45 protein-coding genes and 1 tRNA gene (2 of these 46 cut by a window edge) are annotated in these 57,671 nt (G+C 44.2%); 32 read left to right on the forward strand and 14 right to left on the reverse strand.

Translation table 11 applies throughout. The annotated features are described in order from the left end of the window. A protein-coding gene (gene typA / locus GTW09_RS13855) for a translational GTPase TypA (RefSeq protein WP_163112369.1) crosses the window boundary here: on the reverse strand, positions 1-787 show its start. It extends 1,043 nt beyond the left edge of the window; 787 of the gene's 1,830 nt are visible here — the first part of the coding sequence; the start codon lies at positions 785-787; its stop codon lies off the left edge, out of view. A 455-nt stretch (positions 788-1,242) separates the two neighbouring features. Between typA and glnA the strand changes: the two genes are divergently transcribed. The 4 genes from glnA (at position 1,243) to glnG (ending at position 6,136) form a co-directional block, all read left to right on the forward strand. Next, the gene (glnA, locus tag GTW09_RS13860) at positions 1,243-2,652 is read left to right on the forward strand and encodes a glutamate--ammonia ligase (RefSeq protein WP_163112370.1); all 1,410 of its coding nucleotides are present in this window, start codon (positions 1,243-1,245) and stop codon (positions 2,650-2,652) included. A 202-nt stretch (positions 2,653-2,854) separates the two neighbouring features. Beyond that, entirely contained in the window at positions 2,855-3,526 is a 672-nt protein-coding gene (locus tag GTW09_RS13865; protein ID WP_239059401.1) for a DUF4124 domain-containing protein, read from the forward strand. Between the two features lie 125 nt (positions 3,527-3,651). Further along, a complete protein-coding gene (glnL, locus tag GTW09_RS13870; RefSeq protein ID WP_163112371.1) occupies positions 3,652-4,737 on the forward strand; it encodes a nitrogen regulation protein NR(II) in 1,086 nt (361 codons plus the stop codon). Continuing rightward, a complete protein-coding gene (gene glnG, locus GTW09_RS13875) occupies positions 4,727-6,136 on the forward strand; it encodes a nitrogen regulation protein NR(I) (RefSeq protein WP_071980504.1) in 1,410 nt (469 codons plus the stop codon). The genes glnL and glnG overlap by 11 nt, the downstream gene beginning before the upstream one ends. 107 nt (positions 6,137-6,243) lie before the next feature. On the opposite strand, the gene GTW09_RS13880 is transcribed toward glnG, so the two are convergent. Beyond that, positions 6,244-7,383: an HD domain-containing phosphohydrolase gene (locus GTW09_RS13880; protein WP_163112372.1), complete on the reverse strand. Its 1,140-nt coding sequence runs from the start codon at positions 7,381-7,383 to the stop codon at positions 6,244-6,246. A 311-nt stretch (positions 7,384-7,694) separates the two neighbouring features. Here GTW09_RS13880 and GTW09_RS13885 point away from each other — a divergent pair, with 311 nt between their 5' ends. The 5 genes from GTW09_RS13885 to GTW09_RS13905 all read left to right on the forward strand — a co-directional run bounded on the left by GTW09_RS13885 (position 7,695) and on the right by GTW09_RS13905 (position 14,165). After that, positions 7,695-8,420: a 1-acylglycerol-3-phosphate O-acyltransferase gene (locus tag GTW09_RS13885; protein WP_163112373.1), complete on the forward strand. Its 726-nt coding sequence runs from the start codon at positions 7,695-7,697 to the stop codon at positions 8,418-8,420. A 47-nt stretch (positions 8,421-8,467) separates the two neighbouring features. Continuing rightward, complete coding sequence (rraB, locus tag GTW09_RS13890) at positions 8,468-8,878, forward strand: ribonuclease E inhibitor RraB (protein ID WP_163112374.1); 411 nt, start codon at positions 8,468-8,470, stop codon at positions 8,876-8,878. Positions 8,879-9,007: 129 nt separating this feature from the next. After that, positions 9,008-9,943 carry a choice-of-anchor H family protein gene (locus tag GTW09_RS13895; protein ID WP_163112375.1) on the forward strand — a complete coding sequence of 312 codons (936 nt, stop codon included), beginning with the start codon at positions 9,008-9,010 and terminating at the stop codon, positions 9,941-9,943. A gap of 202 nt (positions 9,944-10,145) precedes the next feature. Next, on the forward strand, positions 10,146-11,426 hold the full coding sequence (locus GTW09_RS13900; protein WP_163112376.1) for an ABC transporter substrate-binding protein: 1,281 nt from the start codon (positions 10,146-10,148) through the stop codon (positions 11,424-11,426). Positions 11,427-11,453: 27 nt separating this feature from the next. Then, on the forward strand, positions 11,454-14,165 hold the full coding sequence (locus GTW09_RS13905; RefSeq protein WP_163112377.1) for an ATP-binding protein: 2,712 nt from the start codon (positions 11,454-11,456) through the stop codon (positions 14,163-14,165). Between the two features lie 83 nt (positions 14,166-14,248). On the opposite strand, the gene GTW09_RS13910 is transcribed toward GTW09_RS13905, so the two are convergent. From GTW09_RS13910 to pepA, 3 genes are all read right to left on the reverse strand, one after another. Beyond that, positions 14,249-17,023, reverse strand: a complete 2,775-nt coding sequence (locus GTW09_RS13910; protein ID WP_163112378.1) for a valine--tRNA ligase — start codon at positions 17,021-17,023, stop codon at positions 14,249-14,251. Positions 17,024-17,088: 65 nt separating this feature from the next. Further along, positions 17,089-17,511, reverse strand: a complete 423-nt coding sequence (locus GTW09_RS13915; RefSeq protein WP_071980511.1) for a DNA polymerase III subunit chi — start codon at positions 17,509-17,511, stop codon at positions 17,089-17,091. A gap of 6 nt (positions 17,512-17,517) precedes the next feature. Further along, the gene (gene pepA / locus GTW09_RS13920) at positions 17,518-19,023 is read right to left on the reverse strand and encodes a leucyl aminopeptidase (RefSeq protein ID WP_163112434.1); all 1,506 of its coding nucleotides are present in this window, start codon (positions 19,021-19,023) and stop codon (positions 17,518-17,520) included. Positions 19,024-19,283: 260 nt separating this feature from the next. Here pepA and lptF point away from each other — a divergent pair, with 260 nt between their 5' ends. Both lptF and lptG read left to right on the forward strand, forming a co-directional pair. Further along, on the forward strand, positions 19,284-20,384 hold the full coding sequence (lptF, locus tag GTW09_RS13925) for an LPS export ABC transporter permease LptF (RefSeq protein ID WP_163112379.1): 1,101 nt from the start codon (positions 19,284-19,286) through the stop codon (positions 20,382-20,384). Next, entirely contained in the window at positions 20,385-21,446 is a 1,062-nt protein-coding gene (gene lptG, locus GTW09_RS13930; protein WP_163112380.1) for an LPS export ABC transporter permease LptG, read from the forward strand. 206 nt (positions 21,447-21,652) lie between these two features. Here the strand turns inward: lptG and GTW09_RS13935 are convergent, their stop codons facing one another. Further along, positions 21,653-22,165, reverse strand: a complete 513-nt coding sequence (locus GTW09_RS13935; RefSeq protein WP_163112435.1) for an RDD family protein — start codon at positions 22,163-22,165, stop codon at positions 21,653-21,655. Between the two features lie 601 nt (positions 22,166-22,766). Here GTW09_RS13935 and GTW09_RS13940 point away from each other — a divergent pair. The 7 genes from GTW09_RS13940 to GTW09_RS13970 all read left to right on the forward strand — a co-directional run bounded on the left by GTW09_RS13940 (position 22,767) and on the right by GTW09_RS13970 (position 31,099). Next, positions 22,767-23,300 (forward strand): sigma-70 family RNA polymerase sigma factor, encoded by a 534-nt coding sequence (locus tag GTW09_RS13940; RefSeq protein WP_163112381.1) that lies wholly within the window; start codon positions 22,767-22,769, stop codon positions 23,298-23,300. Beyond that, the gene (locus tag GTW09_RS13945) at positions 23,297-23,998 is read left to right on the forward strand and encodes an anti-sigma factor (RefSeq protein WP_163112382.1); all 702 of its coding nucleotides are present in this window, start codon (positions 23,297-23,299) and stop codon (positions 23,996-23,998) included. The genes GTW09_RS13940 and GTW09_RS13945 overlap by 4 nt, the downstream gene beginning before the upstream one ends. Positions 23,999-24,164: 166 nt before the next feature. Next, positions 24,165-25,757, forward strand: a complete 1,593-nt coding sequence (locus GTW09_RS13950) for a DUF4331 domain-containing protein (RefSeq protein ID WP_163112383.1) — start codon at positions 24,165-24,167, stop codon at positions 25,755-25,757. An 11-nt stretch (positions 25,758-25,768) separates the two neighbouring features. Further along, positions 25,769-26,296 carry an Ig-like domain-containing protein gene (locus GTW09_RS13955; protein ID WP_163112384.1) on the forward strand — a complete coding sequence of 176 codons (528 nt, stop codon included), beginning with the start codon at positions 25,769-25,771 and terminating at the stop codon, positions 26,294-26,296. A gap of 76 nt (positions 26,297-26,372) precedes the next feature. Then, positions 26,373-27,485 carry a hypothetical protein gene (locus GTW09_RS13960; RefSeq protein ID WP_163112385.1) on the forward strand — a complete coding sequence of 371 codons (1,113 nt, stop codon included), beginning with the start codon at positions 26,373-26,375 and terminating at the stop codon, positions 27,483-27,485. Positions 27,486-27,501: 16 nt separating this feature from the next. Next, the gene (locus GTW09_RS13965; RefSeq protein ID WP_163112386.1) at positions 27,502-28,602 is read left to right on the forward strand and encodes a HupE/UreJ family protein; all 1,101 of its coding nucleotides are present in this window, start codon (positions 27,502-27,504) and stop codon (positions 28,600-28,602) included. A 343-nt stretch (positions 28,603-28,945) separates the two neighbouring features. Continuing rightward, entirely contained in the window at positions 28,946-31,099 is a 2,154-nt protein-coding gene (locus GTW09_RS13970; RefSeq protein WP_163112387.1) for a GspE/PulE family protein, read from the forward strand. Between the two features lie 129 nt (positions 31,100-31,228). On the opposite strand, the gene GTW09_RS13975 is transcribed toward GTW09_RS13970, so the two are convergent. Both GTW09_RS13975 and GTW09_RS13980 read right to left on the reverse strand, forming a co-directional pair. Next, on the reverse strand, positions 31,229-31,723 hold the full coding sequence (locus GTW09_RS13975) for a pilin (protein WP_163112388.1): 495 nt from the start codon (positions 31,721-31,723) through the stop codon (positions 31,229-31,231). Between the two features lie 214 nt (positions 31,724-31,937). Further along, positions 31,938-35,078, reverse strand: a complete 3,141-nt coding sequence (locus GTW09_RS13980) for a WD40/YVTN/BNR-like repeat-containing protein (RefSeq protein WP_163112389.1) — start codon at positions 35,076-35,078, stop codon at positions 31,938-31,940. Between the two features lie 288 nt (positions 35,079-35,366). On the opposite strand from GTW09_RS13980, the gene GTW09_RS13985 reads away from it, so the two are divergent. The 4 genes from GTW09_RS13985 to GTW09_RS14000 all read left to right on the forward strand — a co-directional run bounded on the left by GTW09_RS13985 (position 35,367) and on the right by GTW09_RS14000 (position 40,116). Beyond that, positions 35,367-36,416 carry a DUF1852 domain-containing protein gene (locus tag GTW09_RS13985; RefSeq protein WP_163112390.1) on the forward strand — a complete coding sequence of 350 codons (1,050 nt, stop codon included), beginning with the start codon at positions 35,367-35,369 and terminating at the stop codon, positions 36,414-36,416. A 62-nt stretch (positions 36,417-36,478) separates the two neighbouring features. Further along, positions 36,479-37,504 (forward strand): methionine synthase, encoded by a 1,026-nt coding sequence (locus tag GTW09_RS13990; RefSeq protein WP_163112391.1) that lies wholly within the window; start codon positions 36,479-36,481, stop codon positions 37,502-37,504. A gap of 114 nt (positions 37,505-37,618) precedes the next feature. Continuing rightward, positions 37,619-37,705 (forward strand) — tRNA-Leu (locus tag GTW09_RS13995). A 521-nt stretch (positions 37,706-38,226) separates the two neighbouring features. Then, on the forward strand, positions 38,227-40,116 hold the full coding sequence (locus tag GTW09_RS14000) for a sensor domain-containing diguanylate cyclase (protein WP_163112392.1): 1,890 nt from the start codon (positions 38,227-38,229) through the stop codon (positions 40,114-40,116). A gap of 109 nt (positions 40,117-40,225) precedes the next feature. Here GTW09_RS14000 and GTW09_RS14005 read toward each other — a convergent pair whose 3' ends face one another. Further along, entirely contained in the window at positions 40,226-42,466 is a 2,241-nt protein-coding gene (locus GTW09_RS14005; protein ID WP_163112393.1) for a penicillin acylase family protein, read from the reverse strand. A gap of 297 nt (positions 42,467-42,763) precedes the next feature. Here GTW09_RS14005 and GTW09_RS14010 point away from each other — a divergent pair, with 297 nt between their 5' ends. The 10 genes from GTW09_RS14010 (at position 42,764) to GTW09_RS14055 (ending at position 53,769) form a co-directional block, all read left to right on the forward strand. Next, positions 42,764-43,162, forward strand: a complete 399-nt coding sequence (locus GTW09_RS14010) for a DUF3718 domain-containing protein (protein WP_071980539.1) — start codon at positions 42,764-42,766, stop codon at positions 43,160-43,162. Positions 43,163-43,503: 341 nt separating this feature from the next. Then, positions 43,504-44,043 (forward strand): YceB family lipoprotein, encoded by a 540-nt coding sequence (locus GTW09_RS14015; protein ID WP_163112436.1) that lies wholly within the window; start codon positions 43,504-43,506, stop codon positions 44,041-44,043. A gap of 249 nt (positions 44,044-44,292) precedes the next feature. Beyond that, positions 44,293-44,943 carry a peroxiredoxin gene (locus GTW09_RS14020; protein ID WP_163112394.1) on the forward strand — a complete coding sequence of 217 codons (651 nt, stop codon included), beginning with the start codon at positions 44,293-44,295 and terminating at the stop codon, positions 44,941-44,943. A 74-nt stretch (positions 44,944-45,017) separates the two neighbouring features. After that, positions 45,018-45,887: an MBL fold metallo-hydrolase gene (locus GTW09_RS14025; RefSeq protein WP_163112395.1), complete on the forward strand. Its 870-nt coding sequence runs from the start codon at positions 45,018-45,020 to the stop codon at positions 45,885-45,887. Between the two features lie 10 nt (positions 45,888-45,897). Next, on the forward strand, positions 45,898-46,299 hold the full coding sequence (locus GTW09_RS14030; protein ID WP_071980541.1) for a rhodanese-like domain-containing protein: 402 nt from the start codon (positions 45,898-45,900) through the stop codon (positions 46,297-46,299). Between the two features lie 8 nt (positions 46,300-46,307). Then, complete coding sequence (locus GTW09_RS14035; RefSeq protein ID WP_163112396.1) at positions 46,308-47,738, forward strand: alginate export family protein; 1,431 nt, start codon at positions 46,308-46,310, stop codon at positions 47,736-47,738. A gap of 268 nt (positions 47,739-48,006) precedes the next feature. Then, positions 48,007-49,404, forward strand: a complete 1,398-nt coding sequence (locus GTW09_RS14040) for a cytochrome ubiquinol oxidase subunit I (RefSeq protein WP_163112397.1) — start codon at positions 48,007-48,009, stop codon at positions 49,402-49,404. 2 nt (positions 49,405-49,406) lie between these two features. After that, the gene (cydB, locus tag GTW09_RS14045) at positions 49,407-50,408 is read left to right on the forward strand and encodes a cytochrome d ubiquinol oxidase subunit II (protein ID WP_163112398.1); all 1,002 of its coding nucleotides are present in this window, start codon (positions 49,407-49,409) and stop codon (positions 50,406-50,408) included. A 2-nt stretch (positions 50,409-50,410) separates the two neighbouring features. After that, on the forward strand, positions 50,411-52,114 hold the full coding sequence (gene cydD / locus GTW09_RS14050; RefSeq protein WP_163112399.1) for a thiol reductant ABC exporter subunit CydD: 1,704 nt from the start codon (positions 50,411-50,413) through the stop codon (positions 52,112-52,114). Beyond that, the gene (locus tag GTW09_RS14055; protein WP_163112400.1) at positions 52,111-53,769 is read left to right on the forward strand and encodes an amino acid ABC transporter ATP-binding/permease protein; all 1,659 of its coding nucleotides are present in this window, start codon (positions 52,111-52,113) and stop codon (positions 53,767-53,769) included. Before cydD ends, GTW09_RS14055 begins: the two co-directional genes overlap by 4 nt. A 6-nt stretch (positions 53,770-53,775) precedes the next feature. Here GTW09_RS14055 and GTW09_RS14060 read toward each other — a convergent pair whose 3' ends face one another. From GTW09_RS14060 to GTW09_RS14080, 5 genes are all read right to left on the reverse strand, one after another. Beyond that, positions 53,776-54,285, reverse strand: a complete 510-nt coding sequence (locus GTW09_RS14060; protein ID WP_239059402.1) for a hypothetical protein — start codon at positions 54,283-54,285, stop codon at positions 53,776-53,778. A gap of 75 nt (positions 54,286-54,360) precedes the next feature. Continuing rightward, positions 54,361-54,921 (reverse strand): DUF2938 family protein, encoded by a 561-nt coding sequence (locus GTW09_RS14065; RefSeq protein ID WP_163112401.1) that lies wholly within the window; start codon positions 54,919-54,921, stop codon positions 54,361-54,363. Between the two features lie 107 nt (positions 54,922-55,028). Further along, the gene (locus GTW09_RS14070) at positions 55,029-56,699 is read right to left on the reverse strand and encodes a bifunctional protein tyrosine phosphatase family protein/NAD(P)/FAD-dependent oxidoreductase (protein WP_163112402.1); all 1,671 of its coding nucleotides are present in this window, start codon (positions 56,697-56,699) and stop codon (positions 55,029-55,031) included. Between the two features lie 10 nt (positions 56,700-56,709). Continuing rightward, a complete protein-coding gene (locus tag GTW09_RS14075; protein ID WP_163112403.1) occupies positions 56,710-57,564 on the reverse strand; it encodes an MBL fold metallo-hydrolase in 855 nt (284 codons plus the stop codon). Between the two features lie 10 nt (positions 57,565-57,574). Then, positions 57,575-57,671, reverse strand: partial view of a sulfite exporter TauE/SafE family protein gene (locus tag GTW09_RS14080; RefSeq protein WP_163112404.1) — the 3' portion only. The gene runs 704 nt beyond the window's last position; only the last 97 of its 801 coding nucleotides appear in the window; the start codon falls outside the window, past its right edge; it ends in the stop codon at positions 57,575-57,577.

Here is a 57,671-nt window from a genome sequence, read left to right on the forward strand (position 1 = left end):
CAAGGTAGCCATATACTAAGCCAACTTTACCGTTGCGAGTTTTGCCATCAGCAGTAACGATAGTTACCTGTTGGTTGGTTTTAACTGAACCGCGGCTGATACGACCTACACCGATTACACCCACATACGAGTTGTAATCTAGCTGTGAAATCTGCATTTGGAAACCACCGTTGGCATCAGCATCTGGTGCAGCAACTTGGTCAACAATAGTTTGGAAAAGTGGAGTCATGTCTTCTGACGGTGTGTCAGCATCGTTAGACGCCCAACCGTTTAGTGCAGAAGCATAAACAACTTGGAAATCAAGCTGCTCATCAGTAGCGCCAAGGTTATCGAACAAATCAAATACTTGGTCCATTACCCAATCAGGGCGAGCACCTGGCTTGTCGATTTTGTTGATGACAACAATAGGCTTAAGGCCTTGAGCAAATGCTTTTTGAGTAACAAAGCGCGTTTGCGGCATTGGACCTTCTTGAGCGTCAACAAGTAGAAGTACAGAGTCAGCCATTGACATTACACGCTCTACTTCACCACCGAAATCGGCGTGTCCCGGAGTATCAACAATGTTGATACGGTAGTCTTGCCAGTTAATTGCAGTATTTTTCGCCAAGATGGTGATACCGCGCTCTTTCTCGATGTCATTCGAGTCCATAACGCGCTCTTCTTGTACGCCGCGAGATTCCAACGTTCCAGATTGCTGAAGAAGCTTATCTACCAAGGTAGTTTTACCGTGGTCAACGTGGGCGATGATTGCGATATTACGCAATTTACTTATATCAGTGGTATTCATGCTTATATAGAGCCTGTGTAAATCGATACATACCAACACGGTATGCATAAGATTTCTTGCAAAAAATGCAGATAGAAAATTTTCGCGGATTGTACAGAAAAAACGCGCCGTTTGCGCATCTTTTTTCACTTTGCAATGAATGTTTCCGCTTTTCTTATGATTTTAAAGGCCTATAGCGGAATTTGGTGGTAATAAGGGAGTAATTCACTGTGTAGAAAGAGTGGCAAGCGGCTAGAAAGTATTCTAGTCTAAACATCTTAGGCGACGCCACCTGCACCACTATCGCACAACATCGCACCAAGTTGGTGCGAAGCGGGCCATATTATAGGTCTTCATCTTAGTCTAAGCCGCAGAAAACGGCAGATAGATAGATGGCATGATTATCGCTTTCACAATTTTACTGTTGGAGTGAGCCTGATCACTCTGCATTTTTACATTAAAACCTGGAGGACACGATGTCAGTAGAAAAGGCATTAGAGCTGATTAAAGAAAGCGAAGCGAAATTTATCGATTTACGTTTTACCGATACCAAAGGTAAAGAGCAACACGTATCTATTCCTGCGAGCCAAGTTGATGAAGATTTCTTCGAAGAAGGAAAAATGTTCGACGGTTCTTCAATTGCAGGTTGGAAGGGCATCAACGAATCTGACATGGTTCTTCTTCCGGACGCAGACAGCTGCGTAGTTGACCCTTTTGCAGAAGAAACACAAGTAAACATCCGCTGTGACATCGTTGAGCCTACTACTATGGAAGGCTACGAGCGCGACCCGCGTTCTGTTGCTCGCCGCGCAGAAGAATATCTGAAGTCTACAGGTATCGGTGACACGGTATTCTTCGGTCCAGAACCAGAATTTTTCCTTTTCGACGACGTGCGTTTCCACACTGATATGGCGGGTTCTTTCTACAAGATCGACGCATCAGAAGCAAAGTGGAACTCTGGCGAAGAGTTTGAAGGCGGTAACATGGCTCACCGTCCAGGCGTAAAAGGCGGTTACTTCCCAGTACCTCCAGTAGATTCTGCGCACGACATTCGCGCGGCAATGTGTATGGTTATGGAAGAGATGGGCCTTGTTATCGAAGCGCATCACCATGAAGTTGCTACCGCTGGCCAAAACGAAATTGCATGTGAATTCAACACGTTAGTTAAGAAAGCTGATGAAATCCAAGTATACAAGTATGTTGTACACAACGTTGCTCATGCATACGGTCAAACTGCGACCTTTATGCCTAAGCCTCTAGTTGGCGACAACGGTTCTGGTATGCACTGTCACCAATCTATTGCAAAAGATGGCAAGAACATCTTCGCAGGTGACAAGTATGCAGGCCTTTCTGAAGAAGCGCTTTACTACATTGGTGGTATTATTAAGCATGCTCGCGCAATCAATGCGTTTGCTAACGCATCAACTAACTCGTACAAGCGTCTTGTACCAGGGTTTGAAGCACCTGTAATGCTTGCTTACTCTGCGCGTAACCGCTCTGCTTCAATCCGTATTCCTTATGTAACAAGCGATAAGGCTCGTCGTATCGAAGTGCGCTTCCCTGACCCAACAGCTAACCCATACCTTGCATTTACTGCAATGCTTATGGCTGGCCTTGACGGTATTAAGAACAAGATCCACCCTGGCGATGCTATGGATAAAGACTTGTATGACCTACCGGCAGAAGAAGCAGCAGAAATTCCAACCGTTGCTAGCTCGCTAGAAATGGCGCTAGAAGCATTGGATAACGACCGCGAATTCCTTACTGCTGGCGGTGTAATGACTGATGACATGATTGATGCATATATCGACCTTAAGTCTGAAGAAGTCACTACTTTGAACATGACAACTCACCCTGTTGAGTTCGACATGTACTACAGCGTTTAATAGAAACGTTTCAACATGCGCTTCGTGTGTTGATGATGTATGTAGATATTTGAAGCCCGCGATTGCGGGCTTTTTTATTGTCTGCGCATTGATTTGTATAAGGGCCTATTAGGTTGGGAACAGCCTGCGCGACTAACAATTATCTATTATGCTTAGAATCATCTATGATAGCGTTTGAGCAAAATTTAAAGGGACACCATTTATGACAGATTCAATTAAACGCACCTCGCTGCTTTTCACTTTGCCGTCATTTACTTTGTTCCTATGCGCCACCTGCTTTTCTCATCAGGCTTTTGCCCAGCAAACATACGATCAGCAAACATACGATCAGCAAACACCCGGCCAGCAAGCCTCTGCCCAGCAAAACACGACACAGAAAAATAAAACACAGCAACAAAAAACACAAAACAGTCCCGCGCAAATTTTCAAAGTCGTCAACGAAGACGGCTCTGTGACATATACAGATACACCACCGCCAAATGCCGAAACCGTAGAGCTAGATATAAAAACACGTAACGTGGTTTCTGCTATTAAAACGCCAAAGACTCAAAAAGTTCAGGTTAAAAAGAAAAAGCCAAATTATAGCGTAAGTATCGCTAGCCCCGCTCCCGAAGCGACCTTGAGAGACAACGCTGGCAACATTGTTATTAAAGCGGAACAAAACAGTGCAGAAAAAGCGCCCTTGTATCGCTTGATATTCGACGGTGCCCCAGTTAAGAGCAATTCCTCAGGCATATTTAAGCTAGAGGGTGTCCATCGTGGGGCACATAATTACAAAGTTGAGCTAACCAACAATACGGGCAAGACTCTTGCATCGTCTCCTACTCAAACCCTTTACCTGCATCAGGCATCGGTGTTTATTAATAACAACTAGCGTGCAGCCCTACTGAACTGGCGCACCAACGCGGTTCATAGAATTTTAATTTTCGAGTAAACCTGCGCGGGATTGTCAGTTACACGCTATAATGCACAATATTGGTGCAAAGGAGACATGCTCGGATGGTTTCTACCGAGTCAGAATCACGATTATTACTAAATAGTCTAAATACAGCCCTAGTGATGGTAGATAGCCGGCTGCGTATTATTTACGCGAACCACGCCGGTGAGGCATTATTTGAAACGGGGTTAAAACAACTTCAAGGCCATCTTCTACCTGACTTTTTCTTACCGGGTACTATTGAGACAACGCGGTTGCGAGCCGCAATGCGCAAAGGTGAAGACTTTACTGAAAACGAGATAAAACTGGCGTTTAAAGATAATCGCTACGTTTCAGTAGATTTAACCGTTACTAATATTGCAACTTCCAACGGCCCAGGCCTGCTTTTTGAAGTAAAGAAAATAGACCAGCAAAAGCGAATCACCCGAGAAAATCTACAAAATGCCCAGCATTATGCAGCTCGAGAACTCGTGCGTGGCCTAGCCCATGAAATAAAAAACCCCTTAGGAGGAATTCGTGGTGCAGCTCAGCTGTTAGAAAAAGAGTTACCTGAACAACATAAAGAGTTTACACGCATGATAATCGAGCAATCGGATAGACTGCGTACCTTGGTAGACCGCCTTCTAGGACCTAATTCTTTACCTCGCTTTGAAGTAAGCAATGTGCATCAAGCGTTAGAGAAAGTGCGAAGCCTTATGTTGGTTGACTCTGCCATACCAATTTCAATTGTACGAGATTATGACCCAAGTATTCCCGATCTGAGGATCGATCCAGACATGATTCAGCAAGCGGTGCTGAATATAGTGCGCAACAGTATTCAGGCGTTGAACGAGCACAAAACACCTAACCCTGAAATACGCTTGGTAACCCGTATCGAACGTCAAATGACTATTCAATCTGCGCGCCACGCTTTAGTGGCCAAAGTGAAAATTATCGACAACGGCCCAGGTATACCTGCAGAGATAAAAGACACCTTGTTCTATCCCATGGTCACCAGTAAACAAAATGGCTCGGGTCTTGGGTTGTCGATTTCACAAACACTTATTAATCACCACGGTGGAAAAATAGATGTTGATAGCCACCCTGGTTACACCAAGTTCGTGATTTATATTCCAATTAAAAGTAAGGAGACAGACGATGACGAATGAGTCGGTATGGATTGTCGACGATGACAGTTCGATTCGTTGGGTGCTGCAAAAAGCCTTACAGGCAGCCAATATCAGCTGCTTGAGTTTTGAAAACCCTGAAGATTTGCTGCGCCAAATCCAAAGTGGTCAAGCGCCAGAAGTTATTATATCTGACATACGAATGCCTCAAATGGACGGTATGACCCTGTTGAACGAGGTTCACAGCTCACACCCCCTTCTTCCAGTCATTATTATGACTGCGCATTCAGATCTGGACAGTGCGGTAAATGCATATCAAAAGGGGGCGTTTGAGTATTTGCCCAAACCCTTTGATATCGATGAAGCCGTTACGCTTGCTCGGCGTGCAATAGACCATGCAAGGGAGCAGTCATCTACCACCAAGGTACAGCAAGATGAGGTGGTTACTGAAATTATTGGTGAAGCGCCAGCGATGCAGGAAGTGTTTCGTGCCATTGGTCGTCTGTCTCGCTCGTCAATCAGTGTACTCATTAACGGTCAGTCTGGCACAGGTAAAGAGCTAGTCGCCCATGCTTTGCACAGACATAGCCCCCGCTCTAGCAAACCTTTTATTGCGCTAAACATGGCCGCTATTCCCGCCGATCTTGTAGAGTCTGAACTTTTCGGGCACGAAAAAGGGGCATTTACTGGTGCTCAGGCTGCGCGTCAGGGGCGTTTTGAACAAGCCGACGGCGGAACCTTATTTCTGGACGAAATTGGCGATATGCCTCTTGATGTTCAAACCCGCTTGCTAAGAGTACTTGCCGACGGTCAATTTTATCGCGTTGGCGGGCACCAGTCGGTTAGTGTCGATGTAAGAATTATTGCCGCAACCCACCAAAATCTAGAAACCCGAGTTGCTGAAGGTAAGTTTCGTGAAGATTTATTTCACCGCCTCAATGTTATTCGAGTGCACCTACCTTCCCTTGCCGAACGTCGTGAAGACATTCCATTGTTAACCAGACACTTTTTGCGTCGCGCCGCTAAAGAACTTGATGTTGATGCTAAAACTATTAGTAAAAGTGCTGAGCGAGTAATGTCACAGCTTCCGTGGCCTGGTAACGTGAGACAGCTAGAAAACGTGTGTCGTTGGCTAACGGTAATGGCAAGCGGCCAAGAAGTTATCCCTAGCGATTTACCGCCAGAAATTCACAGCGATGGGCACGTAGAAACATCTTCTGCCGCTACCGGAGAATGGCCTGAATTACTTGCCTCATGGACAGATAAACAGCTGCGGGACGGTCGTCACGACATTTTAAATGATGCCATGCTAACGTTTGAAAAAGTGATGCTTGAGCGTGCCTTACATCATACTCACGGCCACAAGCAAGATGCAGCAAAACGCTTAGGATGGGGGCGTAACACGCTTACACGTAAGCTAAAAGAGTTAGGCATTAGCTAGATTGGCACACTGGAGAGTGAGGCTCTTACTTCATAAATATGAAGGTGACAGTAAAAAAATTTACATTTGCAGCTTGTTATTAACCTAACAAGCTGCCTAAACCGGTTTTAATGACCTTTAGTCAGTAACCCTGTTATGCCCTGATTAAAGTGGCGAACCCATTTCATACTGAACTGTCCTTTAGCCTGCTTGTTGATATGAATAACCGCCTCTTTCTTAGACATGACTTTGTCTTCGTTGTGCGCTCTTGGATGGGTAAGAGCATCGTACGTATCAATAATCGCCAACAGCTTTGCACCTTCGCAAATGTCGTCTTCCTTCAAGCCTAGCGGATACCCTGAGCCGTCGGTGCGCTCATGGTGTTGCATCACTATTTTGCGCGCCATATCCCAGTCATCTAGGTGCTCTAGTAAACGGGCACTTTTATAAACATGAGAGCGCATTAGATTGAATTCATTTTCGGTTAACGTATCGCCTTTGTTTAACAACTTCATGGGCATAAAGGCCATACCGAAGTCATGCACATAACTGGCAACGGCTAGCTGATCTTTATCAATAATATTGTCGGCCACATCATTAATATACATAGCAAGTTTTGCGATGCGGTCACCTTTTCCAGCCCAAAATGTACAGCGTCGCTCGACGGTTTGCATTAGCTCTCTAAAAAACAGCACATCTTGTTTCTTTTCACTGCTTATATCTTTTGGAATACCCGTTGAAGCCAAAACGGGGGCCTTTACGGGTGCACTTTCCGAGTTACCCTCGCTACTCGCAACGTCAAGGGCAGGATTAAGCAGAAGCACGGCATCGTTTAAGAAGCGCTCGTGTTCAGCATTGTTTTCTGGCGTTATGCGACTAATCGCAAGCACTAACTGCTCGTGCAGATTATTGTCATACTCTGCTTTGCCAGTGCGCATGACTTCTTCTACAAACGCTTTTACCCTGTCCATAGTAAGCAGAACAAGGTCGCTCATAGTGCTTGTATAATCAACTTGGCCCTTGCGGAGGTAATCGAGTAAATCTTCTACGTGCTGAAGTAATGGAATTAATGGCGAGAAGTTTACTAAGCCAAGGTCACCTTTAATGGTATGTATAGAGCGAAACAAGGCTCTTTGAAGCTCGTTGTCCGCAGGACGTAACTCTAGCTCTATTAACGTTTGCTCGCTCGATTCATAAAGCTCGTTAATTTCCTCCATGAGGTCTGCAAGAATATCTTCTTCTAGTTCGTCAGGGGTAAATGTCAACATACTTATGGGTACCAAATATGGTTTGAATGCTTAGTCTTATCTATTGTAATGGGCTATTAATAAAAATGCTTCATACTAAAGGTGATAAAAACGTCGAATTGTCTAGATGCCGCTTAACGATTTCAATATATCCAGTAAAATACCGGTTCCTAGGTCTACTTTTTATCTTAGTAACGCGAAAATAATATAGAAATAACGGCTCAACACACAAGTGTAGCCCAGATTACAAACTTCACTGTAAAAACTCATCGGACAAGTGTACGCTGAAATTTCTTCTATACTGCGCGCTCTATTTATTGCTAGGAGTTATTTTGATCGCTTTGCTTCGCATTCCCATTCTTTTCATCGCGTTTTTGGTTATCAACGTAATCTTGCTTTTTGTCTGCATTTTGCGTCCTTTCCACAAAGATAACGTGCAGGCTGCAGGAGCACTATATTCCCAGATGGCTAAAATTGTGGGCCTTAAAGTTATTGTTCGAAGAGATCCGGCAGTAAAACTTAATGAGCCCTATGTATTCATTGCAAATCACCAAAATAGCTTTGATATTATGACAATATGTAAAGCTGCCCTGCCGGGTGTGGTGACTATTGGTAAGAAAAGTCTGAAGTGGATCCCTATTTTCGGTCAAATTTACTGGCTATCAGGCAACATCATGATTGACCGAAATAATTCAGGCAAAGCCAGAAACACGCTAGACATAGCTGCAAACCGAATTGCCAAAAAGAAAACCTCGGTATGGTTGTTCCCAGAAGGTACGCGTAGTAATGGCCGAGGTATTTTGCCGTTTAAACAAGGGGCTTTTCGGTTGGCAAAAACCACCAATGAACCTGTGGTAATGGTAACTGCGAGCAATCTACATAAAAAAGTACGTTGGAATAAATGGGATAATGGTGTTGTTCTTATCGACATTAGTGCGCCTCAACCGCTAACAGAAACACACTCTATTAAAGAGTGGATGGGTATTTTCAACGCGCAAATGAAAGAAAAATTTGAACAGTTGAATGCGCAGGTCGATGAATTAGAGAAAAGCAGGTAAACTTGCGCCCATTAACAAAAGCAAAAAGCTACGTATTAGGCAAAAAAATGAATCAATTTGACGAAAGAGAAGAGTGGTATGAATTCAATCAAGAAACGATTGATGCACTGTTAGAGGATGGCAGTCAAGCCGACGCCGATTATACCATTGAGCATCATTTTGCCAGTACCGATTTTGATGTTTTAGAAAAAGCAGCGGTTGATGTTTTTAAAGCAGGCTTCGAAGTTACCGACGCAGAAGAATTGATGTTAGATGACGGTGATACCGTATTTTGTTTCGATGCTGTGGTAGAGCGTAAGTTAGATATTAATTTACTTAACGCTGATGTTGATAAACTTCTCAAAATCGCCGACAAGCAAGACGTGACCTACGATGGTTGGGGAACTTACTTCGAACCACGGGAAGACAACGAGACAACAAATGACGTGGAAGACGACAGCTTCTACGACGAAGAGTAAAGGTTAACTCGAACCGACCCGATGCTGGGCAAGGTATAAATAACTACCCATTAAGTTTCACTTCAGCTTTCGTTCATCTTTTCCAGTCAACAATGACCATGTCATTATTGATTGGAAAAGGATGGATTTATGAAGATTCAATCTGCTAGAACGATACTTTCTACAATTGCCCTACTTGCATTGCTTAGTGCGCATGTTGATGCACAAACTAATACGAAAGATACCAGCAGCACCGCCTCTGAAAATAAAAAAGTAACATCTCAAGAATACCGCTATGACAAGGTTTATACGCCCCTTGAACAGCCAACACCAGTGAGTGGGGCAGATACTGAGTCTTTAACTGAGTCTTTAACTACCAAAGCAGCAGATTCAAACTCACCCTCTCCAAACGCAGATTTTAGCGAGAACAGCAAAAGCAGCAACGGCACTAGCCACGCTACGTCAAACTTAAAATCTACACTTGATACGCAAGACTTAAAAACAGCCCAGCGCGTTCAGAAGTACGCAAATACAACGAAGTTATCGAGTAGTATTACCGTTGTAAGTAGTAATGAATTCTGGATTTACGACAGCTGGGTAGGCCTTGTTCAGGATATTGATTACGACGGATATTACTCACAATTTTCGGTGGAATTCGACGCCGACACAATATTCGCTAATGTACCTGTTTACGCGGTGCTTTATTTGGGCCGCAATGGTACTTACGACGCCATACATGTGTCGTCAGAATTCTTTATTTACGGGGAAGATTCTACAGACAGTTTTGTGATTGAAAGCACATTAGTTTCAGGGTTCCCCTCTTATGACTACGATATTTTACTCGAGCTTTATGATGCGCAAACAGAGCAACTTGTGGCCTTTTCTGACAGCTACGACAACCCTGAGTTTGCTTTTGTACCTTTAGAAAGTGAAACCAATGAATACGTTGTAGAAGAATCTGTGGTTATTGTGCAGGAGCACGGGGGATCCTTATCGTGGATGACACTGTTTTTTGGTTTTTTAATGTTGCTTGGCCGTGCTCTGGTGAAACCCACTACAAACAAATCGAAAATAGTGCGATCGTGATGAGTGTGAATAAAGCCTTATATAAAAGCAGTTTGTTTGATGGCGTTTTGTAGGAGTAGTGCTTTGTATGAGTGATGTTTTGCAAATACCATTTGTAGCGCGCAAAAATTGAAGTAATTTGCTAATCTCTTTCATTAGCAACTGCTCTATTACTACAAGCTAATACACGCCTGTGACTGCGTTTTAAGGTACGAACACTACAATGACAAAGGACAGTAAAAACACATCCTCACCTTCCATTCGTAGGAACTTTATAAAAGGTACCCTTGCGCTGGGGATTACTGCAGGGGTTTCGCCCTTTGCTATAGGTAAACCTAAGCCTACGCTGAAGGTTATGGGTACCCATGTAACGCTGCAAGAAGCCATACGACAACAAGCAATGGAAGACTTGGGCATAAACATTCAATTCGAGCCCGGCGGCAGTGCAACGGTACTGCAAAAAGCGTCTATGAACCCCACATCTTTTGATTTGTATGAACAGTGGTCTAATAGTATTGGCGTTCTGTGGCGTGCAGGCGCTATTCAGCCAATAGAAAAGAAACGTATTCGCTATTGGGAAGAAATCAACAATTTATCAAAAACCGGCAAACTCACAGCGAATGCCAGAATGGGCGCCGGAGACGCTCCTCACAAAATATTAAACGTGCAGGGTAATGGTTCTCTAGGGGCTACACCCACCGACACAGTGAGCTTTTTGCCGTATGTGCACAATGTTGATTCTTTTGGATACGACAGACGTCATCTTCCAGAGGCTATGCAGGACGAAGCCGAAAGCTGGGGATGGTTACTCGACAGTCGCTATTCGGGCAAGGTGGCTATTGTTAACGACCCTACTATTGGTCTTTTCGACCTAGCCCTAGCAGCCCAGGCCAAGGGGTTCGTTGAATTTAATGATATTGGTGCAATGACAGAGTTAGAACTCGATGCGTTATTTAGCGTGCTAATAGAACTGGTTCAGTTAAATCACTTCAACGGCTTCTGGACATCGGTACCAGAGTCAGTGCAATTTATGAAAAGCGGCAGAGTTGCCATTGAAAGCATGTTCTCACCCGCAGTATCTACATTAAACGGAGAAAACATTCCTGTTACGTTCGCTGCGCCTAAAGAAGGCTACCGAGGATGGCATGGAGTTATGTGTTTATCTTCAGCCTCCCAAGGGCGAAGCAAAGACGTTGCCTATGAATATATGAACTGGTGGCTGTCGGGCTGGCCGGGTGCTTTTATCGCTAAACAAGGTTACTATATTTCTAACCCGGAGCGCTCAGCTAATTATCTATCCAAAGCTGAATGGGATTACTGGTATAAAGGCCAGCCAGCAGCTACCGATTTAACGGGTACAGATGGAAAGGTAAGCGTGTTAAAAGGAGCACAACGAACTGGCGGGAGCTATGAAAACCGCTTTAGTAATGTGGCTGTTTGGAATACAGTAATGCCGACTTATGAATACAGCTTACAAAAGTGGTACGAGTTCATCACCTCTTAAACTAATAAAAAAAGGCCTCTGCGCTGAATGCTATCCTCAATCAGAATACAGCTTGTTACAGTGCTATTAGCACTTATCGTGCTTATCCTTTTTCAAAGCTTTATAGCCCATGAGAACCAAGCGGTATTAAATCGTGGTGTAGAGACTGCTACCAAGGCAGTTAATGCCGTTGGCATTGTAAAAGAATTAGAACGAGACGTTGTCGACCTTCAGCGAAATGTACTTATCTTTAAAGAAAATGCCAGTCCGTCAGCCATTACTCGCTTCTCGAGGCTGATGGCATCGATTTCAGACAAACTCGATGTTCTTGCCCAGTCAAACTCTGCTTATTCAAATACGCAGGACAATGGCGTGCTTGCGCGGATGAATGAGCATTTAGATGCCTACCAACTCAATTTTAAGCAAGTAGTAGACGCAAGAGCACAAAGAGACAACCTTGTTTCTGAAGGAACCTTAACGAGTATTTTAGTGCTGCAAAGACTGGCATCAAGCCTACTTAACACCGGCGACATTAGCGTGAATACTTACGAGCAAATTACTAAGCAGCTTGTGCTTGCAGAGAACGCCACGCTGAAATATCTCATAAAACCAGACATTACTTTTGTAGATTTATTCAATCAATCGGTCTCGCCGTTAACAGATATTGTCTCCACAGTTGACGGTATTTCAAAGCGAAAGTTAGAGACCAGAGTGAATAAGCTCAAGTCAGATTTTTTAACGCTTTCACAAATTACTCAGGGCAATTTATTTCTAGTTAACGTGGTTATGGCCGGGTCAGCAAGAGAGTTTCTTTATTTAAGCGGTGAACTGGCCAATAATGTATCGGCAGCATCTGAAGCCGCCACACAACATACTTATCAACTCGCTGAAACTACCCAACAAAAGGGAGAACTCTTTTCCCTCTTTGCAATTTTATTAGCGCTAGCCGCTGCGATATTCACCATGGGCAGGATCCTTGGCCCCATTAAATCCATTACCGGCGTATTCAATAAACTTTCAGAGAACGTGCCCATAGAAAATATACCAGGTAGCAAACGCACCGATGAGATAGGCAAGCTTTCCAGAGCCGCCATGGTATTTAGTGATAAAAATCGTCAAACTCAAAAGTTGTTGGCCGAAGCACAAAGCTTAAATGTAGAACAAGAGCGGCTGAATAATGAGTTGAGAGAGTCTAAGCGCAAAGCAGAGCAAGCCACAGCCTCGAAAAGTATATTCTTAGCCAATATGAGCCACGAAATACGCACGCCGATGAATGGTATTATTGGTTTAATCGAGCTAGCCCAAAAGCAAACAATCAGCAACACGGTAAGAGACTATCTTGATAAAGCAGCGTATTCGGGTCAAATATTACTAAGTGTTATTAATGACATTTTAGACTTCTCAAAAATAGAGGCCGGTGAATTAAAAATTGAGGAAGTTAGCTTCTCCTTGCATTCTCTTTTCGACAACTTAATTGCTGTTATTGCCCTTCGTGCCAAGGAGAAGAATCTTTCAGTTCGTTTCTCGGTAAACCCATCACTTTACGCAACTGTTATTGGCGACCCCCTTCGCATAGCCCAAATTATTATGAATATTGGTAACAACGCCGTGAAGTTCACTGATCAAGGACGGGTTGAAATAGAATTTGATGGCGGGATGAACGCTGATGGCGATGTGTTTACTCTCTCTATGCGGGTGTCAGACACGGGCATTGGCATGAGTGAAAAGCAACTGAGTAAAATCTTTAAACCCTTCACCCAAGCTGATGGCTCGACTAACAGAATGTATGGCGGCACGGGACTTGGCTTGGCTATTGTGAGTCAACTCGTTGAGTTGATGAACGGAGACCTGCGAGCATCTTCATCCCTAGGAAAGGGAAGTGAGTTTTTTATATCACTACCGTTAAGAGCAGTTAACCGACAAAGCGGTATTTTGAGTCAAACCCCTGCTCTGCCTGAGGGAAGTATTTACGTGACAGCATCTCCTCTACTGCCCGCCTCTTACACACAGCACCTTAACCTTTCTTCAACAGCAGCATGCTCTATACAAGACGCTCAAGCGCAACCAAATTTGCCAGAACATATTCTTATTGACGTTCCGGATTTTAGTACCTTTAGACAGAACTTGCGTTGGTTTAATGAGTTAGTAGAAGAAGGCAAGTCTGTGGGTTTAATTATGGAAACAGCGGGCAGCGCGCTTCAGGCTAAGTATGCGTCGCTATGGACCAATCCACTCATCATGCACCCGTTTACGCCTATTCAGTTTGAACGCTTTATTAAACAAGTTCTAGAGAAAGACGGGCACGTTGCCCCAGAGTTGACTGCGGACAGCCCCCCTTCTATTACACTCGAAGGCCATGTGCTTTTAGTTGAAGATAACAATATAAATCAGTTGGTTACCGGTGAAATGCTAACCAATATGGGCTTAACCTTTGACGTGGCTGAAGATGGCAAACAAGCCGTGCAAAAAGTTGAGAATTCAACAGAATACGACCTTATTCTCATGGATGTTCAAATGCCCGTTATGGATGGTTATGAAGCCACTAAGGCGCTGAGGGAAAAAGGCTTTACAGACATCATAATTATCGGTTTGTCTGCTAACGCGATGAAAGAAGATAAGCAAAACGCCATTGATGCGGGGATGAATGACTACATTACCAAGCCTATCAAACAAAAAGCCCTTTCAGCTAAGCTAGAGTATTTCTTGGCAAGAGATCTTACGAAAAATGCTTCAGACGATGACAGCAACTATTCAATTTAGGCATGACAAAAAAACGGGGCCATTAATTTGGCCCCGTTTTTATTGTTGAATATACTGCTGAATACAATAAAGGTTAAGCGACTCTAGAGAGCAGCAATCGTCTCATATTGTTCTTTCAGTTTTGCCAACGCTTTTTCACCCTCGTCGAGCTTACCGCGTTCCTTTTCGATTACGGCTTCAGGTGCATTGCTAACAAACTTTTCATTGCTAAGTTTGCCACGGGTTCTTGATACGTCTTTCTCAACTTTTTCCATGGCCTTGGTGATACGTGCAAGCTCTGCATCTTTATCAATAAGCCCTGCCATAGGTATCAGAATTTCCATCTCTCCTACTAGCGCCGTCGCGCTCGCTGGTGCTTTTTCACCGGCAGTAAGAATAGTTACGCTCTCAAGTTTAGACAACTTATCTAAGAAACCTTTAGCAGCCTCTAAACGCCGTTTGTCTTCGTCACTCACATTTCTGAGTAAAGCATTAAGCGGTTTATTTGGGGAAATATCCATTTCGCCACGAATATTGCGAATGCCAACAATAAACTTCTTCACCCACTCAATATCGGCCAGCACGCTCTCGTCTTGCTTATCCGCTTCAACTTCTGGGAATGGCTGCACCATGATGCTAGCGTCGTCTTCAACGTTAAGTGCGCTTAGCGGCACAACACGCTGCCAAATAGTATCGGTGATAAACGGCATAAGAGGATGCATTAGTCGCATCAGGCTCTCTAGCACGTTGATGAGTGTATGGCGAGTTCCTCGCTTTTCAGCCTCGCTACTTGAATCATTGCTAAGCACTGGCTTTGTGAGCTCAAGGTACCAATCGCAGAATTGATTCCAAGTAAATTCATACACAGTTTGCGCAGCAATATCGAAACGGTAATCAGAAAGTGCTTTCTCAAATTCAACAAGGGTCTGTTGAAACTTCGCCCAAATCCAGCGATCTGCCAAACTGAGTACCATATCACCGCCATTCGCACCGGTATCATGCTCTTCCGTATTCATCAAAACAAAACGCGATGCGTTCCAAATTTTGTTACAGAAGTTTCGATAGCCCTCAACGCGAGACATATCAAAATTGATATCTCTGCTGGTAGATGCCATTGCCGCAAAAGTAAAGCGAAGAGCATCGGTACCGTAGGCATGAATACCTTCAGGGAACTGTTTGCGCGTGCGCTTAACGATTTTTTCAGCTAACTGGGGCTGCATCATTCCGGCAGTGCGCTTCTCAACAAGAGACTCGAGGTCGATGCCGTCAATCAGGTCAATAGGGTCAAGCACGTTGCCTTTTGATTTCGACATTTTGTCACCGCTCTCATCGCGTATGAGGCCTGTGATGTAAATGTCTTTAAATGGAATTTTTCCAGTAAACTTCTTGGTCATCATGATCATTCTGGCAACCCAGAAGAAAATAATGTCAAAGCCTGTTACCAAAACAGATGACGGAACAAACGTCTCTAAATCGGGAGTGTCTTTTGGCCATCCCATAGTGGCGAAAGGCCATAGCGCACTAGAAAACCACGTATCGAGAACGTCATTATCTTGGGTTAACGTAACCTCGCTACCTAAGTCATTTTTCGCGCGTACTTCTTCTTCGGTGCGACCTACGTAAACCTTGCCGTTCTCATCATACCAAGCTGGAATGCGATGTCCCCACCAAAGCTGACGAGAAATACACCAGTCTTGAATGTTATTCATCCACTGGAAGTAGGTTTTGTTCCAGTTTTCTGGAACAAAGCGAATTTCACCGCTTTCTACTGCTTCAATTGCGGGCTTGGCAAGAGACTCTACCGCCACGTACCATTGGTCTGTAAGGTAAGGCTCGATTACCGCCCCCGTGCGATCGCCACGCGGCACTTTAAGCTTATGCGGCTCTACTTTTACCAAAACACCACTGTTATCTAAATCGGCGACGATTTGCTTACGGGCGTCAAAGCGATCTAAACCGCGGTATGCCTCTGGCGCATCGTCATTTATTTTGGCATCGTCGGTAAGAATATTGATCATGGCAAGGTTGTGGCGCTTACCCATGTCATAGTCGTTAAAGTCATGGGCAGGGGTTATTTTCACGCATCCTGTACCAAATTCCATATCAACGTAGTCATCGGCAATTATGGGGATCAAACGCCCTGTTATTGGCAGTTTAATATCTTTGCCGATAAAGCCTTGATAACGTTCATCATCGGGATGAACAGCTACAGCGGTATCACCTAGCATCGTTTCTGGGCGTGTTGTAGCTACCACAAGCTCACCGCTACCATCGGCAAGAGGATAGCGCATGTGCCACATGTGGCCATCTTCTTCTTCGTTGAGAACTTCAAGATCGGATACTGCGGTGTGCAGTACAGGGTCCCAGTTAACGAGACGCTTACCGCGATAAATAAGCCCTTCTTCATGCAGCTTTACGAAGACTTCTGTCACTGCCGTCGATAAATCGTCGTCCATAGTAAAAACTTCGCGAGACCAATCTGGCGATGTTCCTAATCGACGCATTTGGCTGGTGATAGTACCGCCACTTTGCTCTTTCCACTCCCAGATCTTTTTAATAAAGTCTTCGCGGCCCAAATCGTGGCGTGTTTTACCTTGGGCATTTAACTGGCGTTCAACTACCATTTGCGTGGCGATACCCGCGTGGTCTGTACCCACCTGCCACAACGTGTTGTCGCCTTTCATTCTGTGGTAACGGGTTAACGCATCCATTATGGTCTGCTGAAATCCGTGGCCCATGTGTAGACTTCCCGTCACGTTTGGCGGGGGAAGAAGAATACAGTAGGGTTCACCACTACCAGATGCTTTAAATAAACCCGCGTCTTCCCATTTTTTATAGCACTGCTGCTCGATAGACTGCGGTTCGAAGGTTTTATCCATTACTGACTCTCGTTTTGAAGCTGATGTAACTTGGGTGAAAAAGTAAACGTGCTAGGTGCGCGCCGTCATGCAGACTTAAATTGCATACTACAACCAGCTTGCTGATAGTTTTTGTATCTCACCCGCGCTGCTTGCTTAGCATTTTCATCCACGGGTACAAAATCGATGATTTGGCGGTGTTGGTTAGGCGATGGCACCATGCCAGAACCCACGTTTACCACCATTTGACGCCGGGCAACCTGCTCTGGTTGCCAGCATATTTCTACCGGCGTACCTGCTTGTGGTCCTTCACCGTATAAATTGTGAGGTACAAAACGGTTCGCCGGCAGTTGCCACAGCAGTTCATCAACTTCTTCTGCTTGTGCCTGCGTATCGCACAGCACACTCATTTTTTGTTTATTAGCAAAAGCGTTAGCAACAATTTCACTGGCTTTGCCAGCAACGCCATTATCGCTAGCGCTTAGTTGATAAAAAATAACCTGTGGCATGCTAGGTTAGTCCTCTAACTTAATGTCTGCTCGGTTCATTAAGAACTGAGAAAGCATAGGAACAGGACGCCCCGTCGCACCTTTATTTTTACCACTGCGCCATGCGGTTCCAGCGATATCAAGGTGTGCCCAGTTGTACTTTTTAGTGAAGCGCGACAAGAAACAACCCGCTGTTATGCTTCCCGCCGGACGACCACCTAAGTTGGTCATATCGGCAAACGGGCTTTCTAACTGCTCTTGATAATCATCCCACAACGGCAAACGCCAAGCGCGGTCTGAACTTTGCTCTGAGGCGTTAAGTAACTCATGGGCAAGAGGATTATGAGTACTCATCACCGCAGTAGCGTGGTGACCAAGGGCAATAATGGCTGCGCCGGTAAGGGTTGCTACGTCAATTACCAACTCAGGCTCGTAGCGTTCTACATAAGTTAATGCATCACACAGCACTAAACGGCCTTCTGCGTCGGTATTTAGCACTTCAACGGTTTGACCCGACATGGTTGTTAAAATGTCACCTGGACGATACGCATTGCCGCTTGGCATGTTTTCACAGCCAGCGAGCACGCCAACAACATTAATGGGTAAATTAAGCGCGGCAATAGTGTGCATTGTGCCTAATACGCCCGCAGCGCCGCCCATGTCGTATTTCATTTCGTCCATGGCTTCGCCTGGTTTAAGCGATATACCGCCAGAGTCGAAGGTCAATCCTTTACCTACAAGCACGATAGGCGCCTGATCTGCAGGGCCGCCACGGTGATGCATAATACTCATCATGCTTTCATTTTCAGAGCCGCGCCCTACCGCTAGATAAGCTTGCATACCAAGTTCTGCCATTTGCGTTTCGTCAACCACTTCAGCGGTTATACTGTCATAACGACTCGCAAGCTCTTGTGCTTGTTTCCATAGATATTCTGGATTACAAATGTTGGGTGGCATGTTGGCCACGTCTTTTGTCACTTTGGCACCACGAGAAATCGCTAAACCATGTTCAACAGCGCGCTCGCCCACGGTTAACTCGCGACGGGTGGGAACATTGAAGACAATTTTGCGCAACGGGCGACGTGGCTCACCTTTCTTCGTTTTAAGCTGTAAGAATGTGTACAGCGAGTCTTCTGTGGCTTCTACCGCCTGGCGTACTTTCCAATAGGTATCACGGCCTTTTACATGAAGTTCGGTCAAGAAGCACACGGCTTCCATTGACCCAGTTTCATTCAGTGTTTGGATTGTTTTTGCAATGATATTTTTGTACTGACGCTCGTCTAATTCGCGCTCTTTTCCGCAACCGACAAGTAAAACCCGCTCGCTCAAGACGTTTGGTACATTGTGTAGCAGCAACATCTGGCCGGCTTTGCCTTCTAAATCGCCGCGGCGCAACAGGTTGCTGATATAACCATTGCTGATCTCGTCTAGCTGTTCTGCCACTGCCGTTAAACGGCGTGGTTCGAAGACGCCCACAACGATACAGGCACTACGTTGCTTTTCTGGGCTGCCACTTTTTACACTAAACTCCACGATATTACCTCGCTTTTCGTCGTTTATAGTTTGCACGATGACTAAAATCACGTAACGTTTCGCGCTGCTTTATGTTTTAATACGCAGAATAACTTTTAAGTTCACTGCGATGAACGCGTTTGCCCTTAAATATAGGCCAAATTAGCGTCAAAACATCATGCAAACAGTTTATGGTTGCAGGCAAAACGTGTAAAAACGATAAGTTTAAACAAAATTGTGCTTTCTTTCACTAAAATTCCTAATTATCCGGGCAGACTGAGATGCTGATATTCCGCTATTTACTTAAGGAAACGCTTAAATCTCAGCTAGCGATTTTCTTTATCTTAATGGCCATTTTTGTCACCTTGCGCTTTGTGCGTGTTTTAGGTGATGCTTCTGATGGCGACATCCCCGCAGGTTTGGTTTTGGGCTTCTTAGGTCTTTATGCCCCCATGCTATCATCTCTTGTGCTGCCAATAAGCGCTTATCTCGGCATTATGCTGGCCCATGGCCGACTATACGTTGATAGCGAAATGACTGTTATGCGCGCTTGCGGCATTAGTGAATGGTATATAACGAGGGTAATGCTGTTCCTGTCGGTGCTGATTATGATTGTTACCGGCGCTATTACACTGTATTTCGCTCCTCTTGCTGCAGAAAACGAATATCAACTGCGAGAAAAAGCGCGCAACGAAGCGGGCATCTCGGCGCTTATGCCCGGTAGATTTCAACAAACCGGCAACGAAAAAGCAGTTATTTTTGCTCACGACGTTGATGAAAACGACAAACTAAAACGAGTCTTTTTATCGCAAAATCAAAGTGACGATAGCAAAGAACAGGTGCGTGTGGTTTACGCACAAACAGGTGACGTAGCAACAAATGCAGACGGCACCCGTAACCTTATCCTGAAGCAAGGCGTGCAGTACGAGGGCGTACAATCGGGTAACGCCTATCGAAAAGTTGAGTTTGACGAATACCAAATTCAAATTGCCGACAAGCCTGCAGAAGAGCCTCGCAAAAAAGTGAGTGTATTACCAACCACTGAACTGTGGAATGACGACAGCATAGAAGCACGAGCCGAACTGCAATGGCGTATTGCCATTCCCCTTTCTATTCCTTTTTTAGTGCTTATAGCCGTGCCGCTGAGTGCCGTTGATCCAAGGCAAGGTCGATTTGGCAAAATGTTCCCTGCCATATTACTTTACCTGGGGTATTTTTTATTACTGTTAGCCAGCAGACGCGTGCTTGAAGATGGGAAAATGCCACCTCAACTTGGGCTGTGGTGGGTTCACACCGTTATGCTTGTGATTGGTTTTGTCTTAATTGTTCGCGATAGGAAAACCGGCACTCAGTTACGTGCTTGGATATTGGGGAAAAAATAAATGTTTAAGATCCTCGATTTGTATGTAGCACGAACATTATTAAGCACAGTTACAGTAACCCTTAGCGTACTAATTGGACTCAGCGCGCTCATAAAATTTGTAGAACAGCTGCGAAAGATTGGTGAAGGCGACTACGACATGCTTCTCGCATTTTTGTATGTTTTGTTGAGCCTGCCTCGCGATTTGGAGCAGTTTTTCCCTATGGCTACCCTAATTGGTGGCTTAGTGGGAATGGGCGTACTTGCAAGCAATAGCGAGCTTGTAGTCATGCAGGCCGCAGGACTGAGCCGCTGGAATATCATCAATTCTGCCATGAAGTCGACGCTGATTATGATTTTGGTGGTTATGGCTGTTGGCGAGTGGGTAACCCCGGTAAGCGAAACAAAAGCCAAACAGCTCCGCACGGAGGCCATTTCTGGGGGAAGCTTGTTCTCATCTGATAAGCTTGTATGGGCGAAAGATGGCGAACGGTTCGTCAGCATTGGGCAGGTTCTCAGCCAAGATGCGTTAAAAGATATTCGCATTTACACCTTTAACACCGACCTTTCGCTGCAAAGCATTAGCTATGCGAATACGGGCACGTTCGACGACGACGGCTGGTGGCTAAACAACGTGGATGTAACAACTTTCACTGAGCAACAGATTTCAACGGAAAACATTGAAAGAAAGCGCTGGAGCTCAACTCTCACTCCAGACAAATTGGGTATAGTGGCAGTAAAACCAGAAGCATTATCTATTACCGGCTTGATAGACTATGTGAACTATTTAGAAAGTAACGATCAGGACCCCGCACGCTACGAACTCGCTCTATGGCGCAAGATATTGCAACCGGTGTCTGTTGGCGTGATGCTATTAATGGCACTGTCGTTTATCTTTGGCCCACTGAGAAGTGTTACCATGGGAGCACGGGTCATTATGGGGGTACTAACCGGTTTTGGTTTCTTTATTCTCAATGAAGTGTTTGGGCCTGTGAGTTTAGTTTATCAGTTACCGCCATTTCTGGGCGCGCTTCTACCAAGCCTGCTGTTTGCCGCTATTGCTGGCATAATGCTTCGGCGCTGATCACACTTACGTTGCTTTAACTGATTTAGATAGCAAACTTGCTAGATTAAAGCTCGCTAGATTTAAACTCGCTAGATTTGAGAGCCAAAAGGGCAATATCTGCCCTTTTCTTTTGCTCATCGCTTTTGCTAACGAGTCTTAAATTTTAATGCTTGTTCTTAAGAGCTGTAAGCAACTTTGTGTGCCTCTTTTCAACGCTGTTTTGCCTACCAGCTTTTATGGTCATTCGCTTCTTTTGACAGCTTTAATACTTCGGTTTTTGCTAATCTGTCTTGTAGCGACTGTTTTTCTTTTATATCGAACAACACCAGTAACGTGCCTAATCCGCAAAGTGAAGCAATAAGGCGAGTAAGTAAACGCCCCATGGTAACGGGCTCATCTACTGTGCTAAAAATACGGAGCCGCCAAGCACGCATGCCTAATGTTTGCCCTCCTCGTTTCCAGAACCATAAAAAGAAGCCGGCTATCCACAAACCTACCCAAACCTGAATAAGAAGTTTGTATGCTGTAGAGGCCTGAATGAAATCGGCTGGCTCAGCATAACCTTGCATGTCTATGGCGCCATTTTTCAACATAATAATAAGCGTGACTATAATCACCATTGCCGCACACATGCCCACTGCAATAGCAACAAGTGCATCGTAAACCATGGCTAGAAGACGACGAAAAAAGCCTGCCCGCTCTCCAAATTCAGACGCAGGTGTATTCTGGCTTTTCATGTCTGCTTCACTACTTTCATTTTTTTTGCGAACTCGCTTTTGAGCTCTTACTTTGTTTTTTGACACACTTTTCTCTTTAAATGCTTATTTAATTTCTTAGAACAGGCTCGCTTGATGCCAATATGCTTGCTATTGCTATTACTATATTTATGACTAAGACATTCGACACATTATCTCGATGGCTACGCTTAAAACATCAGTCTGGCTCTTACAAAACGTGCTCTAACCTGACGTCGCTTTAACCTTATACGGCTATAGCAAACCACGGTGCAATTAGCGTTACGGATAAGAGTAAACCTTTAATAGTGTGACACAAGCAAGACTGGGCATAAATATGAATAAGGTAGCATTACGCGTTTTTCACCTGACAACTCATTCGTCAAAACGCTTAACCCACTGGAAAGAGAGCCTAGACTTAAGGAGATAATGACAATTTATTTAACCGTGCTATTGTCAAAAACAGAGCATATTGACCGTTACTGTGCTTTTTTTGCATCTAACCAGGCGAGATGGACGTTAGTATATTAAAAACCTGTAAGTCTTATGATGGCTAACAACAATTAAGCATGTGACTGTAAAAAGTCATATATAAGGAGCCAAAATGGAACATGAAACTCTGTTTCCGCTGTTGTGTAAAACGGCAGAGGGCAACAAAGATGCCTTTGCTAAACTGTATGAAATAACCAGCTCTCAGCTTTACGCGGTGGCATTAAAGCTACTCAAACGGCCAGAGCTTGCAGATGAAGCAACGCAAGACGCTTACATCAAAATTTGGCACAACGCGGGAAGCTACCAGCGAACCAAAGGAACTGTATTAACCTGGATGGTAAGTATTGTGCGTTATAGAGCATTAGATTTAATGCGCTATCACAACGTTCGCAACGAGGTAGAGTTAACCGATGAAGCCGCTGCCATTCCCGACGCTCCCCAGGCTTTTCAATTAGGCGGTGAGCAACAAAAGCTTGCTGCCTGCCTCGACGAGTTAGATGGGCCGCAGCGACAAGCCATTCATTTAGCCTACGTAAACGGTCTATCTCACCAAGAAGTGGTGAATTATCTATCTTCGCCATTAGGCACTATTAAAAGTTGGATACGAAGAGGATTACAAAGCCTTCAAAGGTGTTTATCGCTATGAATTATTTGAAAGAAGAAACGCTTAACGCATTAGCCGCTGAATATGTTGTAGGAACACTGCGTGGAAAAGCCCGTTTGCGTTATCAAAAATTGATGATGCAATACCAAGCTGTGAGCGATGCCACCGCCCAATGGGAGCAGTATTTAGCGGGTTTTAACGATACTGTTGAGCCGGTTGAACCGCCAAAAGCCGTGTGGGAGGAAATTCAGCGTCGACTTGGGCATTCTGCATCTAACGACACATCTGCTCAAATTGTCGATTTTGAACGAGCAAAACGCGATCGCTGGCGCGGGCTCTCTATGCTATCAACTGCTGCAGCCTTGGTGCTTGCCGTACTTTTAGTCGTCATGCAGCCAGCCCCAGTCGAGGACGTATCGCATATTGCTGTAGTCAATAATGCGGATAATACGCCGCTGTGGGTTATCGAAGTATCGCCGAGTAGCATGGACGTAAAAGTTACCGATGCCTTTACCGCTATTGCAGATAAAGACTATGAGCTTTGGATGGTTCCTGCTAATGGAGAAGCACCGATATCTCTTGGTTTAATGCCTGAGATGGGTGGAGATAGCAGAGCAACGCCAGATATTTTACTCGACAGCAGTATCGCGGCACTTGCAATTAGTTTGGAAGCCCCAGGAGGCTCTAAAACCGGAGCGCCAACCGAAGTGCTTTATATAGCTCCTATTCTATCGGTTTAAAAAACCGCCCCCCACTCCAAAGGCCGCATTTTTCTCATGAAATATGCGGCTTTTTCTTTTTATTTACGCCTTTGAAACATTTTTTTAAATTTTTTTATTTTTTTTGCATCTAGTCGTGCATCTCGCTCGTTTAACTTTAGGAACTCATAAAACAGAGAGATAAAACATGACAATCTTCAAACGTAAAACACTATCGGTTGCAATTGCTCTCACTTGCGCTGCCGTAACAGCAGGCGCAATGGCATCAAGCCACAGAGAAGCACCTAACATTACCCGCGCTCCAGCGGTAGACAGTACAGATTTTTACGCCTTTAACAGTTACGAAGAAGGCAGAGAAGGTTATGTAACCTTCATTGCCAACTATATTCCATTACAAGACGCCTACGGCGGTCCTAACTATTTTGCTATGGACCCTGCAGCACATTACGCCATTCATATCGACAGTGATGGAGATGCAGTAGAGGATGTTAGCTTTGTATTCAATTTTAACAATATGCTTGCTGCAGGTAATGAAGGCATAGCACTTCCGATTGGCCCTGAAGGCAATCAGAAAATGGTGAAAGTGCCGCTCAAAAATGTAGGTGGCATTAGCGCGGACGATTCTAGCGCCGCCAACTTCTCGGAGATGTATACGCTAACCATGGTTTCTGGTGATATGCAAAGCGGTGAGCGCACTATGCTAACGCCTGCTATGGGCGATATGTTTAAGAAGCCACTCGATTACATCGGTAATAAAACATTTACCAGTGAAGCTGAGTACGCACGTTATGCTGAAAGCTTTATTTATTCGTTTGCCATTCCAGGTTGTGACGATATGGCCCGCGTATTTGTAGGTCAGCGTAAAGACCCGTTTGTTGTAAACCTAGGTAAAACATTCGACTTAGTTAACTATGTACCTGTAGAAGGTGATAGTGCCCCGGGTGCTGGCGACGGTGCAGGCTTCCCTGGCGGTATTACACAAAGCGACAGCAACGATGACCTTATTGACAAAAACGTAACGTCATTGTCTGTTGAAGTTCCTGCAAGCTGCGTAACTGGCGATGGCAATGGCGTAATCGGAAGCTGGACTACGGCGAGCCTGCCGCAAGCACGCATCCTAAACCCAGATGCTACTTTTGCAAAGCCTGAAGTCAACGGCGGTGCAATGACACAAGTGTCTCGCTTAGGTAGCCCACTAGTTAACGAGCTCGTGATTGGTATTGGCGATAAAGATAAGTTTTCTAGCGCGCACCCAAGTCAAGACGGTCAATTTGCGGATTACGTAACGCATCCGTCTTTACCTGAGTTACTGAATATTCTGTTTAAAGATGCGGTAAACACTACGCTAGGTACGGAAATTGAGACGCTAGCACCAACTAACTTCCCAAGAACAGACTTGGTAACCGCATTCCTAACAGGTTTCCCTGGTGTGAATCAGCAGGCAACAGTAACACCGTCTGAAATGCTTCGTTTAAACACTGGCATTCCAGCCACACCAGCAGATTCACAATCGGCATTTGGTGTAGCGGGCGACGATTTAGCAGGCTTCCCTAACGGTCGCCGTCCAGGTGATGACGTTGTAGACATTGCACTTCGCGTAGTTATGGGCCGTTTGTGCTATCCAATCCCAGTGGCAGGTGAAGATACTGACCTAGGTCTTTGTACACCGGAAGATGCAAGCGTAGGTACAGTGCCATTTACTGATGGTGCACCGGTGGATGCGAGCATGATTGATTCATCATTCCCATACCTAAGAACGCCTATTGCTGGCTCTGAGTAAGGAGCACAACTATGAATAATTCGACTAACCAACCAAGCAACCGAAAACTACACCGTATTTGGATTGCAACGTCGCTGGCGCTAGCGCTATCAGGCTGTTTCGATAGCGATGACGATGAAAAAGCGCCTGAGATCAACGAAGCCCCAGTGGCCGTTGATGATGCGTTAACCACTCAGGCAGACATTGCATTTGAAGGCACGCTTTCAGCAACAGATCCTGAAAACGACCCTCTTACGTTTGCCCTAGCAGATGACGGCTCGTTAGGTACAGCAACTGTAAATTCAGACGGTAGCTTTACTTACACGCCAAACGCTCAAGTGACAGGCTCGGATAGCTTTACATTTAGCGTTAGCGATGGCTTTAATCAGCAGGTTACCGGCACGGTAACAGTAACCATTGAAGCTCAGCAATTGTCTGTAGCTAGTTACACGAGAGAAGTGTTTAATCAGGCGCCAACCGACAAGCCACTGCCAGTAAATGGTCGTGAGTTTACTCAGGACGCCGATGATGCCGCTTTCGACGACTTACTGATTGACTAAGTAACAATTAATCACAAGTCACCGTAAAAGAGCATAACCGCAAGGCCATGGACGGCCTTTTTTTAAGGGAACTATCATGTCAAAGTTCGTATCTTTATGGACGTTTTGTGCCTTAGTACTACTTTCGCTACCCACATTCGCAAATGCAGAATCTGCGTCCTCACACCCCGTAAAAAATCAAATAGATAAAAACGCCATAATCGCCACTTGGCAACCCGATGAAAAAGCGCTCACAAGCCTTTTTGAAGCCGAGCAATTACTCTCATCTAGCCGATATTTATCTGCCTCAGGAAACGAGCGCCAGCGCGTAAGCCAATTCCTACATAAGTTACGTTCTGAGCAACCCGTTTTAAGGGGAACGCAACTCGAACGAGTTGTTATTCTTGAAGCAAAACTCATGCAAGGCATTCATAAATTTGATGATGCCATGAGCCATTTGAATACTATCGATGTTTCTCGCTCTGCGGCTGCACAATTGCTGCTTGCCGACATTAGCATTCAACAAGGTAATGGAAATAAAGCGAAGCAGCACTGCGAGCACCTGCTGGGCAAAACAAGCTTTATGTTGTCTTTTGGCTGTGTGTTAAATGCTGATTTTGCTATCTCACCTTCTATAGAGGTGTATCATAAACTCAAAAAATTTGAACAATACTCATCACTACCTTCTTCTTCATCGTCACCCATTTCGTCAAGCTTTGAAAATTCTGAATTCATTTGGTTCAAAGAAACACTAGCAAGCATGGCTCTTTCTGTTGGGCAGCCTGAACTAGCAATAAAGCAATTGGCTGAATTTGAAATTGCTTCGCTTCCCATCAGTGCCATTATCATCTGGGCCGATGCCCATTATGCTAGTGGTCAATATGGCACTATCACTTCAACCTTAGAGCGAGATGTTACTGACCAATCACGCTTAGACGACGCGTTATTACTACGGTGGGTTAAAGCACAAAAAGCGCTAGGCGAAGACAACACTAAAGAGATGCGCCTTCTAGGCGAGCGCATGAAAATAAGGGCTTGGCGAGAAGATACCTCTCACGCTGCGCAAGTGGCAAACTACTATCTTGATATCGATCCTCAGCCTGAGCTCGCCCTAAAATTTGCCCAACTGAATTGGCAGTATGCGCAAACAGAACACGATAAAGCACTACTTGAAAGGGCTGAAAAAGCAAATTCAGAACTAAGTAGCTAGGAGTTTCAACAAGGTTATGCAACGATTTATTTTATTTTTCTTTATTCTTTTTGCGTTTACTGCAAAAGGCTTTGCCCATGAGTTAAGTAACGGATATTTAACTCTGAATTATCAGCAAGGAGGACTCTTAAAAGGGGAATTGCTGCTAAAGCCTGAGGATATTGGGCAAGCCGCTAATTTAGATTCCAATAATGACGGGCAATTGCAGTGGGGTGAAGTTTTAGATAATCATTCTTTTGCAGAGCAATATATCGCGTCCTCGCTGCAAGTAAAGCAGGGCGAAACCAAGTGCGATGTTGCAACAACAATTCCTTCTATGCGCTCAATATCTGCCGAGTCCCTTATTGTTTATCCGTTAAATGTCAGCTGCCAAGGAACCGTTGAAATTAGCATAATGTATCAAGGCATCTTTGAAGTAACGCCTACGCATAAACTGCTGACAACAATAAAGCTTGAGCAAGAAACCTTAACTACAGTGATAGCTGAAGATAAGCGCATATTAACGCTAACACCTGCGGCTCTCTCTATCACTACACAGTTTTTTGAAATGGTATACCAAGGCATTTGGCATATTTTTATTGGCCTAGATCATATTCTTTTTCTAGTGGCGACCTTGCTTACCGTTAACCTAGCGCGTAATGAGCGCACGTGGAAAAAAGAAGACAAGAAGCGAGATATTGTTAAAAGCACGGTAATTTTAGTGAGTGCCTTCACCCTAGCCCACTCTATAACGCTTACCGCTACCGCCCTTGATATCATAACGCTAGACAGCAGGTGGGTAGAGCTGGGCATTGCAATTTCCGTTATGCTAACGGCACTGAACAATATATTCCCAGTGGTATTTAGGCTCGGCTTTTTAACCTTTGGGTTTGGTCTTCTTCACGGCATGGGCTTCGCCAGTGTTTTTGCTGAATTAAACGCACAATCAAACAGCCTAGTAATGAGCGTGGCCGCATTCAACATTGGTGTAGAAATAGGCCAGTTGGCCATTGTTGCAGTACTTCTGCCAATCCTTATGCTTGCGCGTAATTGGCATGTTTATGCAAAAACAATTATGCCGTTTGCATCCTCTGTCATCGCCATTATTGCATTAAACTGGACCTTACAGCGCTGGTAGCCATTTTTGTCGGTAGCTAAACTTCAACCCCAAATCAGTGTTTTGATATCGTACAAACGTCCCTAGTTAAATTGAAATTGGGGACGTTTTACTTATTAACGGCTGTGTGGTGGGCTGTAAACGCACTAAATCGTACGCACTCACAATTAATCAGCAAAAGACAGCATATTCACCTACCGGTCCCCATCACTTTTCCCTCTTTTTTCAAAAAACTATCTATATTTAACAAATGCCCTTGTGGCGATTGTTTAAAAAACGCTATGGCACGTCTTATTACTAAAAAGCTCAACAGCCCGTAATGATTCGATCCGAGATATTTACTGAACGTGGTACTTAAAAAAGCATGATAAATTTTGAAAGCGATGCTGTGCATTTGCTCTATAAGCAATATAAAGCTGTGTATGACAAAGGAGGCATACTGTCGAATCTTTCTTCTGATTCGAATATAAGTTCGGTGTGGCAAAAAATAACACACGAAACACAAATTTCTGCTGATGAATTATGTAATCGAGTTGCGTCGCTTGCTGGAATCGAATCATATCCTGGCACAATAAACGTCCCCGTTCAGTTGGCAAAAAAAATTCCTATGAAAACCCTAGTGCGCCATCATATTGCTATCGCGGGCGTTGAAGTTGGTGATGCTGTAATTGCCACAGCAAATCCATTTGATACAGAATTACCCGAAGCGCTGGCGTTTATCTTCGGCAGCCATTTTAAATTAGTCGTTGCTGCGCCCGATAATATTAATCGAGCGATCGAGTCTGTAAAACAGCTACAAGATACAACGACTCGACGAGCCACGAGCTTGAACCTAAGTCGTTCTTCGCAATCTGAGCACGACGATGGTTCGGTGCCTTCAATAATGAGTTCACTGCTCAGGCAGTCGGTTAATCAAGGCGCTTCTGATATGCACTTACAACCTTTTCTTAATGGCTCTGTTGTAAGAGTGCGTGTAGATGGTAGGTTGAAGCGAATGACATTAGTATCGAGTGATATAGCCGATGGCTTAATTCGCCATATTAAAGCTCAGGCGGGTATGGATACAACGGCCAAGATGCTTCCCCAAGATGGAAGAATGTTGGTTGAGCTAGAGGGAAACGAATATGACCTGCGGATATCGACGTTACCAGTAGCAGGAGGATGCGAAAAGTTAGTTATTCGCTTTTTAAACCGGCAGTCCGTTTATGCTTTGGCAGATATTGGGTTTTCGCTTGATGAGGTGCATACCGTGCGCAGGCTATCAGCTAAACCCTCAGGCGTGGTGCTTGTATGCGGGCCAACTGGGTCGGGTAAAACCACTACACTATATTCGATACTGAATACATTGAATAACGAAGCCGTTTCCATCATGACCGTTGAAAACCCAGTAGAGTATCAAATGCAGGGGCTCAGTCAGACAGAGGTAAATGAGAAAGCCGGTATGAGCTTTGCTAAAGCGTTAAGGGCAATTTTGCGACAAGATCCCGACGTATTGTTGATAGGTGAAATTAGGGATGAAGAAACAGCTCAAATAGCTATGCAATCAGCACTGACTGGGCATCTTGTTTTCTCAACATTACACACCAATGACTCTTTAAGCGCTATACCTCGATTACTCGACCTTGGTATCAACCCAGTTATTTTAGCGGAAACATTGGCTGGCATTATGTCGCAGCGGTTACTACGCAAGCTTTGCAATGATTGCAAGCAAGAGACTGAACCTGACAACCCAATGGCAGCTGCGTTTGAAAAGGTGACGCGTACAGTACAAGCTTACGAAGCTGTTGGATGTGAGAGTTGTGGGTTTAGTGGTTATAAAGGGCGAACAGTAGTCGCAGAAATAATTGAAATAAGCCAAGCACAAAGAGAACTCTTACTTGGTGGTGAGAAGGATATCGCTAAATTTAAAAACGCTATGCATGGTACGTTTAATTCTCTTTCAATGTCTGCATCGCGGCTAATAATTTCAGGCATCACTACCGCTGCTGAAGCATCAAGAGTTATTGGCCACCAGTTTTGGTATGCTTTAGCCGATGAATACAGCAGCGAGTTACCAGATCTAAGCTCACTGTATGATAAGAATAGCCAACAGAATATTAACCAGAACGCAGTGCTAATTGCAGGCGAAGGTTGCTCTAAAACACAATTACTTAGTAACGCTCTAAAAAACAGCTGGCTAACGGTGTTAACAGCCGAAGACCCCATATCTGCAAATAGCGTTCTTCATAAAAATGACAACATTGAAGTTGTTATCCTTGAACTTAGTGACTTACTGAGCGACGAGGAAGCTGTTAATACCGTTGCTCAGTACAGACGTGAAATAGCCTGGTCACGTATCCCTGCACTTATCCGTATTCCAGCAGATAAACCACACTGGAAAGCTTTGCTACTAGAACACGGTGCAACTTCAAAGTTTGCGAGCAAAGCTATAGACGAAAAAGAGGTAGTAAGCCTTGTGCAATCTGCAATAAGCAATAACTTAGACTTCCGCTGGGGAACAAAAAGTGAAAACAGCTAGCGAGAGAGTGATGTGGCGCAAGTATACTGCTCACGAATCGAATTAGGTTAAGTCGTTTCATTCTCATTAAGGCGCCACGCTATTTACGTTGTGTAACAGTAGCGTGGCTTACCTGATAAAGGCAGTCCGCTATGATGAGGCAGAGTGGCACGACGCAGGCAGATACTTCTCTTCAAGCGCACCATGATCAACTCGGTTTGGTACACACTTCCACGTTATCGAACCAGTACCATTCGCCTTGCCAACAAAATAGAAGGTCGAGTTGTATTCACTGTATTGGTCACCAAACTCAGTTAAGTCCATGATGGGAGCTAAGGTTCCAATATGCTTTTCATCAACGACTTGACCAGGTATACCTGAAGTCCATTTTAACTGTGTTACAAGGTCAAAGTTCGGAAACTCAATTATACCTGCATCACTGCCTTTGTTCGGCATTTTTTCGTGGGTAGCGTAATACAGTTCTATCTTAATTCGCTCCTCATCGAGCAGGCTAAATGCCTCAGATAGTTTTGCCGTGAGCCGGTAGTTTTGATATATCGGCATAGCGATTGCCGCTAAAATGCCAACAATTGCCACAGTTATGAGTATCTCTATAAGCGTAAAGCCTTGCTGTTTTGGTCTCATTTTTAACTCTCTCAAACATCATTGATTTAACATTAGTACAAAAATGATATTTGGGGGAAAAGATAACAAATTGTGTGCAAATTTTTATAAATTCAACATACGGCAGCTATACGGCAGCTAGTGCTTTGGCCCCACATCAGTGTGTTGGTATCGTACAAACGTCCCTAGTAACCTATTACTAGGGACGTTTTATTTTAAGTTAGCGTGTGATGAGCTACAAACGTTCTAAATCATATGCGCCCTGCTCCGATAGCTTTTTATTGAGCGGCGTTATTCGCTCTTCAAACAGGGTTTGTAATTGCAATTTATATTGCAGCCATTTTGCTTCTAAGTCTTCTAATCGTTTTAATGCGCCCGCTTGCGCTGGCGCCCCTGTTCTATCAAAGTTATCCATTAAAAAGCGTACTTGCCTGTCGAGCATATTAGGCCAATTGATATCATCTTCAAAGGTTTGATGTTTGGGCTGAATCACAAACGACTCCCACTCATCTATTTCACTAACAATACGGTCGATAGACTCTGACATTTCAGCAGACAGCATCACATTAGAATGTGTGACGTCATTAAGCTTTTCACGCACATTCCGGGCTTTCTGTAAGTGTGCAAACAGTTCATTTAAAATAGTTTCACTGGCCTTGATACTCTGCTCAACCACTTTTAACTGCTGCGCATTTGTATTCTCTCGTGGATCAGGTAGAACCTTAAAAGATCTCGTTTGCGCTATATCGCCAAGCGATATCTTAGCTTTATATTCTCCCGGCATTACTCTGGCACCATTCCAGCCGCCAAAAAGCTTCACGTTATCAATACAGTTAAGGGGTGCGCGACGCAAATCCCACTCGAAGGTGTTATAGCCTTTATTTGTCGATGGATGCTTGAACTTGACCGGGCTGCGAATATCTTCATTGCCTTTCGCGCAAGATTCAAACGCGCTAGGTTTAGACGATAGCGAGCGCACTAATTCGTTGTCGGCATTAAAAATGTCGATGCGAAGTTCGTCATCTTCTTCTAGCTCTGCGCCTAAATAATATCTAAATGACGCAACGCGAGGTGGGTTCTTAGCCTCAGGTTGACCGCTCATATTACCACCGCCTAGTAACCGCACGCCGTCAACAGGGCTAAATTGAAATAGCTTTTCATCAACCAAAGATTCGTTAACTTCGCGAAGAGGAGATATATCATCTAACACATAAAACCCTCTTCCCTGTGTAGCAACCACTAGGTCATCGCCTTTCACTTTAAGGTCTGTTATTGCAACCGGAGGTAAGTTGAGCGACAGCTTTTGCCAGTTTTTACCATCATCAAAGCTTATAAACATTCCACTTTCTGTGCCGGCAAACAGCATACCCTCTTGCTGAGTATCTTCACGAACTACTCTTACAAAAGCGTCTTCGGGCAAGCCTTTATCAATACGAGTCCAGCGTTTTCCATAATTTGTCGTTTTATAAATATATGGGCTGTAGTCGTTAAGTTTATAGCCAGTCACTGCAACGTAAGCTTTGCCCTCGGCATGAGAGCTTAACTCTATGGCGTTCACCTGCGCTTCTTTTTTGTGAGGGGTAATATCTACCCAGTTTTTTCCTTCGTCTTTAGTAAGATGCAGTTTACCGTCGTCGGCACCAACCCAAAGCTCTCCCGCATTTACAGGAGATTCAGCAATATAAAACACTGTGTTGTAGTATTCCGCGCCTGCCTGTTCATTTGTGATAGGGCCACCATTCAACCCCTGTTTATTGGCATCGTTGCGAGTGAGGTCAGGGCTAATTTCTTGCCAATTTACCCCCCTGTCAGTGGTTTTTAGTATCATCTGTGTTCCGTAATACACAGTATTTGGGTCGTGTTTTGATACTAAAACCGGCGCATTCCAATTAGTGCGATATTTCTGGTCTCGAGCATTACGACCAAACACGTACTCAGGGTAAGGCATGATGGGGCGAGTTAACCCGCTTTCTCTATCAAATTCCGTGAGTGTACCGTTTATAGTAGTGGCGTAGATAAGCGCAGGATCGTTTGGATTAAACGCGATATGGGCACTTTCACCACCGCCCACTGCAAATTGTTCGTCAATGCCTATGCCGCTATCCCAAGTCGCAGAAGGCGTTGCCATAGTGGTGTTATCTTGCTGGCCTCCATAAATATGATACGGCTCAAGGTTATCTGTGGTCACTCTGTAAAATTGCGCAGTGGGTTGATTGTAAATACTCGACCACGACGCTCCACCATCAAACGTAACGGTTGCGCCACCATCGTTGGCGTTTATCATGTTTAAACTGTTTTCAGGGTTAATCCACATATCATGAGTATCGCCATGAGGCAGCGACTTAATTTCAAAGGTTTTGCCGCCATCAATGGATTTATGCAGCTGCACATTCATAACGTACAGAGTATTTTCATCGTTCGGGTCAACTTTTATATGGTTGTAATACCAAGCTCTGGCTTTAAGAATATTGTCGCCATTCATTAACTCCCATGTAGCCCCAGCATCATCACTGCGATATAAACCGCCCTCATCAGCTTCAACAATGGCGTAGAGTCGTTTAGGGTTTGATGGTGATACATCAATTCCCACTTTACCAATGAGCGTTGGCAAGCCTTTTTCAAGCTGCTCCCAGGTTTCACCGCCATCAATAGACTTATAAATGCCGCCCCCATCGCCGCCAGATTTTACAAACCACGGCGTTCTGCCGTGATGCCACATGCTTGCATAGAGTATTCTTGGGTTAGAAGGATCTATGGCCAAATCGGCTGCGCCCGTATCTGCATTCACTTTTAATACGTGTTGCCAATTTTTACCACCATCAGTGGTTTTGAAAATACCGCGCTGTTCGTTGGGAGCCCAAATATTGCCTTGAACCGCAGCCCAAGCAACGTCTGGATTCGAAGGGTGTATGCGTATTTTTGGAATTTGACCCCGATTGTCTAATCCAACCAGCTTCCATGTTTCGCCTGCGTCGGTAGATTTATAGATGCCTTTGCCATGACTTGTGGTAACGCCTCGAATAGGCCCTTCGCCAGTGCCAACATAAATTACGTTAGGGTCGGAAGGCGCTACTGCAATAGAACCAATGCTGCCCACTGCAAAATGTTTATCTGATAGCGGCTTCCACGATATTCCCGCGTTTTCAGTTTTCCATACTCCACCACCAGCAGCGCCCATGTAATAAAGCTGCGGGTTGCCCTTAACGCCGCTAACGGCAACCGAACGACCGCCACGGTAAGGACCGACAAAACGGTATTCCATTTTGTCGAAAAGTACTGCATCAATGGTGTCTTCTAATCCATAAGTTGGAAATGAAAAACTCAACAGTGTGCTCACAGACACAACTAGAGCAGCTAATGTTCGCCGTAATATCATTGCTGAACGCCTTATTTTGGTTATTATTTTTTAAAGTGGAAATGCTTATTTTTGATGTTTTGTAACGATGAACACTTATATTGCAGCCAGCGTAGCGTTAAGGCAATGACTTTGATCAATTAGCTTTTGAGTTAACTATTTTCTTAATTCCACCCTGCATAACAAAAAACGCCCACCAAAACATGAACAAAGTTCATCGATAGATGAAATTAAGTCATTTTTATTCATAACAAACATTGCGTATAACATTCCCATGCAGAGACACCATTGAGGGAAGCGTGAAGCACAATGAATAAAGACTTTGAATTTACTATTACTAGCACACCGTTGAATGAGGAGTATAGCCCTTCAGAGACCACGCGAATTACCACTAACTATGCAAATTTAGCTAGAGGTGAACATCGTAAAGCGAATCTTCGCAATGCTCTGCAAATGATAAACAACCGCTTTAATGCACTGGCTACATGGGACAACCTTACGGGGCAAAGATACGCCGTAGAGTTAGACATAATAACAGTAGAGGTAACCCTTAAAGCCCCTGCAATCACTAAAAACGAGATTAACGATCACAGTATCAAAAATTCCGCCCCCTCAGATACCAAGCTTCAGGGTGCTAACAAAAGTTTCCCAGCTATTGAAGTTCTTAAAACGACGATTGTGGACACCAAAACAAAGCAGCGTACAGAAGGTATAGTGGGTAACAACTTTTCTTCTTACCTAAGAGATTACGATTTCAGCGTAGTGCTTCCAGCGCATAATAAGGGGCAGTCTCACTTTAGTGTTCCTGACAACTTTGGCGACCTGCATGGTACGCTCTTTCAACAGCTTGTGCAGTCAAACACTTACAAGGCGCACTTTTCAAAGCTTCCTGTTATTTGTATAAGCGTTTCAGATAGTAAGGTGTATCACCGAACTGAAAATGAACACCCAATTTTAGGGGTTGAATATATTCCCAATGAAACGTCATTAACCGAAAGCTACTTCAAAAAAATGGGCTTAAATGTGCGCTATTTTATGCCGCCTAATAGTGTTGCGCCGTTTGCGTTCTATTTCTCTAATGACTTGCTAAACGACTACACCAACTTAGAGCTAATCAGCACCATAAGCACGATGGAAACATTTCAAAAAATCTATCGCCCGGAGATTTATAACGCGAATGCCGTTGCCGGAAAACGTTACCAGCCTAATTTGCGTCATCAAGACCACTCGGTTACTCGCATTGTTTACGACAGAGATGAACGCACCAAACTAGGTGTTGAGCAAGGAAAATTTGTTGAAGAAACCTTTATCAAGCCCTACCGCGCAACCTTGAAGCAATGCATCAAGCAACGCGCTTAAAGTAACGCCCATACGACAGCGCGTATTAATGCTCAACCACCCTATTAAGTGAAGATTTGATTATGAAAACACTATTACCAACAACAATTTCTGGAAGTTTACCAAAACCGTCCTGGCTATCAGAGCCAGAAACGCTGTGGTCGCCATGGAAACTTAACAATGAAGCCCTTATTGAAGGCAAGCGAGATGCTTTGAAACTATCTTTACACGAACAGCAATGTGCTGGAATTGATATTGTGTGCGATGGCGAACAAACAAGGCAGCATTTTGTTACCACTTTCATTGAACATTTAAACGGCGTTGATTTTGAAAACAGAGAAACTGTACGAATTCGAGGTCGTTACGACGCAAGCGTACCAAGAGTAATTGATGCCGTTACTCGCCCCAATTCCGTATTTGTAGAAGACGCTAAATTCCTACGTAGCCAAACGGACAGACCTATCAAGTGGGCGCTGCCCGGACCTATGACAATGGTAGATACGCTTTATGACGCGCACTACAAAAGCCGTGAAAAACTGGCATGGGAGTTTGCGAAAATCCTCAATCAAGAGGCGAAAGAACTAGAAGAGGCTGGTGTAGATATTATTCAGTTTGATGAACCCGCATTTAATGTATTTTTCGACGATGTAAATGAGTGGGGCATAGCCGCTTTAGAGCGCGCTGTGGAAGGGCTGAAATGCGAAACTGCTGTACATATTTGCTATGGTTATGGCATCAAGGCGAATACTGAATGGAAAAAGACACTGGGCAACGAATGGAGACAGTACGAATCTATTTTCCCTATGCTTCAGCGCTCAAACATAGACATCATTTCATTAGAGTGCCACAACTCTCGGGTACCGCTAGAGCTCATTGAATTGTTAAGAGGCAAGAAAATCATGGTGGGCGCGATCGATGTTGCAAACCACACAGTAGAAACCGCCGATGAAGTCGCCAACACGCTCAGAAACGTACTAAAATATGTAGATGCAGATAAACTTTATCCCTGCACGAACTGCGGTATGGCACCGCTGCAAAGAGAGGTAGCCCGCGCTAAACTCAAAGCCTTATCTGATGGCGCTGCTATTGTGAGAAATGAGTGTACCTAAGACTACGATTGAGCATTCTTTCAACAGTTAGTCATTTTTAGGTAAAAAAGTGTTGTATGCGCGCGCTGCATCGCTATAATGCATCGCATTGGCGTGTAGCCATTACAATTTGATGCCAGAGTGATGAAATTGGTAGACATGACGGATTCAAAATCCGTTGCTAGAAATAGCGTGCCGGTTCAAGTCCGGCCTCTGGTACCATCTCAAAACCGACTTATAGTCGGTTTTTTTGTGCCTGCGGTTTGATTAATCGGCACGCTTGCGTGCCGTCCGAGTGTCGGCCCAGTCTAAGTCCGGCCTCTGGTACCATTCTCTAAACCGACTTTAAGTCGGTTTTTTTGTGCCTGCGATTTGAATAAACGGCACGCTAGCGTACCGTCCGAGTGTCGGCCCATCGCGTGGCGACCAGCCAAAGACCGGCCTCTGGTACCGTTCTCTTTGAATCTTAACTCATAAACGTCCGCTTTCACTTTTGCGTTACCAACGATCATACCCAACTTGCAAAGGGTGTGAGTGCTCTGCACAGGAAAGTCTTAATGCTAAAGTATCCGTTTTTTGGGTTGGCTCCTCATTACTTTGACATGTAATCAGATAGGCGACAAAATGACTTTGCGCTTAGATTAATCTACTTGATAAGAAAAAAACGCAAAGCAATGGGATGTGTGTATACAGCCAATATTCATACTCTATATCAATGCAAGACAATAAACCGGTACACATTTTTGGAAAAAAGAAAATTAACAAGAGAGATAAGTAGCAAGGAACAATTAGGCAGACGCCTCGTTGCTCGTATCAGTATTTGGTCCTTATTGGTTGTTTTCATTGCTTCAACAGCGACATTTTTTTCAACTTATCCGAATTACCAACAACGTATTATTACGTCATTACAGCAGGATATAGCCACTGCGTTAGTACCGGCAGAATCCCTGTTTGCACGCGTAACATCACAAGCCGAGACGATGACGTCGCGCTTTCTCGCATATTATCAATATTTTCATACTGACAGTCGGGATAGCGTGGACCAATTTGATCACTGGTTCGAGCAGACGTCACCAGGAGTCACACGTCTAAAGCAGTCTTACTTCGATGGCAAAAATGACAACGACTTTCTCATTAAAGGCATGTCAGCATTCATCGGTAAATCTGAGCAGCCCCTTGATGACGAGAGAAAAGCACGTATTATTGCCGCGACGCTCACGCTCAACGAACTTGGTCCCGCATGGTCAAATAGCGTTAGCAACAGTCACCTTTCTATGCCAGAAAATGCACTTGTTCTGTACTCACAACACAGCGCCTGGGGTCGTCTTGCCGATAAAGACTTAATAATGACAAACTACAGTGTGCTGAAATCAAGCTTGCAGTCTAATAATCCCGCCCGCGAGCCTAATTGGACTGGGCTGTATTATGACCGCTCTGCGGACTTATGGACGATAACCTATCAAAGGCCAATAGATTTAGCAGGGCAACACCTAGCAAACGCAAGTTTTGATGTAGAACTGACGCAATTGCTGGAAGATTTGCAGGGACAGCGACAAGATGCCACACAGTTTATGGTACTAAATCAAAAAGGGGATTTAATTGCGGCCCCCGGTATCAGTGACAAACTCAAAGCCCAGCCGCTATTAAATCATGACAATTATCTCGAGCCGGTATATCAATCAGTGTATCAACTGATGACTCAACGCTCTTTTACAGAAGGACCTGCGGTGTTTGAAGACGCCGTGCCAGGACAGCTGGTTATTGTTCAACCTCTGCCCCGTTTGGGTTGGTGGTACGTTGCTCTTTATCCACAGAATATGATCTCAGAGCAAGCTGGTATGCAGTCATTGCGGGTGTTTACTACGGGTATAATTATGTTGGGGCTTTTATTACTCGTTGTCTACTGGCAAGTCACTCGTGAGGTATCACAGCCTCTTCGACGACTCGCCTCTGTCGCAGCGCAGATGGATTCAAAAAATTATGAAGGCGTAATTACAAATCAAGAGCACGTCTGGAAATTCAAAGGCGAAGTAAAGCTAGCCCTTGACGCCTTTAGAACAATGGCCCGTCGGTTTATAGAAGCGCAACTTAACCTTGAACAACAGGTTCAGACAAGAACCACCGAGCTTGCGCAGGCAAATAGCAAGCTTGAGGAAATAGCGCATATAGATGGCCTAACGGGGCTGATGAATAGGCGTTCATTCGATAGAGATTTACAGGCAGCATTAAATTCAAACGACAACTATATCTTAGCCTTAGCCGATATTGATGCGTTTAAACCCTATAACGACCACTATGGTCACGAAGCAGGCGATACGGTTTTACGACGCGTTGGCCGATGCTTACAGCAGGTTAACCACGCTCAGGTCTATCGCTACGGTGGAGAGGAGTTTGCTTTGCTGGTGAAAGAAACTAGATTGAATAAATCCCCGACCCTCCTCAATGAGGTTATTACCCTGATTGAAAAGCTAGACATTCGTCACGATTTTAATCATCGAGACGGGAATGTAGTGAGTATCAGCATGGGTACGGTTACAATACATCAGGGACAAACGCCTTCGAATGTCATAAAACTTGCCGATGAAAACCTATACAAAGCAAAGGCAAAAGGCGGCAATTGTTTGATAGGGTAAACAATATGAAGCAATAGTTACTTAACGAAGAGTAACAACGGGTGATGCAGGATAAGATAAATTAAAGCCACACATCACTCACCACCCATCGTTCACTCATCAATGCATGCTATCGCAGCCCCGGTCGATAAGTCTCTTCTGCATTCGCCGCGATATCGTCAGCATAAAAATACACATCGCGCAATTTACCTGATGCATAGACTTCCGCTTGATCGTTATAATGTGGTGAGTTTGGATCGTTACTCAAGCCACCGGCGGTTATCGCCTTAGCCTTTAGCTTTTCACCAAATTCAACTGCTGCCACAAAGCTATTTCCACGCGTGCCATAAATTCGCTTTGTTTCACCCTGGCCATAATTTTGGCCGTAGGCCGCAAGAGCCCCCCACCGGCCAGACGCAAAACCAACGGGCAAGCTTGGTGCATCATCATCGAAATGCTGTCGAATATCGGGGCTAATGCGTTGGAAGCGATTAATTTCTCCCCATGGGGTCTGCCAGGTTCCAAAGTCACGAGCTAGCTTATCAACGGCCGACTTTAGAGAAATAAGGCGCTCATCGTTAGAAGCCATGCTCTCCATATAGGTATAAACACTCACATCAGCAGCTCGCGCTTTATTGCGAACGGCCTTCATCAAATCCATGCCCCAGAAAACAGCCACAGAGGTAGGCACGCTGTCTACGCCACTGCGGTTGTCCCACGCTTTAAGCGTTGCAATAGGCTCTCGTAATGACGCTTTTCCGGGGTCAGAATCAGGCAAGGACTCAAAAGCTTTAAACAGGGGCGGAAGCAACACATCAAACCCAGTTAAATGGCTATCGTAAGCGGCATTAATAAGACTATCGATGTCAAAATCAGTCGTACTTTTAAGCAAGTTAATTGCGTGAATACCGCGATAGTTTTCAGTGGTACCGGAATAATACGCTGGGTAATCCGATTTTTTAGGGCTGAACTCGGCTGCCGCACTGTAAGGCCAGTTATTGGTATTTTGAATCCACCCGTTACCTGGGTTTTTAATATGGATATGCTCTTCAAGGGGGTGAATGCCTTGCCAATCTGTAGCAGGGTTACTTCCATCTACTGGTTGAGTAAAATCGAAAGCCGTATCTCGACGAGGTACAAAATTGCCGTGGAAGTAGGCAATAGTGCCATCTGCATCGGCGTATACGGTGTTGTTCGATGAATTCGTTAAGCCTTTCATCGCGGTATAAAACTCATCGTAATTTTGCGCTTTTGTGCGAGTGTACGACTGTATAAGCGCTTTAACCGGCTCCTCCATTAAACGCACCGATATCCACTTGCCGTTATGAGAGCGCACTATTGGACCGCGATGGGTGAAATAAGCAGTGACTTGCTTTTGTTGCATAGTGCCGTCTTTTGCTTTGTAAGGTAGCTCGATGAGTCGCGTTTCGAGCTTGCGATGCTCATCGCCATATTGGTAGTACAAACCATCCTCTTTTTCGATAACGGTTTCTGCGTATTCGTCTATAACGTCCACGTAGGTTGATGTGTGCATCCAACCCACACGCTCGTTAAAACCTTGGTAGATAAAGAATTGTCCCCAGGTAGATGCCCCGTAGGCATTTAACCCTTCCTCTGATTGCACGTGAGCTTCGTGCCGAAAATAAAAGCTGGTATGAGGATTTACTAAAAGAAGCGCATTACCGTTTTTCGTGCGACTAGGAGCAATAGCAAAGCCATTTGAACCACCTGGCTCTGAGGTTAATTGGTCAGGTGAATGCATTGATTTGGTTGGATACGGTACATTTGCCATATCATTACCGTAGAAATCGGCCAATCGAGCCATATTTACGCCGCGCTCAATATCACCGCCAATACTGCCTTCACTAAAGGTGAGCGCCATCCACGGCTCAAAACGTGTTATCACTTTTGGCTTAACCTCGGGGTGCGTATAAAGGTAATAATTCAAACCGTCGGCAAACGCCACCATTAACTCTTTCAGCCACTGTGGGCTTTCTTCATACTGCTTTTTAATTTGCTTAGGCTGAATAAACAGCTTCATGCGAAGATCCCGGTAAATTTCATCCTCGCCAAGATCTTCTGCTAAGCGCCCCATAGCGTTAATGTAATTGCGTTCAATACGATTAAAGTCATCTTCGGCTTGAGCATACAGCATGCCAAACACAGCATCTGCATCGGTTTTACCCTTTACATGCGGTACCCCCCAGTTATCGCGAGTAATAGTCACGTTCTTTGCCGTTGCTTCCCAGCGCAGAACTTCTTCTGACTTTTTATCAGCTGCCTGATTAGCTGCGGGCGCCTTATAATCCGACGAGCACGCCGAAATAAACAGAGTCACAAATACTGCAAAACATACCGACAGGCACTTCATGTGCTTTTCCTTATTTTTAGTTGTAAGCAAAACCTACTACTCATTAATTCAACTGTAAAGAAAGCTCCCAAGATAGTCGATTTAACAATAGGAAGGCACAAGTTACAGAAACTGCTGTGCTGCGTTTTTTTAAGTTTAACGGCTTTTCTGTTAGTGCCTTAGCCTAAAGTATAGTTTTGAATACTTATATATCGCACAACATGTTTTTGTTTTTGTATAGGTGGCGTTTAATACAATTCAAGCAACGACAAGTGAGTTGCAACAAACATAAATCAATTAGCCACAGGAACTTTAACCATGTTGAAAATAGTTAAAACCTCTATCATCATCGCAGCGTCTTCGCTTGCATTCTCTAACGCAGCTCAAGCAGACGGTATCAACGATGCGCTTGCTAACATTTGCACTATTGTGCAAGCAGACGACAAAGGCGAACTTCGCAAAAAAATGCGTAGCGTTCAGTCAGATTATCGTTTGAAGTTACGCGATTATTACTCAGGCATTTCATGCAATGGTCAAAGCCTTATTCGCACGGCAGTCACTAGCAACGCGGTTGAAGTGGGCACATTGCTTGTTAAGAAAATGCCAAGTAAAGATTTACAAGCTCCTGAGGCAGATGGCAAAACACTTCAAGCGTGGATTGCAGAGCAAGGTCTTCAAGACTCACCTATTTCTGCAGAGCTTAACGGAAGAATTTAATATTCGACCGCAATCAATTTATCACGCCATGTGAGTAGCAGTTTCAACATGGTAGCGGCTCCGGGCCGCACTAGAGGCCCCTTTAATGGGGCCTCGCCTTTTCTGTTCCCCCTTTTTACGCCCCAGCACGTTCTCACTCTTTTTTCTCTTTACCTTAGGCTCTATACCTCAGGCAAGTTCTTCGCTATCTCAATAGAGTAGATTTATCGCTTGCTTTCATGTCTACTGACTGCGTTTTCGCATTCGTTAAGAGCACAAATATAATGAAATTTTTCTCATGCATTAGTATTCAGACAAAGTTTAATGGCGCTCTATCAAGAAACGCTGTTCTAAAATCCACAATGTTTAGCGCTATACTAATTTTAAGTGGTTGTGCAACGCTGTCACAATTATCTGCTTACACAGTGTCAAACGCAGAGGTTGAGCAGGTACTCGACAGCCAATTAAGCAAACTTCAACAGAAAGCATCACTTGCAGGTATACCGCTTTTCCTAGAAGTAAACGATATTTCAGTCAGTATTGGCCCTGATGGAAGGGACGTTGTTCAGTTAGGTACCGATGCCACCGCTAGTATTAAGGCATTTGGCTTTAGATACCCTGCCAATATTCGCTTATCGATAGAAGGCACGCCCTATTACGACGCTGAGAAGAAAGCTATTTTTGTTCGCTCACTATCTTTACTTGATAGCACTATTGATGCTGGGGGATATAAAGGAAACTTGGCCCCCTTAAGCACTGAGGTTATGCAACTGATTAACGGCTTTTTAGCTTCAAACCCTTTGTACACACTAGATACAACGAATAAAACCATTAACTTTCTTTCTACAATTCCCCTCACTCTTAACGTTGAGCCTGGAAAAATTTCATTAAGGCCCAGATAAGTTAAACACACAAATAGCCGCACTGTAATCAATAGCAGTGCGGCTTTGTAAGTTGCTGTTTTACAAACTTTTCCCTCCCGCCTTTAAGAATAGCTAATGCGTTGTTATTAGCTTTTTTATAGCCTCACGCTATCGCTTCAATCTGATAAACCAATTTCAATAATCATTAATTTAGATTAGATAAATCTTATATTTGTCGTTATATTAAATGCACATCTTAAATACACCTTAAATAAAGAGAGCAATACTATGACGACTGAAAATCAAAACACGGTTACATTTCCACAACTTAATCGCCCTGCCCCTAACTTTTGTGCAAAGACAACACACGGTGAAAAATCACTGTCAGACTACAAAGGTAAATGGTTGGTGCTTTTCTCTCACCCCGCTGACTTTACACCAGTGTGTACTACCGAGTTCATTGGCTTTGCAAACGCGGCTGACAAGTTTGCTTCGCTTAATACCGAACTACTTGGCCTTTCTATCGACAGCACACACTCACACATTGCTTGGGTTCGCAATATCAAAGAGAAGTTCGGCGTAACCATTCCTTTCCCTATCATCGCTGACTTGTCGATGGAAGTGGCGAAGTCTTACGGCATGGTTCAGCCTGGCGCGAGTGATACTTCTGCGGTTCGTGCAACCTTTATCATCGATCCGGAAGGCATTCTTCGCGCTATGGTTTACTACCCAATGAGTAACGGACGTGCTATCAACGAGTTTGTAAGACTTGTTGAAGCGCTACAAACCAGTGATGAGCACAGCTGTGCTACCCCTGAAAACTGGAAAGTGGGCGAAGAAGTGATTGTGCCTCCTCCACACACTATCGAAGACGCAGAAGGCAGAGAGACTGCAGGTTACAACTATGTAGATTGGTATTTTTGTAAAAAGTCTCTTTAACTGTTAACTAACGTTTTGACTATTTATCAGTGATATAGAATTTCTATATCACTGACTTTACTAAGGAGATTTTGATGAGTACACAAACTGAAATCACATCATTTTTAGATAGCGACAGTGAAACATTTACTTATGTGGTAGAAGACAAATCCACGTCTAAAGCTGTGATCATAGACCCGGTTTTAGATTTCGATTACAGCGCCGGTCGCATTCATACCGAAAGTGCTGAAACAATTGCAGACTTCATTGACAAGAGAGGCCTACAAGTTGAGTGGGTTTTAGAAACCCATGCCCACGCTGATCACTTATCAGCCGCACCATTTTTCAAGCGTAAGTACAACGCAAAAATTGGTATTGGGGCGCGCATTACAGAGGTCCAGAAGATCTTTAAAGCGCTGTTCAACTTGGAAAAAGAATTTCTTCCCAACGGTGCGCAGTTCGACAGGCTATTTGAGGAAGGTGATATTCTGGAAGTTGGCAACCTGCGCTTTGAAGTGATGCACGTACCCGGCCACACACCAGCAGATATTGCGTATTTACTTAACAAAGAATCGGTATTTGTGGGTGACACCATGTTTATGCCGGACGTGGGAACCGCACGATGTGATTTCCCTGGTGGCAGTGCAAGCACCCTTTACGACTCAATACATCGAATTTTGGCACTACCTGAAGAAACGAGTATCTACGTTTGCCATGACTATCCAACACAACATCGTACTCACGAAAGTAAAGTGACAGTTGGTGAACAGAAGGAATTCAATATTCACGTTAAAGACGGCGTTTCAAAGGCTGAATTTGTTCAGATGCGTGAAGCACGAGACGCTACATTGAGTATGCCTCGCTTGATTCTTCCTTCAATACAATTAAACGTAAGAGCAGGTGAATTACCACCGCCGGAAGATAACCAAGTGAGCTACATCAAAGTACCGATTAATCAACTTTGAGGCTCCCCAAATGAAAACGCCAAAGGTTTACATTAGTGAAGTCAAAGCCTGTGTTGAAGAAGTTACCGTAGACGACCTGATGATTGCGTTAACACAACCCGATGTCATTTTAATCGACGTTAGAGAAAACGAAGAGTATCAACACGGGCATATCGCAGCAGCGGTTAATATGCCAAGGGGGCTACTTGAGATGAAGATAAGTAGTCACCCGCTGTTGTCACATCATTGTGAAGAGAAAGATGCTATTGAGGATTTAGCCCAACGCAGTATCTACTTAATTTGTAGGTCGGGTGGGCGCTCGGCGTTAGCAGCCAAGTCTCTTTATGAGATGGGTCATCGCTACGTATTTTCTGTAGCCGGGGGTATGGATGAGTGGCATAGGAAAGGTTTGCCGTTAGACACTAATCGGTAGAACAAAAAATGTGTTTCAACAAAAAAGCGGGAACAATAACGTTATTACTTATCGTGTTTGCTCCCGCATCATCAGCTGCATCGCGCTATTTTTTTGATCAAGGGCCAGCTAACCAAGACACAGCCTATCAAAAGCATGCTTCTCAAAAATCAAGTACACGAAAATCAGGCCCTTTAAACAGTAAGCCTCAAAATTCGCAACCAGTTAGTAAAAACAAAACATCAATAAAAATAACTACCAATATTCGAACACGGTATGAGTATTTCGATAATCAACTCGGCTCAGAGCAACAAGTGGACGATGTCGTCGTCACTAGAGTTTCTTCAAAACTCACGTTGCAAAAAGGAGCCTTTGCACTAGATGCTGAGCTAGTAGATAGCCGAATATTTAAAGCAAGTGAATTCACTCCCCTCGGCACAGATGACATAAATACAACGGAGCCTACTCAGCTATCTATATCTTGGAAAAGCCAGATTTACGACCGTAATAAAACCAGCGAACCACCTGAGTTATCACTAAAAGTTGGGCGATTTACAATGGATATAGGAAGCCGTCGATTTGTAGCTAGAAACCGGTTTAGAAATACTCTGAACACCTTTGATGGATTGAAAGTTGATTATCGCAAAGAAAGCTTTTCTACAAGCTTCTTTTATACGTTTCCCGTTTCTCGACTTCCCGAACGCTACACCGAAGAGAGCACTTCCGAGTTTGAACTCGATAAGTCCTCAACTGACCAACGCTTTTACGGCGTTTTGTCAGAAGTAGAGACAGCTCGCGGCAGTCTGGCTTTTTATGCTTTTCGAGATAGTTACACTGGCACCGATACAGTTAACCAAACCAGTCTAAAACCAAATACGCAAAGAAATACCTTTGGTCACTTAGCACAACTCTCTGTGACAAAAAACATCACCCTTGATTATGAGGTAGCGTTTCAGCGAGGAAAGTTAGGTTTTCACACCATTAAAGCAGGGTTTATTCATGCTGCTGTCACGACATCTCTTGAGAATCTAAACATACAGTTCTTTTTTGATAAAGCAACGGGTGATGATCCCACTACCGATACTTACGAAGGGTTCAGTACACTTTATGGTGCCCGTAGATTCGAATTTGGTCCTACTGGAATATTCGGTTTGTTTGCTCGAGACAACATGAACTCGCCGGGCATTTCAACTCAAATTGCTATTAACGAATATGCAGAGTTACAGCTTAAATATAGATACTTCACTATTCACAGAAGTGGCAATTCGGGTCGTTTAAATGGTTCACCGCTTGCAGATCATGACTTTTTAGGCGCTCTTGCAGAACTACGTTTACGTATAAATGTGAACCCGAACTTAAGAGTTGAAACGGGCTTTGCAAACAGTCGACTAAATGAAGCGTTATTGCTTTCTCAACCAATTAATCATTACGGCTATTTACAATCCACTTATTCCTTTTAGCCAGGAAAAGGTTTTGAAGTCTCTGTAGTGAAAAAGAAACAACAAGAAGAGTATTAAGTTACATATATTTAATCTTTGTTCGAAGTCGCCAAACGTTTTTTCCCTTGTTTTTTAGACGTTTTTCTCAGACTCTCGCAACTCATTTAATGTGCATTTTAAATATACATTAAACTAAGTATGTAGTACATTACACCTATGGTTCCCGCTGGGCACAAAGGGAACAAACTGAATACATTATTGCCAGTTATCTTACTGAGAGGTTTACGTTATGGAATTGGATCCCCTCGTATTATCGAGAATACAATTTGCTTTTGTGGTGTGTTTTCACGCCATATTTCCCGTCTTTACTATTGGTCTGGCAAGTACAATTGCAGGATTCGAGACGCTCTACTTTAAAACTGAAAACCCAATTTGGCAGCGACTGTCTAAGTTTTGGATACAAGTTTTCGCCGTTGTTTTTGGTATTGGGGTGGTATCGGGCATTGTAATGTCTTTCCAATTTGGCACTAATTGGAGCAACTTTTCTTATGCCACTGCTAACTTTTTAGGGCCGGTGCTAAGCTACGAAGTCATCACAGCTTTCTTCTTAGAGGCTTCCTTTTTAGGAGTACTCCTTTTCGGTCGAGATAAAGTGCCACAGGGCGTTCACCTATTTGCTGCTATTATGGTGGCAACAGGAACCTTCATTTCTTCGTTTTGGATTTTATCTGCCAACTCTCTACTTCAAACGCCTGACGGTTTAGAGCTGATAAATGGTATGTACCACGTGAAGTCTTGGACTGATGCATTGTTTACCGCATCATTTGGCTATCGTTTTACCCACATGGCACTGGCTTCTTTCCTAACAGCCGCCCTGGTTGTTGCCGGTGTAAGTGCATGGTTTATATTGCAAAAGCGCGAGTTAGAAGCCAATAAGAAGGCACTATCAGTCGCACTATGGTTTTTGCTGTTTCTCGCGCCGCTTCAAACAGTGGTTGGCGATTTCCATGGCTTAAACACAATGAAGCACCAGCCCACTAAAGTGGCCGCCATGGAAGGGAACTGGGAGACCAGTAACGGCGTTCCACTACTGCTTTTTGCCATTCCTGATAAAGAAGAACAAACAAACCACTTTGAGGTAAAAATACCTAAACTGGCCAGTTTCATTCTTACTCACGACTGGAACGGTGAAGTACCAGGTTTGAAAGCGGTGCCGGTTGAAGAGCAACCTCCTGTATTTATCGTATTTTGGTCATTCAGAGTCATGGTGGCTTTAGGCCTTCTTATGGTCGTGTTTGGCATCTGGGGGCTCATCTATAGAAGAGGCGGTAAAATTTATACTTCTCCCGTCTTTTTGCAGGGTCTTAGAATAATGAGCATTAGTCCATTCTTAGCGGTATTAGCAGGATGGGTAGTAACTGAAGCTGGCCGTGCACCTTGGCTCATTTATGGTCAAATGACACATGCAGAAGGCCTAACTCCCTCGCTTACAGGTGGTATGGCACTGTTTTCATTAATTGGCTACATCACAGTTTACGCACTCGTGTTCAGTGCAGGTATTTATTATCTTCTTAAAGTTTTCAAAGGTGGCTTAGAAAAAGCCAATGCACCTCACGAGATGGATGAAATAGAAAGACCAGCCCGTCCTTTTTCTGCAGGCCACGTTGCCATTGATGGAGACCTATAATTATGGAACAAACATTTGATTTAACACTTATTTGGGCCGGTATAATTGGCTTTGGCATCATGATGTATGTCCTTATGGATGGTTTTGATTTGGGGCAAGGTATCCTTTACCCCTTTGCGCCAGATGAACAAGCGCGAGATAAAATGATGAATTCCGTCGCCCCTGTATGGGATGGCAATGAAACATGGCTTGTATTGGGGGGCGCGGGCTTACTCGCGGCCTTCCCACTGGTTTACTCCATATTTCTACCTGCTTTGTATATCGGTGTTTTTCTATTGCTCGCTGGGTTAATTTTTAGAGGTGTGGCGTTCGAATTTAGGTTTAAAGCAAAGACATCAAAGTACCTGTGGAGCTGGTCATTCTCTGTTGGTTCTTTTGTTGCCTCGTTTGCACAAGGAGCAGTAGTGGGCGCTTACATTCAGGGGTTTGAAACTGAAGGATTCGCCTACTCAGGAGGCCCGCTAGACTGGCTTACACCGTTTACGGTATTAACCGGTTTTGGACTAGTCATCGGTTACGCCCTTTTAGGAAGCACATGGTTAATTATGAAAACCGATGGCGCAGTTCAACAATGGGCGTATAAAATAACGCCAAAACTTCTGTTTGGCCTGATGGCAGTTTTTGCCGCGGTAAGCATTTACACTCCCTTTGTTGATAGTTCAGTAATGTCACGCTGGTTCGATGGCATTAGCCTAATTTGGGCGCTTCCCGCTCTTGCATTATTTTGTGCATACATTGTTCTTCGCGCAGTGAAAAAGCAACAAGACGGTATGCCGTTTGTAGCAACGATGGGCATATTTCTTTTTAGCTATTTAGGCTTGTTAGCAAGTAAATGGCCCTACATAGTACCGCCCAAATTTACTATTTATGATGCGGCATCGGCGTACAACTCACAATTATTCCTGTTACTTGGCTTCTTATTTGTCATTCCCATTGTATTGGCCTACACAAGCTGGACATATTGGGTATTTAGAGGAAAAGTGGGCGACGCTGGTTACCACTAAATATGAACAATAAGCCGGCTCCCATGCCTGATATGACAAACATATCAGGCACACAATTTCTTAAACAGCAAATAGCTAGTCAGCGCCCTCTCCTTTATCGTTCGGTTGTATTTGGAGGCTGCGCCTCGCTGTTTATGATTGCGCAATGGCTACTAGTTGCCTTTATAGCCCATAGTGTACTTGTCGACAGTTCGAGTTTATCAAGTTTGTGGGTATATTGGCTGCTGCTCATTGTTGTGAGCGTGGTAAAACCATGGCTTAACTTCCAACAAAGTAACCAAGCTCAGGTTGCAAGCGCAAAGGTAAAGCGCAGTATTCGCAGCACGCTAATGACGCGCTGGAACAACACAAGCCCCGTTGCCTTACAAATCCTCTCTGGCGGCGCTATTGCATCGCAATGGATTGAGGACATAGAGGCTATTGATGGTTACTTCTCGCGCTACTGGCCGCAGCAAATGCTTGCTGTCCTGTCGCCCCTTTTTATTATCATTGTCGTAGCCTATTTAAATTGGCTTTGCGCAGTGCTCTTACTCGTTTCTGCGCCGCTCATTCCACTATTTATGGTTTTAGTGGGCATGGGCGCAGAGCATATCAATGAAAAATATGCGTTGCTCAGACAGCGCTTAGCTGGGCATTTTCTGGATCGCATTGCTAACCTTTCTACTATTTCTCTATTAGGCGCTCAGCAAACTATGTCTGAGGAAGTAGCAACACGAGGCGATAATTATCGTCAGGTTGTTATGAAAACACTCAAGCTCGCGTTTTTATCTTCAACTGTGCTTGAGTTTTTTACTAGTGTGGCTATTGCTAGTCTCGCGATTTACATTGGTTTCTCACTTTATGGAGCTATTAACTGGGGCCCAGCTCAGTCTCTCACTTTATACTCAGGCCTTGCCATTTTGTTGCTAGCGCCAGAGTTTTTTAAGCCCCTGCGAAATCTTTCAGCCTACTATCACGATAAAGCCAGCGCGGTGGGTGCCGCCAATAATATCGTAGCATCGTTAACCCAGTTACAGTATGAAGAGGAACAGTACGGCAATGGTGATGCAAGAAAAATTACGCTATCGGAGCGTGACGCAAGGCTTGAACTGAAAAATCTTGTTGTGGGCTACCGATCTCACTTGCCATTAAATAAAAGTGTTACCGCTGAGATTTCAAAGCGCGGCTTACTTGTGTTTTCAGGAGACTCTGGCTGCGGAAAAACGACCCTGTTAAATACCCTTGCAGGCTATCTCAACCCTATTGCTGGAGAGGTAAATGTAACAATAAACAGTAAACGCTCCATTGCCTACTTACCGCAAAAAGCATGGATTAAAAATGCCAGCATTCGACATAATCTTGCTATTGCCGCTCCAGCTGCTAACGATCCCCAAATGCTAGCGGCTTTAGAGAAACTTGATTTAACGAACGAAATCACACTAAAGCATCAAGGCCTCGACACCGTATTAGGTGAGCACGGCCAAGGCCTATCTGGCGGTCAAATGCAGCGAATTTCTCTGGCCAGAGTATTGCTCAACCCGTCTCAAATAATATTGCTAGATGAACCCACAGCAAGCCTCGATATAAAGAGCAAAGGTTTGATCTATGGCGCTATTGAGGAGCTTAGGGAGAAAGCCATAATCGCGATCTCTACACACGACCCAAGGATAGTTTCTATGGCAGATATCCATATTGACCTAACTAAAAAAGTGAAGGCGCCACAATGAAATTTTGGCTATCGATTATCTATCAGAGCGAACGGAAGCGACTTTTCATTGGCCTATTTTGGTCGCTACTAACCATGCTATCCGGCGTTGGGCTTTTGGCGTTATCGGGCTGGTTAATTACAGCGACTGCACTGGCAGGGCTAGCGATAACCGCCGGCTTGATTGTAAAGCTTGATATGTATATGCCAGGTTCGGGTATTCGCTACTTTGCATTAAGCCGAACCATCGGCCGCTATATCGAGAGGCTTTATAATCACGATACTATTTTAAGACTTATCGCGACCTATCGAGTAACAATATTCAAAGCACTCTCGCATAAGCCACTTCACGAAATAAGACAAACCTCAGATAGCGAATGGTTGAGCCGTCTTACCTCAGACCTAGATGCGTTAGACGGCATTTTGATTCGCTACACGATACCTACGCTTTCCACGGGGCTTGTTATCTTATTGGTCAGTGCTTTTTTGTGCTTTATCTGGTTTGATTTTGCCGCCGTGTTTTTTCTTACAGCAGCACTTTCGTGGATGTTGTTGATCAGGCTTTCGATTTCACTAACTAAGGGGGCGGCAAAAGCATCAATAGCCCAACTCAATAGCACTAGAGAGTCTTTAATTAGTCATATTAAAGGAGCTTTTGTTTTATCTAGCCAAAATATGATGGATACGCATCAAACCAATACTCTTGATGAGCTATCACTGTTTGAATATCACCACGCTGCATTACAAAAACGCATAGCAAAACTTCAGTTTATTACCGACAGCCTATTTGGTATTGCACAAGGTGCCGTTTTGTTCTCTGGTCTTTGGGCCGTGAATAACCAAATAATTGAAGGCCCTACAGCCGTTATGTTAGCGCTTTTGTTTATTGGGGTGTCTGAATTACTGCAAACCATACCAGAACAATTTAGCACGTGGGGAAAAACACAATATGCAAGCGAGCGGCTCAAAAAGCTGGCTGTCAAAAAAGTGGAAACGTGTTCAGCCAATATCGATCACATAAAAACAATAACGTGCAAAGTCAAAAACCTCCCTACCATTCCTGCAAGCTTCGAAAGAAAGGTTTCTTTTACCCTTGCTGACACCAAACCACTTTTTATCACAGGTCGTTCAGGAGCAGGGAAGTCTACGCTGGCAAAACTTTTATTTAAGCTTACTCCGGCTGTTTCTCCCAATGTTGATATGAAGATTAATAAGCACTCTGTAACCGGTATATCATCGAAAAGCTTATACAGCGTGTGTAGTTACCTAGAGCAGTCTCCTAGCCTATTATCGGGAAGCCTGTATTACAATTTAACACTCGGTTTAAACAACGTAGATGAACAAAAAATATTTGATGTTCTCGCTAAAGTTGAGCTTCTTGAATGGGCCGATGCGCTTCCAGAGGGTTTAAATACATGGCTTGGTGAGAGCGGCGGGCAGGTATCAGGCGGTCAAGCTAGGCGCTTGTGCTTGGCTAGGCTACTACTTAGAAATCCCGCGCTAGTTGTATTAGATGAACCGTTTAATGGCCTAGACAACACTATGGCTAAACGTATTTACGAACGTATATCACCGTGGCTTGAAGCTCGAAAATCTATTATTTTGCTACATGAAGTGCCCACTTTTGTTATCGAAAGTGGCGTTGATTATCATCATGTCGATGTAGATTTGAAATAACCGCCGTTAAAAATCGAAGCCTATTGCAAGACCTGTCACTACTGAACTGCCGTGCCCAAAATGATAATCTACGTGCAGTTGTGGAGAAACCGTATATTCATGATAGCGATATTCGTAAAGCGCACCTAGTCGTGCGACCGTGAAATCATGCTCACTTGAATGTTCAAAACCCGGCCCAACCTGTACAATAAATTGTTCGGTAAGATGTATATCGGCCACTGCAAGCACAGTTAGCGCATCTAACGAGCCATACGCATATTCGACAACACTTCCGAGCCCTAAAAGGGGAGATACTCTGTATTCATAGTCAATACCGAGGGTTAAACCGCTTCCATGTTCTGAAAAGTCAGTATTACCGACAAATACGGATAAATGATTAGGCCCATGCAATTCCTCAGCCCCATGTGCGGGAAACATCATCATACCTAAAGACATGATTAGAGATAAAGCTAACGATAAAAAGCCTTGCAAGCCGGCTTGGCGGTTCCGCAAGCCTTTATTCTTGAACATTTTCATGAGAAGTCCTAAACAAAAATGAGTTAATTAGAGAGCTATAGATGTCTATGTGGCGCCTGTCTTTAGCGCGACTGACTAAGCCTCTCCCTTCGTACTAAACCATCTCTCCTGACACCATTTATTATTAAACCAACCTGCTAAATAAAGGCCTACAGAGAATACAAAATGCGATAGCAATACTTTTGTTTGAAGCATGCCAGGATTAGGTGTTAATAACCCAGCGATACCGTAGCCCATGCCGGGATACATAACAAAAAAAGGAATACTGCAGGTTGCGAAACCCACAATAAATGCTGACAAAAAGGAAGGGGCTTGCATCCATTTCAATCCAGTAAACGCCAACATGAGTGCAGAAAAACTTACTCCGATGCCATAATGCCCTAGCCATCCTAGCGCTAACTCCCCCACACGCGGAGCGGCTGCTTTGATAGATGCATGGGAAAATATACCGTCGGTCATATAGATAACCCACCTTCCGATGAACTCATACCGAGTTAAAGGCTTATCGAAAACGAGATGTTGTAGGTAATTAACAATATCGAGAAAGGCAGTGGCGAACACACCTAATACCACCGCTGCGATAAAAAATCGGACACTGCATTTTTTGGTTTCTTTGCTTTCTAAAACTGAAGTCATGATGAACTAATTTACTTGAGCGGGAGGGGTTTATAACATCAGGCAGTGAGCTTTCTTATCTACCCGATGTTATTAAACTATGCTATTGAATATTGATTTCGCAATACTTATTGAGGTGTGTGCGTTTTAGGCTTTGCCAACCATTCGCGCCCTTTAAGCATGCCTTCCCAATAGATAGGTGGAAGCAATTTTTCTTTTAAATACCAAGCGAGACGGGACGGCTTAGTGCCATCTAACACCCATGACGGCATGCTATTTAAAATCTTACCGCCGTAACCAAACTCCGCGAGTACCACTTTGCCGCGCTCTACCGTTAAAGGGCAGCTTCCATAACCATTGTATATTGCCTTACCCGTTTGAACTCCTCGCTCGTAAAGCAAGTTGTTTGCTACTACTGGCGCTTGCATTCGGGCTGCTGCTGCGGTTTTTGCGTTGGGAGAGTTTGTTGCATCACCTAATGCAAAAATGTTCTCGTACATTTTATGCTGTAATGTCGACTGATCTACATCTATCCAGCCATTGGCATCGACAAGCGGGCTTACCTTTATAAAGTCAGGTGGCGATTGCGGAGGAACAGCATGGAGCATATCGAACTCAGTCTCCACGAGAGGAGCATCTGGTTCAGCTAGGTTTTTGAACGATGCTACTTTTGATTTACCATCAACTTTCACTAACTGATGCTCAAAGTTGAGGTGCGCATTATACTTTTGAACATACTCCATTAACGCGGGTACGTATTCTTTAACGCCAAAGAGCACGGCTCCGGTGTTGTAAAATTGAACATCAATATTACCCAGCACGCCCTCTTTAAGCCAGTGATCACAAGAGAGGTACATGGCCTTTTGAGGCGCACCAGCGCACTTTATGGGCATTGGAGGCTGAGAAAATATCGCTTTACCTTTTTTAAGATTTTTAACCAATTCCCACGTATAGGGTGCTAAGTCGAACCGATAGTTGGAGGTGACACCGTTTTCTCCAAGCGTTTCACTAAGACCTTCAATTTTACTCCAATCCAGTTTGATCCCCGGACATACAACTAAGTGCTCATATTTTACAGTTCTGCATCCGTCGACAACAATCATGTTCTCTTTTGGAGAAAAGGCAGCTACACCGGCTTTTATCCATTTCACATTTTGTGGAATAACCGACGCAACGGTTCTCACTGTTTCATTAGCGTTAAAAACACCTCCGCCAACAAGTGTCCACCCTGGTTGGTAATAGTGCACTTCGTTTGGCTCAACAATGGCAATATCAAGGTCTGGACATCGAGCTTTGAGGCTTGAAGCCACCGCTACACCGCCAGCCCCGGCTCCCACAATCACTACGGCGTGAGAATAATCGGCATGGTCGGTAGGCGTTTCACCACTATTTTTTAGGCGCCGCACTACACCACTTAAGTCATAACCTGCCTTTTGCGAAAGGGAAAGTATCTCTTCAAAAGATAAGGTTTTTACCGCTGTCATCGCCCATAACGTAATAGAGCGAGTCCCCGTTCTGCAATACGCAAAAACTGGGCCTTCTAACTTTTGTAGATTCTCTTCAAATTTAACGGCATCTTCCGTTGTAACCTTTCCACTCACTACGGGCTGATAAACACAGGGAATACCCACTGAGGAAGCTTTCGCCTCTATCTCAGAAAATGTGGGCTGATCTGCGCCTTCACCATTTGGCCTATTGCAAACAATCGATTTGAACCCGGCGGCTTTTATTGCCTCTATATCTTCAACTGAAATCTGAGGGGAAACTGAAAGTTGTTGTGTTACGTTAGCGTAATTCATATTCCACCTCCTAAATAGCGTTTACTGGGATTTTGATAAATTGCTTGCCGCTTTTTGAAGGTGCCCCAAACTGCCCATTTCTAAGATTCGCCTGAATAGCCGGCAACAGCAGTTTTGGCACAGCGAGAGTGGCATCTCTTGCTTCCCGTTTTTCAACATATTCAGCTAAAGGCACATCTGGACGGATTTGTTTATTGGTTTCTTTTGCCTCTTTGATCGTCAGCGTAGACAGTGGCTCGTTACCTTCTTTAGGGTAATCGTGCCCAAGATGTACAACGGTATCGTCAGGCAGAGTAAAAAAGCGTTGAATGGTGTTATAGAGTTGCTCTGCGCTGCCGCCAGGGAAATCGCACCTTGCTGTGCCTAAGTTCGGCGCGAACATGGTATCACCGACAAAAATTTTCCCGTCGACTAGAAAGCTCGCACATGCTGGTGTATGACCCGGCGTATGCCAAACTGCTACTTCATACTCACCTATGTTAAACGTGTCACCTTCTTCGAATAACACATCAAACTGGCTGCCATCATTGGGCGTATCATTTGAAATTTCGAAAACGTCTAACCAGGTATCAAGAACTGCTTTTATGCCTGAACCAATGCCAATTTTACCGCCCACTTTCGACTTCAAATAGTGCGCTGCCGTTATATGATCTGCATGTACGTGGGTTTCCAAAATCCATTTATTAATAAGCTGATTGTCGTTAATAAATGCAATGACTTTGTCGGCGCTCTCCATCGATACGCGACCAGAAAAAATATCGTAGTCGGCAACCGAATCTATTACTCCACACTCCTTCGAAGTAGGATCGAAGAGTACATAAGTGAAGGTTGCTGTTTTGTTGTCGTAGAATGTTTCAACGTTCATGGTATTCCCCTTAAAGAAGCTCTTTTGACATAATAAAAACGGCGATAACTAGAGTGAAAAATGCAAAAAACTTTTGTAAAGCTGCACCATCTAGTTTCCCCGCTACC

The sequence above is a fragment of the Alteromonas hispanica genome, assembly GCF_010500915.1.
In the GTDB taxonomy this organism is placed as follows: Bacteria; Pseudomonadota; Gammaproteobacteria; order Enterobacterales; family Alteromonadaceae; genus Alteromonas; species Alteromonas hispanica.

What these genes read in the sequence shown, in the direction of transcription:
- GTW09_RS14060 (WP_239059402.1), bottom strand. Translation starts at nt 54,285, where the DNA reads ATGAAAATGTTCAAGAATAAAGGCTTGCGGAACCGCCAAGCCGGCTTG.
- GTW09_RS13975 (WP_163112388.1), bottom strand. Translation starts at nt 31,723, where the DNA reads ATGAGACCAAAACAGCAAGGCTTTACGCTTATAGAGATACTCATAACT.
- GTW09_RS14010 (WP_071980539.1), top strand. Translation starts at nt 42,764, where the DNA reads ATGTTGAAAATAGTTAAAACCTCTATCATCATCGCAGCGTCTTCGCTT.
- GTW09_RS14020 (WP_163112394.1), top strand. Translation starts at nt 44,293, where the DNA reads ATGACGACTGAAAATCAAAACACGGTTACATTTCCACAACTTAATCGC.
- GTW09_RS13960 (WP_163112385.1), top strand. Translation starts at nt 26,373, where the DNA reads ATGTCAAAGTTCGTATCTTTATGGACGTTTTGTGCCTTAGTACTACTT.
- GTW09_RS14035 (WP_163112396.1), top strand. Translation starts at nt 46,308, where the DNA reads ATGTGTTTCAACAAAAAAGCGGGAACAATAACGTTATTACTTATCGTG.
- GTW09_RS14070 (WP_163112402.1), bottom strand. Translation starts at nt 56,699, where the DNA reads ATGAATTACGCTAACGTAACACAACAACTTTCAGTTTCCCCTCAGATT.
- GTW09_RS14015 (WP_163112436.1), top strand. Translation starts at nt 43,504, where the DNA reads ATGTTTAGCGCTATACTAATTTTAAGTGGTTGTGCAACGCTGTCACAA.
- glnA (WP_163112370.1), top strand. Translation starts at nt 1,243, where the DNA reads ATGTCAGTAGAAAAGGCATTAGAGCTGATTAAAGAAAGCGAAGCGAAA.
- GTW09_RS14040 (WP_163112397.1), top strand. Translation starts at nt 48,007, where the DNA reads ATGGAATTGGATCCCCTCGTATTATCGAGAATACAATTTGCTTTTGTG.
- GTW09_RS13895 (WP_163112375.1), top strand. Translation starts at nt 9,008, where the DNA reads ATGAAGATTCAATCTGCTAGAACGATACTTTCTACAATTGCCCTACTT.
- GTW09_RS13980 (WP_163112389.1), bottom strand. Translation starts at nt 35,078, where the DNA reads ATGATATTACGGCGAACATTAGCTGCTCTAGTTGTGTCTGTGAGCACA.
- GTW09_RS13905 (WP_163112377.1), top strand. Translation starts at nt 11,454, where the DNA reads ATGCTATCCTCAATCAGAATACAGCTTGTTACAGTGCTATTAGCACTT.
- GTW09_RS13880 (WP_163112372.1), bottom strand. Translation starts at nt 7,383, where the DNA reads ATGTTGACATTTACCCCTGACGAACTAGAAGAAGATATTCTTGCAGAC.
- glnG (WP_071980504.1), top strand. Translation starts at nt 4,727, where the DNA reads ATGACGAATGAGTCGGTATGGATTGTCGACGATGACAGTTCGATTCGT.
- GTW09_RS13915 (WP_071980511.1), bottom strand. Translation starts at nt 17,511, where the DNA reads ATGCCACAGGTTATTTTTTATCAACTAAGCGCTAGCGATAATGGCGTT.
- lptF (WP_163112379.1), top strand. Translation starts at nt 19,284, where the DNA reads ATGCTGATATTCCGCTATTTACTTAAGGAAACGCTTAAATCTCAGCTA.
- GTW09_RS13945 (WP_163112382.1), top strand. Translation starts at nt 23,297, where the DNA reads ATGAATTATTTGAAAGAAGAAACGCTTAACGCATTAGCCGCTGAATAT.
- lptG (WP_163112380.1), top strand. Translation starts at nt 20,385, where the DNA reads ATGTTTAAGATCCTCGATTTGTATGTAGCACGAACATTATTAAGCACA.
- GTW09_RS14005 (WP_163112393.1), bottom strand. Translation starts at nt 42,466, where the DNA reads ATGAAGTGCCTGTCGGTATGTTTTGCAGTATTTGTGACTCTGTTTATT.
- GTW09_RS13965 (WP_163112386.1), top strand. Translation starts at nt 27,502, where the DNA reads ATGCAACGATTTATTTTATTTTTCTTTATTCTTTTTGCGTTTACTGCA.
- GTW09_RS14055 (WP_163112400.1), top strand. Translation starts at nt 52,111, where the DNA reads ATGAAATTTTGGCTATCGATTATCTATCAGAGCGAACGGAAGCGACTT.
- GTW09_RS13990 (WP_163112391.1), top strand. Translation starts at nt 36,479, where the DNA reads ATGAAAACACTATTACCAACAACAATTTCTGGAAGTTTACCAAAACCG.
- GTW09_RS14030 (WP_071980541.1), top strand. Translation starts at nt 45,898, where the DNA reads ATGAAAACGCCAAAGGTTTACATTAGTGAAGTCAAAGCCTGTGTTGAA.
- GTW09_RS13970 (WP_163112387.1), top strand. Translation starts at nt 28,946, where the DNA reads ATGATAAATTTTGAAAGCGATGCTGTGCATTTGCTCTATAAGCAATAT.
- GTW09_RS13985 (WP_163112390.1), top strand. Translation starts at nt 35,367, where the DNA reads ATGAATAAAGACTTTGAATTTACTATTACTAGCACACCGTTGAATGAG.
- cydD (WP_163112399.1), top strand. Translation starts at nt 50,411, where the DNA reads ATGAACAATAAGCCGGCTCCCATGCCTGATATGACAAACATATCAGGC.
- rraB (WP_163112374.1), top strand. Translation starts at nt 8,468, where the DNA reads ATGAATCAATTTGACGAAAGAGAAGAGTGGTATGAATTCAATCAAGAA.
- GTW09_RS13950 (WP_163112383.1), top strand. Translation starts at nt 24,165, where the DNA reads ATGACAATCTTCAAACGTAAAACACTATCGGTTGCAATTGCTCTCACT.
- GTW09_RS13910 (WP_163112378.1), bottom strand. Translation starts at nt 17,023, where the DNA reads ATGGATAAAACCTTCGAACCGCAGTCTATCGAGCAGCAGTGCTATAAA.
- GTW09_RS13900 (WP_163112376.1), top strand. Translation starts at nt 10,146, where the DNA reads ATGACAAAGGACAGTAAAAACACATCCTCACCTTCCATTCGTAGGAAC.
- GTW09_RS14065 (WP_163112401.1), bottom strand. Translation starts at nt 54,921, where the DNA reads ATGACTTCAGTTTTAGAAAGCAAAGAAACCAAAAAATGCAGTGTCCGA.
- GTW09_RS14075 (WP_163112403.1), bottom strand. Translation starts at nt 57,564, where the DNA reads ATGAACGTTGAAACATTCTACGACAACAAAACAGCAACCTTCACTTAT.
- glnL (WP_163112371.1), top strand. Translation starts at nt 3,652, where the DNA reads ATGGTTTCTACCGAGTCAGAATCACGATTATTACTAAATAGTCTAAAT.
- GTW09_RS13955 (WP_163112384.1), top strand. Translation starts at nt 25,769, where the DNA reads ATGAATAATTCGACTAACCAACCAAGCAACCGAAAACTACACCGTATT.
- GTW09_RS13940 (WP_163112381.1), top strand. Translation starts at nt 22,767, where the DNA reads ATGGAACATGAAACTCTGTTTCCGCTGTTGTGTAAAACGGCAGAGGGC.
- cydB (WP_163112398.1), top strand. Translation starts at nt 49,407, where the DNA reads ATGGAACAAACATTTGATTTAACACTTATTTGGGCCGGTATAATTGGC.
- GTW09_RS13865 (WP_239059401.1), top strand. Translation starts at nt 2,855, where the DNA reads ATGACAGATTCAATTAAACGCACCTCGCTGCTTTTCACTTTGCCGTCA.
- GTW09_RS14025 (WP_163112395.1), top strand. Translation starts at nt 45,018, where the DNA reads ATGAGTACACAAACTGAAATCACATCATTTTTAGATAGCGACAGTGAA.
- GTW09_RS13935 (WP_163112435.1), bottom strand. Translation starts at nt 22,165, where the DNA reads ATGAAAAGCCAGAATACACCTGCGTCTGAATTTGGAGAGCGGGCAGGC.